Below are 57,671 nucleotides of genomic sequence, written 5' to 3' on the forward strand. Positions count from 1 at the left end.
AATAATCATGGCTTAACATCTTTTTTTCTTTAAAACTGTAATCTTGCCAAAATTAAATTTCTAATTAAAAACAGGATTTCATCTTTAAGATTCCCCAATCTCAACCCATTTACCTATGAAAAAAAACTACTTTTTTCTACTTTTTCTTGCCTTTACTTCTGCTTTCGCACAAATTCCAACAGGATATTATGATACTGCAACAGGAACTGGTTACGCTTTAAAAACGCAATTGTACAACATCATTAAAGGACATACTGATAACGGATATGCAGGTCTTTACACCACTTACGCAACGTCTGATATTGATAATTTTTATGAAAATGACGGATCAGTTTTAGATATGTATTCTGAAAATCCAACAGGAACAGATCCTTACACTTATAGTATTGCGACTACTCAAAGATGTGGAAATTATGCCGCTGAAGGCGATTGTTACAACAGAGAACATATTATTCCACAATCTGTTTTTAGTGAAAAATCTCCGATGGTTGCCGATGCTCATTTTATTACACCAACAGACGGAAAAGTAAACGGAATGCGTTCTAATTACCCGCACGGAAATGTCGGCACAGCAACTTACACTTCTTTAAATGGAAGTAAATTAGGAAATAGTTCGTTATCTGGATACTCAGGAATTGTTTTTGAACCGATCGATGAGTTTAAAGGTGATATTGCCAGAATGTATTTTTATTTTGCAACTCGTTATGAAAATACAGTTTCAGGATATTCGTACCCAATGTTTAACGGAACAGCAAACAAAGTTTTTACATCCGCATTTTTAAGTCAGCTTATTGCTTGGCACAAACAAGACCCCGTAAATGCCAGAGAAATTGCTAGAAATAATGCAATTTATGCGCGTCAAAACAACAGAAATCCATTTATTGACCATCCTGAATATGTAGAAGCAATCTGGACTACAGAAGCTGATGACACGACGCCGCCAACTGCTCCGTTAAATTTAGCTGTTACCGCTAGCACTTCAAACACAATTAGTTTGAGCTGGTCGGCCGCTACAGATAATGTTGGAATTTCTGGTTATGCGATTTATGTAAATGGAATTTTTAAACAAAATGAAACTGGAACAACTGCAACTGTTGCTGGTTTAACACCATCTACAACTTATTCTTTTTATGTAATGGCAAAAGATACTTCAAATAATTTATCAACTGCAAGCACTTCTGTTGACGGAAACACTGCTGCGTCTACAGGTGGCGGAACAATTGCAAATGAAATTTTCTTTTCAGAATATATTGAAGGTTCTGGAAACAACAAATATTTGGAAGTTTCAAATTTTACAGGAAACACAGTAGATTTAACGCAATACACCATTAAAAAGCAAAGCAATGGAGCTGGTGCATGGACAACAACTGCTGGATTGGCTCTTACTGGTACGCTTACACAAGGAGCATCTTATGTTATTGCTTACAGCCTGGGAACCGCAACTTGTTATAATCCAGCAAGTGCCAATTTATCAAGTAATGCTACAGAACTTCAATTTAATGGAAATGATCCTATTGGTTTATTCAAAAACGATGTTTTAATAGATATCATCGGAACTTTTAATGGTGGAACTCCCAATTTTTCTATCGATGAAACTTTAAGAAGAAAACCAACTATTTCTGCTCCAAATACCACTTTTAACAAAGCTGGTGAATGGGATGTCTATGAAAAAGACAAATGTGACGGATTAGGAAGCCATACTTTAGCAAATTTAGGAACTGGAGATTTTGATTCTAATACCTTTTCAATTTATCCAAATCCTTCAAATGGTCATTTTACTATTCAGTTAAAAGATTCAAACGAAAAATCAAATATTGAAATCATATCAATTTTAGGGCAAATACTATTTTCAAAAGAAAACAATAATTCTTCTTCAATAGCCGTAAATAATTTGTCGAAAGGAATTTATATTGTTCGAATTACACAAGGTTCGAAAACGAGCAGTAAAAAAATCATCATCAACTAAGTAAAATAGTTTAATTGCATTAATTTCCTGCAAAGACATAAAACGGTGTCTTTGCAGGATTTTTTTTCTTCTAAAAATACAGGGTAGGAAAATATATCCAAAATTAAACATCGCTTAACGTGACGCATTCAAAAAAGTAATAGATTTGTTACAATACTTAATTTAAAATTCTAAAAATCAATATTTTAAAAACCGTATTACAACTAAACCTAAATCTATTATTTATGAAAAAAAACTACCTATTACTTTTATTGCTGTTTACTGCAATTGGTTTTGCTCAAATTCCGTCTGGTTATTACAACACGGCTACTGGAACAGGTTACACTTTAAAAACACAATTGTACAACATTATTAAAGGCCACACCAATAACGGTTACGCAGGTCTTTACACCACTTACCTCACTTCTGACGTTGATAATTTCTACGAAAACGACGGAACAATCTTAGACATGTATTCTGAAAATCCATCGGGAACAGATCCGTACAATTATACAACCGGAACGACACAAAGATGCGGCAATTATTCTGTTGAAGGAGATTGCTATAACAGAGAACACATTATTCCGCAGTCAGTTTTTAACGAGCAATCGCCAATGGTCGCCGATGCACATTTTATCACTCCAACCGATGGAAAAGTAAACGGAATGCGTTCCAATTATCCTCACGGAACAGTAGGTTCTGCAACCTACACCTCTCAGAACGGAAGTAAATTAGGTTCAAGCTCCGTTTCTGGATACAGCGGAACTGTATTTGAACCTATAAATGCTTTTAAAGGTGATATTGCCAGAATGTATTTTTACTTTGCAACGCGTTACGAAAATACGGTTTCAGGTTATTCATATCCAATGTTTAATGGATCCAGCAACCAAGTTTTTACAACTGCCTTCTTAAATGTCCTCTTAGCATGGCATGCACAAGATCCTGTAAGCGCAAGAGAAATCACTAGAAATAATGCAATCTACGCACGCCAAGGCAATAGAAATCCGTACATAGATCATCCTGAATATGTGAATCAGATTTGGGGAGGAACTTCTTCATCAGATACTCAGGCTCCAACAGCTCCTTCTAGTTTGACTTCAACAAGCCAAACAGCAAATTCTATTTCTTTAAATTGGACAGCTTCTACAGACAATGTTGGTGTAACAGGCTATGATGTTTATGCTAATAGTGTTTTAAAGACAACTGTTTCAGGAACAACTGCAACAATAAATGGTTTAACGGCTTCAACCAATTATTCAATTTATATAAAAGCAAAAGATGCAGCAGGAAATGCTTCAGCGTCAAGCAACACTATTTCTGTAACTACAAATAGCGGCGGAACAGGAACTGCAACAGAACTTTTTTTCTCTGAATACATTGAAGGTTCTGGAAATAATAAAGCTTTGGAAATTGCGAATAACACTGGAAGCAGTATCAATATGTCTATTTATTCCATTAAAAAACAAACAAATGGCGCTGGTTCTTGGAGCACCGGTTTAACCTTGAGCGGAACATTAGCAACAGGAAGTAAATATGTTGTAGTAAACAGTTCTATTTCATCAAGCTGTTTTTCTACAAGCGCTGCCAACATTTCGACCACTGCAACAGAATTAATGTTTAATGGAAATGATGCCGTAGGTTTGTTCAAAAATGGCGTTTTAATAGATATTATCGGAACTTTTAACGGTGGAACTGCCAACTTCGCTGTTGACGTTACCTTAAGAAGAAAATCTACGGTGACTTCTCCATCAACAACTTTTAATTTAAGTTCACAATGGAATTCTTATTCACAGGACACTTGTAATAATTTGGCCAGCAAAATGGCTTTACCTATTCAAGATGAAGAAATTGTCGAATATTCAGATGAAATTGTTATTTATCCAAACCCTTCTGACGGAAATTTTACTATTGGTTATGGCGATTCAATATCCTATTCGATAGAGATAATTTCTTTTGCAGGCCAAAAGGTATTCGAAAAACAAAATACATCTGACAATGCGGTATCAGTATCGCATCTTTCGAAAGGAATTTATATCGTTAAAATTACAACCGCAGAAAAAACTTTGATTAAAAAGATTGTTATTAATTAGAAATTAAACTTATAGTATATTTTTTTCACGTAGATTTAGCAGATAAAGTAGATTCATATACCGAATAAAGATTTTAGCAGATTTAAAATAAAAAATCAATTAAATCTGCTAAAATTTGAACAAATCTGCGTGAAATTATTTTTGAAATACTTACTACTATTTTTTCTCGCAGATTTTGCAGATAAAGCAGATTGATATAATGAATAAAGATTTAAGCAGATTTTTAAAATAAAAAAATCAATTAAATCAGCTCAAATCTCTACAAATCTGCGTGAAATTATTTTTCAAATTCTCATTACTATTTTTTCTCGCAGATTTAGCAGATAGAGCAGATTCATATACTGAATATAGATTTAGCCAATTTAAAAATAAAAAATCAGTTAAATCAGCTCAAATCTGAACAAATCTGCGTGAAAAAATCTTTTTTAAATCCTCCCAACTGAAAAAAATCCGCAAAATCTGCAAAAATCTGCGAGAGCACTATTTTAGCAGTTTTACTAAAATTTCAGTCAATAAAAAATTTGAGAAATCACGACAATCCATTAAAAATAAAAACTTTCACATCATTAAAAATAAAAAAATCTTCGAGCCTCAGCGTCTTTATGGCAAAAAGAAAAATTATGCAATAAAATGGCAACTTCAACTTTTTTTTAAAGAGACGGTTTCCAAATTTGCGCTTGCTATTTATTTAAACTAAATTTGCAGCTCAATACAACAAACTACACACAAAAATGATCCATTTCTTTGAAAACCAAAGCAAAACTGTTTTTGCCGTACAAACGCAAAACGAAATTTCAGCTCAAGACATTTCAAAATTAAACTGGCTTTTTGCCGACGCAAACAAGATCGATAAATCCGCACTGACGGGTTTTTTTGTTGGTCCGCGCGCCACTATGATCACACCTTGGAGTACTAATGCGGTAGAAATTACCCAAAACATGGGAATTTCAGGCATTATCAGAATCGAAGAATTTCATCCAGCAACGGAAGATTTTACTGATTTTGATCCGATGCTTTCTCAAAAATTCAACGAATTAGATCAGGAAATCTTCACAATCAACATTCAGCCTGAACCAATTTTAGAAATTGATGATATTGCGACTTACAACAAAGTTGAAGGTTTGGCTTTAAGCGAAGAAGAAGTTGATTACTTAAACAATCTTTCGACTAAACTAGGAAGAAAATTAACTGACTCTGAGATTTTTGCTTTCTCACAGGCGAATTCAGAGCACTGCCGTCACAAAATTTTCAACGGAACTTTTGTTATTGACGGTGAAGAAAAAGAGACTTCTCTTTTCAAATTAATCAAAAAAACATCTCAGGAAAATCCTAACGATATTGTGTCTGCTTACAAAGACAACGTTGCTTTTGTAAAAGGACCAAAAGTGCAGCAATTTGCACCAAAATCTGCTGACAAACCTGATTTTTATGAAGTAAAAGAATTTGATTCGGTTATTTCATTAAAAGCAGAAACACACAATTTCCCAACAACTGTGGAGCCTTTCAACGGAGCTGCAACAGGATCTGGAGGAGAAATTCGTGACCGTTTAGCAGGAGGGCAAGGTTCATTGCCATTAGCTGGAACTGCTGTTTACATGACTTCTTATTCTCGTTTAAACGATGACAGAAAATGGGAAAATGCAGTTGAAGAAAGAAAATGGTTGTACCAAACACCAATGGATATTTTAATCAAAGCTTCAAACGGAGCTTCTGATTTTGGAAATAAATTTGGACAACCGCTTATTACAGGTTCTGTTTTAACTTTCGAACATTCTGAAAACGACCGTAAAATTGGTTACGACAAAGTAATCATGCAAGCAGGTGGAATTGGTTACGGAAAATTAGATCAATCAATCAAAAAGAAACCACAAGAAGGCGATAAAATCGTTATTCTTGGAGGAGAAAATTATAGAATCGGAATGGGTGGTGCTGCGGTTTCTTCTGCAGATACTGGCGCTTTCGGTTCAGGAATTGAGTTGAATGCGATTCAGCGTTCAAACCCAGAAATGCAAAAACGTGCTGCAAACGCGATTCGTGGTTTGGTAGAAAGCGACAATAATCCAATTGTTTCGATTCACGATCACGGTGCGGGCGGACACTTAAACTGTCTTTCTGAATTAGTGGAAGAAACTGGAGGTTTGATCGATTTAGACAAATTACCAGTTGGAGACCCAACACTTTCTGCAAAAGAAATTATCGGTAACGAATCTCAGGAAAGAATGGGATTGGTTATTGGTCAAAAAGATATCGATACATTACAAAGAATTGCTGACAGAGAGCGTTCTCCAATGTACGAAGTTGGAGATGTGACAGGAGATCACCGTTTTACTTTCCAATCGCAGTCAAATGGTTCAAAACCGATGGATTATGCTTTAGAAGATTTCTTCGGAAGTTCTCCAAAAACGGTTATGACTGATAAAACTATCGATAGAAAATATGCTACCGTTTCTTATTCGGCAAATGATTTCGAAAGTTATTTAAAAGACGTTTTACGTTTAGAAGCGGTTGCTTCAAAAGACTGGTTGACAAATAAAGTTGACCGTTGTGTTGGAGGAAAAGTAGCGAAACAACAAAATGCAGGTCCATTACAATTACCATTGAACAACGTTGGAGTAATGGCTTTGGATTTCTTAGGAAAAGAAGGAATTGCAACTTCTATCGGGCACGCTCCTATCGCGGCTTTGATTGATCCTGCAGCCGGATCTAGAAATGCAATTGCAGAATCTTTATCAAACTTAGTTTGGGCTCCAATTATCAACGGAATCAAAGGTGTTTCTCTTTCTGCAAACTGGATGTGGGCTTGTAAAAATGAAGGTGAAGATGCACGTTTATACGAAGCTGTTCAGGCTTGTTCAGATTTTGCAATCGAATTGGGAATCAATATTCCGACTGGAAAAGATTCACTTTCTATGAAACAAAAATATCCAAATGATGAAGTAATTGCGCCGGGAACGGTTATTATTTCTGCTGCTGGAAACTGTACTGATATTAAAAAAGTAGTAGAACCTGTTTTACAAAAAGACGGAGATTCCATCTATTATATCAATTTGTCTCAAGATGATTTCAAACTTGGAGGTTCTTCTTTTGCACAAATCAGAAATACAATCGGAAACGAAACTTCTACAATTAAAGATTCGGCTTTCTTCAAAAATGCATTTAATACGATTCAGGAATTAATTGTTGATAACCAAATCTTAGCAGGTCACGATATCGGAAGCGGTGGTTTGATCACTACTTTATTAGAAATGTGTTTTGCTGATGTGAATTTGGGAGCTAAAATTGATTTTTCAGCTTTCGCGGAAAAAGACTTATTGAAAATCCTTTTCGCAGAAAACATCGGAATCGTATTCCAGGCTAGATCAAATGAAGCGGTGGAAGCTAAATTAAAAGTAAACAATATTGAATTCTTCAAAATTGGTTCAGTTCAAAATACTGCAACTTTAGAAGTTGGAAATTGGAATTTGGATATTCCAACCTATAGAGATGTTTGGTTTGAAACTTCATACTTATTAGATCAAAAACAATCTAAAAACGGCACTGCAAAAGCACGTTTTGAAAACTATAAAAATCAGGCTTTAAATTATACTTTCCCAAGTCATTTTACTGGAAAGGCTCCCGTAATTGATGCTTCAAAACCAAGACCAAAAGCAGCTATTATCCGTGAAAAAGGAAGTAATTCTGAGCGTGAAATGGCAAACGCTATGTACTTGGCTGGATTTGACGTAAAAGACGTTCACATGACCGATTTAATTTCAGGTCGTGAAACGCTTGAAGATATTCAGTTTATTGGAGCTGTCGGCGGATTCTCTAACTCTGACGTTTTAGGTTCTGCTAAAGGATGGGCTGGAGCTTTCTTATACAACGAAAAAGCAAAAACAGCTTTGGATAATTTTTTCAAGAGAGAAGATACTTTATCTGTTGGAATTTGTAACGGATGCCAGTTGTTTATGGAATTAGAAGTGATTAATCCAGAACACGAAGTTCACGGAAAAATGCTTCATAATGACAGTAACAAACACGAAAGTATTTTTACTTCTGTAAAAATTCAGGAGAACAATTCGGTTATGTTATCAACTTTGGCAGGAAGCACTTTAGGAGTTTGGGTTTCTCACGGAGAGGGTAAATTTAATTTACCAATGGGTGAAGAAAACTACAACATTGTTTCTAAATATGCTTACGAAGGATATCCTGCAAACCCAAATGGTTCGCATTACGACGTAGCTATGATGTGTGACAAAACAGGAAGACATTTGGTTACAATGCCTCATATTGAGCGTTCTACTTTCCAATGGAACTGGGCACATTATCCAAAAGACAGAAATGACGAGTACACACCTTGGCATGAAGCTTTTATCAATGCTAGAAAATGGATTGAGAAAAACTAAGAAATATATTTTTGCTAAAACGCCCGATAATTCGGGCGTTTTTTTTGCCACGAATTACACGAATTTTTACTAATTATTTTTTTATAGATTAAAGGATTCTCACAGATTATTTTTTTAAAATGTGAATAAATCATCTTAATTTCTTAATCTGTGGCTAAAAATAATTTCGTTGAATTCGAGACGGAAAAATATTTCATTAAAAAAATGCCCCGACGCTATCCCTAAGTCGAGGCATTTTTTTAGTTTTTAAAGGCTGAAGCAATGCCTGTTACAACATTTGAAGCACCAAAAGCAAATAGCCCCGAAGCAACTGCATTCTGACCTGCAAAAAATTGATTATCTAAAATAGCATTACTGAAGAACAACCCGCCTGCAGCACCTGCAACAAGTCCAATTCCAATTAATGTAATACTCCACCAAGGTTCTGGATCTGGCGGAGGTAGTGGATTTTTCCAAAAACGTTTCCACCAGCCTGGATATTTAGTACCGCACCAGCCCATTGCTAAAAATAAAGCAGTCTCCATATTATTTTGATTTAATAACGCCTACTCGTTTGCTTTTCGGCTTCCGCAATTTATTGTTGTAAAAGTAATTGCCTCATAATTCATATTATCACTGTTATTTCCTGTTTTTGACAGGGGAAAAAACACCTTTTTTAGATCTCTTTAATTCTTTCGTTATAAAAACAACACTTTATTATTTAGAAATAACAGAACTTCAAAATCCTACACTCGAGCTTGATGCTTACTTTGCTTACACTTTTAAATCCGATTTTAAAGAAAAATTGCTGGAAAATCAGTTTTCCACGGAGTAAAAAACTTAGTTGACAAAAATTAAAATTAAAAGCATGATTCTTATATTCAAGCTTACATTCTATTAACTTTTTTGGTTTATATTCGCAAAGAGATAAATTAGCCATTAGATTTATTTTAGTCCCAAACAATTTAAACCTACATCGAATGAAAACCTTGAAAGTATTACTTTTTGCCTTATTTTTTGTTGCTTTAAAATCACACTCACAAGTTCAGGTTGATCAAATTATGTATAAAGCCAAAGAACATTATATTACCAATACCCTAGATTATCCGATCTCGGGAACGTTTTTACCTCCAGATAAAAAAGAACCAAGCACTGTACTTAATCCAGACGGAACGGGAGTTATACAATCTGATGATCTTAGCAAACAAAAGATCAACTGGGGTATCGAATGTAATTGGGAAGGCAAACCTATTATCAAAGAAGGATTTAACAGCGCTTCGTACACATTTTGGTACAGAACAAATGACAGCAATGAATGGAGCTATAGCCAGTTTTCTATTCATTTTGCCAAGAAAAAAATGTTCTTGATGGGAGAAAGAGTAAAAATGTATGAAGACTATAATGTTCAATAAACTGTAAACAGTTCTCTTCAAAATAAATATTTATTGGTTTTTTGTAAAATTTACTATAAAAAAGAAAACGTTTTCGTTGAATTTTAATAGTACCCATAAATTTTGCCATTTAATTTTATAAAATTAAAAATCATTCCCAAATTTTATTTAATTTGCAATAAAATTCAATATATTAAACATGGTTTCAATCACACGCCTTTTTGATTTTCCTTATTATCAACAAGAAACTTACAACCTTCCGGCTGCTTTGGCAACCAAAAAAAATGGGGTCTGGGAAAAAACATCTAGCCAGGAATATATTGCAAAAGCAAATGCTGTTTCAAGAGCATTATTACGCATGGGCGTACAGAAAGATGATAAAATTGCTTTAATCACTTCGAACAATAGAACGGAATGGAATATAATGGATATCGGTATTTTGCAGACTGGTGCGCAAAATGTTCCTATTTATCCAACAATTGCTGAAGAAGATTACGAATACATTTTAAACCACAGCGGCAGTATTTACTGTTTTGTTTCTGATACTGAAGTATTGCAGAAAGTAAATGCTATTAAAGCTAATGTACCAACTTTAAAAGAAGTTTACTCTTTTGATGAAATTCCAGGCTGCAAACACTGGACAGATCTGCTTTTGGCGGGTGAAGATGAAAGTAACCAGAGTGAGGTCGAAGCTAGAAAAGACAGTATTAAAACGGAAGATTTAGCTACCATTATTTATACTTCTGGAACGACAGGAAGACCAAAAGGAGTTATGCTTTCTCATCAAAATATTGTTTCAAACGTTTTGGACAGTGCGCCAAGAATTCCGTTTGATCCAGGAAAAAGCACCGCTTTAAGCTTCTTGCCTATTTGTCATATTTTTGAAAGAATGATTTTGTATATCTATCAATATTATGGCGTTTCGGTTTATTTTGGAGAATCTATTGATAAAATCAGTGACAACTTAAAAGAAGTTCGCCCAACAGTGATTACAGCTGTTCCAAGACTTTTAGAAAAAGTTTACGATAAAATATACGCTAAAGGTTCAGAATTAACTGGAATCAAGAAAAAACTGTTTTTCTGGGCTATTGATTTAGGTTTAAGATATGAACCATACGGAGCAAATGGTGCTTGGTATGAATTTCAATTAAAAATTGCCCGCAAACTAATTTTCAGTAAATGGAAAGAAGGTTTAGGAGGAAAATTAGATTTAATGGTTTCTGGAAGTGCTGCTTTACAGACACGTTTATCAAGAGTGTTTGCAGCAGCTGAAATTCCAGTTATGGAAGGATATGGTTTGACTGAAACATCGCCTGTAATTGCTGTTAATGACCAGCGAAACAAAGGTTTTAAAGTTGGAACTGTTGGAAAACCAATTCGTAATGTTGAAGTTAAAATTGCAGAAGACGGCGAAATTTTATTAAAAGGACCAAACGTAATGTTAGGTTACTTTAAAGATCCCGAAAAAACTGCTGAAGCTGTAATTGATGGCTATTTCCATACGGGAGATATTGGAGAAATTGACAGCGAAGGTTTCCTTAAAATTACAGACCGTAAAAAGGAAATGTTTAAAACTTCTGGAGGTAAATATATTGCCCCTCAAATGATCGAAAATGCTATGAAACAATCTCGTTTTATTGAGCAGATTATGGTTATTGGTGAAGGTGAAAAAATGCCTTCTGCTTTTATTCAGCCAAACTTTGAATTTGTAAAAGAATGGGCAAAAATTCATAAAATTACTTTAGGAAATTCTACGGCAGAAATCGCTTCAAATCCAGACGTAATCAAACGTATTGACAGTGAAGTGGAAGAAATCAACAAGAAATTCGGACACTGGGAACAAATCAAACGTTTTGAATTAACGCCAGATGTTTGGTCTATCGACGGCGGGCAACTGACTCCTACTTTAAAACTAAAACGTAAAATCATTAAAGAAATCTACAAAGATCTTTACGCTAAAATCTACGGGAATAATTAAATCAAAATAATGTAACCAAAAAAAAGAAAACGGCTGTCTAAAATTAGACAGCCGTTTTTGTTTTCATCAACCAAATTAATATCTTCTTTTCACTTTCAATTTGTACTTCATTACATCTTTTGTCATTGACGTATTGTTTTTATTGAAGTGTATTAATTCAGACGCCAATTCTGGTCTTTCTTCGATTTTATCTGCTACAATTTCGTAGGCTATATTTCTGGTCACTTCTTCAAGGATCTGCCCTTTATTAAATTCATGCTTTAAGATGTTTAGAAAGCTAATTTTATTCTTTTCATCAACGTCTTCTTCATAACGAGTTGTAATTGCTTTAGACAAAGCCTCATGGGAAAGAATATTCGCAAAATAATTGTTCAGACAATTTGAAGCATCTTTACCGGTCTTCCAGCCATCCAAAAGCAATTCCTGTGCTTCTTTTGGATCTCCAATTTTATTTCTATAGATTAAAGAAGCTTTTACATATTGCGAATTCTTTTTATAATCTTCGATCACGATTCTAAAATATCTATCGGCTATTTTTTTGTTCTTTAAAATAAGATACAAATCACCCACTTTTTCGTCTTGATTAAGTTCTTTATAAAGTTCAATGGCTTCGTTGTAAGCATGCCCTTTTTCATAACATTCTGCCGCTTTAACTTTATTCTGCAGGTATTTTAGATAAACCCCGGCAGCTTCTCGATACAATTGTCCTTGTTCTAGAACCATTGCTGCTTTGTGATTGTTCTTTAACAGTTTGAGATAAATATGTGCCGCTTTCTCATACTCTTTTCTATTTACATACTCTTCCGCCATTTTCTCGTAACGGTTCTGCAGCGTATTAAATCGGTCTGAATCTACTAGAGCTGCACCTCCACTGCTTTTTGTGCGGGTTCGATCGCTCGCATTGTTCGCAGTTGCCGCTTTAATAAAGAAGAAAATAATCATGCATAAAAACATAAATTTCATTATCGATCCAAAATCTATAGGCGAACTTGGGCCGTCGCAGCTTTTAACCAAAACAACAAACAGGACTAAAATTCCCCATCTGATCATATTAATTGTAAAGCCATTTCCTGAAAACAATTTATTCAAAAAACCTCCTAAACCTTCTAAATTAAAGTCATTTACTAAACCTGAATTAAAAGTAAATATTCCTTCATGTCCTCCTCTGCCCGAGCCGATAGTATCTAATGGAATGGCCAGTTTCATTGCTTTTTCTGGATGTTTCTCCAAATAAGCCAAAAACTTATCCATTTCTTTATTGTTGCCCATCATTAACTTCTTTAGATTAAAAGGCAGATTTTCTTCTTTTTCTTCTTCAGAATAGGGATCTTCGATTTGTTTTAAAAGTTCTTCTTTATCAACTTCAATTCTCAAAGAAGAAATAAAACTTGGAATTGCAACACTTTTACGAGGTTCTATCACTTCGATATCCAAAAGGTTTGGTTTCTGAATATAATCAGACCAAACTATTTCTTCTTCCAATTCTACAAGTCCAATATCGGGATGCAGAAAATGAAAATGATCCGAAAACAATTTACCCCATTCTTCTTTGGCTAATTTTGGAACTACTGTTGTATTTTCTGGAATAAAAAGTTTGTTCTCTATCAACTGATAAAAATTATTCTTTCCAAGATCTTTTATTTTGGTATTCCGAACATCTGCCAAAACCATACAACCGTAAAGTTCATTCGCTGCAGTTCCTGGCACTGGAAAAACACGACAGTTTTCGAGTGCTAAACCCAAATTCTGAATCTCGTCCAGCCAAAATCCTATAGAATTGCTTTTAATGAAAATCCCTTCTTTTGGAAAAGAGTTTTTGCTATGTAGTTTTAATTTTAATTCCATGGCAATACATTCGAAATAAAAGGATTTAAATACTTTTCGTTAAACAAATCTGCATCTATGAGCTGTTGCGAGCTTTCTTCGTCAATAAAATAGTTGTTCCCAGAAAATTCATCTACTGTTGCCATTACCGTTAACTGCTCAGAAACAAATGGAATATAAAATACCGGAATAGTTTTGTTACTGCTTTCAAAAATTAAAATTCCATCTTGATTGGAGATTCTACTTCCATCTTTAGATTCATAGAATTTTGTTTCCATGTAACAGACAGCTCCAATATTTTCAAGCAGTTTTTTTAAATTCTCTGCTGGATGAAGTGTTGTATTTTCAAGAATAATCCCCAAATCTTGAGAGATAATTTCGTTAACTTCACTCAACGATTTACCTGTATTGTCCATAATCATCTTAATGACAGTTACTTTTTTTGGCCCTGCGTTTTTTAATACCAGATTTACTAAAGGCTTGAATCTTTTTGAATCATCTCTAGAGTGTCTCCTATCTCTTTCAAAAATTGAATTTCTTAAACAATAAGTATTAATTCTGATTTCTCCATAATCTATACCAACGCGATCTAGTCTTTTGATAAACGTAAACTTGGATTTACTGCTTTTAAAATTTCTTATAAAAAGATAGTTTTTACTAAAATACTCATCATAAGCCGACACAACCATCGGATCAGATTCTAACTCCACTTCGCCGTTATCTTTTACTTTCCAGAAATTCACATTATCGGTAAAATAAAAATGAAGATTGTAAGGAAAAAAATGAAGCTTATTAGGCTGTTCTTCATCCGAAAAAGCTTTATGGGTTATTACTTTCTTTGTCTTAAGATTTACGATTGTAATAACCGACGAACTATAGGAATAATTAAGCAATAAAAGCATGCCGCCTGAGTTGGTTTTTATCGAAAATTCTCCTCCTAAATGATAAGGTATGTTGGATGCAATCTTTTTAAATCCTTTATCAAATTTATCATTAGAAAATAAAAACAAAGTCCCATTTAGATGAATATAATATTTATCATTTTCATGGAAAATATGCTTGTAATTTCGTTCTGCCGGATAAAGCAGCGGTATACTGCTATCGATCGTAAGATTTGAAACACTAACATTGTTAACTTTATTTCTTTTCCATAGTTCGCTTAAAGGCATTACAATTTCCTGAAGCAGTTTTTTTCCTTTATTCTGATTTTTGAATATCGAAATTTTCCCTTCTACATTCGTTGAAAAAACATATTTAATTTGATTAAAATATTCGCTCATTGCTTTTTGCATAAGCTGTAATTTCAAACTTTCATCAGACGAAATAAAAAAGATTTCCTGACTTTTATCGTTCAGAATGTTTTCTTTAAAAAACAAATCCAAACCTTCTGCACAACTCAGTTTACCACTAAGATGCTCTAAAGAACTTATTACCTGATCTACATTTTCTACAAAAATCTCTTGGTATGTATCTCCAACTACGAAAACTTTGCATTCGATATCTGTTTTTGGATGTGAAGCGACAGCAATCGCCGATGCAAAAGCCAATATCTTAGGATTTCCCCAATTGATCAAAGAAATATCAATAATTAATATTCTTTGAAATTTATCGGCTTCCGGAGGAACTTCACGCTGTATATATAGAGCTTCATTATTGGCAATTCTGGACATAAAAACGTCATCATCATGCGCAAATTCAGAAATAAGCAGTTTATCAAAATCTCCTTTGTTAGTTAGATCAGAAACACCGCCCAATGGCTGTGCGCTTGGCATGTTATGATGAAGCGGAATATTTAATCCGGACCAAATATGCTTGATCAGACTTCCGACTTGAAATGTTTTTTCTTCTTGAACAAGCTGTTCAACAAAATCTAACGGATTTTCTGAAGTATCTTCTACTTCCAGAATTTCTTCTGGCAATTGTTCTTTTATTTCTTCCTGCGGTACATTTTCTATCGCACGAAGCAGCTCTTCAACGGTTGGAAATTTTACCTTTAAAAGCGCAATTGTTCTAAAATCTTTAATAAAACTACCAAGATTAAAAGGCTGTGGTTTGTTTCGAAATTTTATGCCGTTTTTTTGATTTTCTCGATATTGATCAAGTATATTTTTTGCCTTATCAGATGATACTCTTTTGTGACAATTATGAAAAATAGTCTGAAAAAGCTGAAAACGTTTTTCGCCTCTTTTATACTCCTCAGGCAATGATGCTAAAATTTTTAAAAAATCAAGGACTGCACCAGTTCTAAAGAAATCACCGTCAGGATTAGCATAAGAATTTTTATTTAACTTACTCTTTTCTTCTGCTATATATTGTATCGTTAGAATAGCATTTTCATTCTCTTGATTTGTTGCTATTATTGCAAGCAAAAGTGAACCAAAAGGAGGAAAACCATCTTCTGATAGAAACTCTAAAACTTCAAAAATAAATTCTTCGTAAGCAATCGTAAATGTATTCGGAATTGATATAATCTCGCCTCCGCTATCAGAAGAAATCCGAGTGTCAAATTCCCAAAAATAGTGTTCAAAAGATTGAAAGTATTTTTCTAATTCCATTATTTCTTTTTATGAAAAAGTTAAGCGAAACGAACTAATTGACAGCGGTTTCAAACTTTCTTTTGTTATTTTAAAACAGCTGTTGTCTGTATTCCAAACGATCAAATCTTCTCCAAAAGGGTTTAGGTTTTCCTGTATTGTCTTGGCTAAAATTGAGTGTTCAAAATCATAACCCGACGGTAGTAAAAAATCATTCTTTAACCAGAATGTTTTCCCTTTTATCGGCAGCATTGGTTTTCCTATAATTAAGATATTTTTTTTAACTATAACCCATTGAAGCGGCTTTAATCTAAAGTCTGGGGCTGTTTCTATATAATCCTTCAAATCATCGTAATTAGTAAGCAATGCATAAGCTTCATTTTCTATTTCCGACGGTTTTAAACGAAGTTCAAGCTTTTGATCGATCCCAAAATAATTGTGATTGAATTTGGGCAGCGTAACAGGAACTGCTCTCATAATTGGTGACCAAAGTAAACCTGAAGGTAATTTTTTTACAGGCAGTAAACTTCCTCTCTTAAACAACAGATTTTCTTTTAATTCATAAATAACATGAAACGGAATCTGCTGAATTTCGATCGCATTTAATTGTTCTGAATGAAAATCTTTTACCCAAACCGATTCGCTGTCAAAAGCCACTTTTACATTTTCCCAATCTCTTATGGCGCCTAAAAAATCGATATGTTTTTTATTTATTTCTAAAAAATACATTTTAAACCGTTTGAAGTATCTTTTGCCACAAAGCTTCTATTTCTTTCTGAATATATTGCTTTTGATCGTTGTTTCTAACCCAGTCACAACGGCTTTGCAGATATCTTAATTTATCTTTTATTACATTTTGTTCTTCAAAAGAAAGCGATTCGTCCTGCCATCTTTGTGTTAAAAGCTGCATCTCCTTCATCAATTCTTCCGGATTTGGCGTTTTATTGAACAAAGCCTGAGGATGCTGTGAATCTGAATCGTCTTTTTCGATGATATGATTTATAATTCCTTCGAGAATTTCGATTTGCTCTTCGTTATCCCAAATGTATTTTAAAACCCAAAAATCAGATACAACCGCTTCTTGTCTGCCGCACATTAAGGCGCTCGCAGCAATTAAGTTTTGCAGTTTTACAGCTCGACGATCTGAAACTTTTATCCCTGTATTTCTAAGATTATGAATAACGTCAACATATTGTTTTCTAATTCCAGTTAAATCTACCGTACGACAAAGCGACTGCAATTCAATAATTTCATCAGCAGTAATTTTCGGTATTTCCAAATCGCTGCTGCTTTCGATTTTCCATCCCGCCAAAAGCACTTCATGAAGCAGATCTGGATCAACATAATCACATTTTACACGAATCAGAAAACGGTCTAAAAGTGCATTTAACGCTTCGTCTTCCGGAAGTACGTTACTTGCACCAATAAACATTAAGGCTGGCAGTTTTTTGGTTTCTTTTCCTCTACGGAAAATTTTTTCGTTTAATGCCATCAATAAACTATTCAAAATAGCCGAATTGGCATTAAAAATTTCATCCAAGAAAACCATCGAAGCTTCTGGCATCATCCCTTCTGTATTTGTAATCAGCTCTCCTTCTTTTAGTTTACGAATATCAAAAGGTCCGAAAATCTCGTTTGGTTCTGTAAAACGGGTTAAAAGATATTCGAAGTTTTTACCGCCTTCAATCCCGTTTGAAAGCGCTCGAACCAAGGCACTTTTCGCTGTACCCGGAGGCCCCAACAAAAAGGCATTTTCTTTTGCGAGTAATCCAATTCCTAAAAGATCGATAATTTCGTTTTTACCAACAAAAACATTTTTAATATGCTGTAAAACAACATTTAACTTCTCTGTAGACTTCATTTTTGATCAGGGTAATTTTTTATTATAACTATTAATTTATTTTTACAATTCGTTCCAAAACACATGTTTATAATCTCCAAATCCGGTTAAAAGCTCGGTTTTCACATTCTCAATTGCTGCATTTTTCTTCGCTTTTCTTTCAACTACGCGATTCAAATACAATTGTTTAAGACATGAATCAGAAAAAACAACGTCTGGATTTATTACTTCAGAAACAACATCAAACCCAATTGCCGAATAACTAAAATCGGTCATGTGTTTTTCTAAAATTGAAATGGATTTATCGTCAGGGTCAATGCGTTTTAATTCTAAAATAATCTGCGGTAAAAACCTCAAACATAAATCGGCAGACAATAGAACTTGTGCATTAATTTTGCCTTTAAATTCGGGAAGAAAAACAGGCAGTTCCTCTATTTTATGATCTCTAAACAAAACCAATTGAGCGGCAAAATAAAGCGTCTTTGCTCCCCATAAAGCCGCTTCTCCATGAAAATCGGGCGCCTGCCCTGGATATTCTAGAATTTCATTTTCATACTCCGATTCCAAAAACAAGATCGTTTCGCTTTCTTCTTTACTCGAAACTTTTGTCATTTTGTTGTAAAGAATGATCTGTTCGATTGTTCTTAAATGATAAATGGTCTCTAAAAAAGGCATGTCTTTATTCTCCATAAGACCAATATTGGTTATTCATTTGGGTTTAATTTTTCAAAGTTTTATACTATTGACATTTCCAAAAATAGGGTTTCTTTTTCAATATAAATTAATAAAATCACCTGATTTTCTTTAAATTAAATTGGCTTTTGAAACAGCAATATCTAGAGGAAAAATCAATAATACAGACTGCCAAACGCAATCGGCAGTCCGTACTCACAAACAAATTCTAAATTTTAATTTTGGATGCACCAATGCATGATTTTGGCAATGTTTTTTGCATCGTCAATTCCTCTGTGATGTGTTCCTTCTAACGGAATATTCAGCAGATGCAGTGCACCGTTCATTCCCTGAGGTTTCTGTAAGCCAAACTTTTCTGCAAACCAGCTTTTAACATTGATGTGCTGTTCACCCATTGGATACGGAATACCAAACGAACTGCATTGGTTTTTAAGCATATTAAGATCATACTGACCGTAACTTGCCCAAGTATACAAATCGGGATTATACTCATCAACCAGCTGATTGATCGCATTTTCAAAACTAACGCCATTTTTATCTAGTAAATCCTGCGTAATAGTCGTAAGTTCCGTACAAAACGTACTCACAGTCGAGCGCTGCGGTTTGATTAATATTCCTTTATTTTTTGAAATTTCTCCGGTTTCTGAATCCAAAACGGCAAGACCGATTTCAATAATTTCATTTTGCTGCCCTTTTGGGACCACACTTTGCCAGCATGTGGCTTCTAAATCGATGATAATAATTTTATCTGTAGTTTTCATTTTTTCTGTTTTTTTAATAATTGTTCTAACACCTGGAATTGCAGCTTTTGTTTGCGCTGCAATTCGGCGTTTCTTTGTTTTTAAAAATTAAATCTAAGTCGGAACTATTTTCTCTAAAGCTATTTGCTTCTCTCTTTTTTTAGAAAAGATAATGGCAAAATTTGCGAAGAGACCTTTTTTCTTAAGCAGTTTTGTTGACTTTTCCTCTTTTACAAAACTGTTTTTGTCAAAAAATGCTAAAGCTTTATCAATTCTTTTAAGCTCTTTTGATTCTTCGACATTGTAACTTTCATGAAACTTTTTAAATGGACGCGGTTGAAAATCAACCATAATCGCTGCCATATTTATTGCATCAATATTCGTTAAGTCTGTTTCTCCTTTAAAGAAAGTTTCGATAGGTCTAAACTTATCTTTCTTTTCCTTAAACTTATTTTTTTTGGTATGATCGAAATCTAAACTGAATAGATTTCTAAATACGTTTAAATCATTTTGAGACTGATTACTTTCGAAGATAAGCCAGCACAAATCACGCAACTTACCACGAGAAGGTTTATACAAATAATCAAAGTATCTGCCTTCTTTTTCTATCTCATATTTATTTTTAATCGCTTTTTTGTATTGTTTTAATGTATTGTTTTTCATGGTATTTTTTTTTGCAATTCTTGGGAACCTCACGAAAAGTAGAAATCATGGGGATCCAATATCTGCAAAGCTTAAAACACCACTACTTTGCTGGAGAACTACCTCCTAATGATATACACTATTCCCTGATCGTACCTTTTCATTCCATCTGTAAATAAGTTCCAAATCCATTTCCTTAATTGTGGCAAATGGAACTTCACTTAACTCCGCTATATCTGTTTGACCAAAATGGCCGGACGCAAATACTATTTCCTGATTCATCCTTAAATTTTTATTGTTAAACTAAAACTCTCAGCATTTTACTGCTAATAGCTACTTTTTGATTTTACGAATTCTACAATTCTCTGTCTGCAAACGGAGCCTTCCAATCTTTCTTTAAGATTCGCTCTTTTACTTCATCATAAGAAAGCGGTTCGTAATTATGGCAATCAACGCCGACATCAAACGAGCGCGAAGTTTCGTCATCAAACAAATGACCGTGAGAGTGACCGTACAAATGCCATGTTCCTCTAAAAGAACTTCTCCAAACCTTCATCGCGTAGTGAAAAAGAATAATCTTCTGTCTGCCATTTGGCGCATCTTGATCTTCAACACTTAATTCGTAATAATCTTTAATCCATTCAAATCGTTTTGTATAACTCAACGCCGATTTATCGTGATTGCCTTTTACAAGAAAAATAGAACCGTTTAACTGGTCTAAAATTTCTTTAGTTCGTTCTGGTCTCGCCAAAGAAATATCACCTAAATGATATACAATATCTCTCGGACTTACCTTTTCATTCCATCGTTTAATGAGTTCTGCATCCATTTCTTCAACTGTGGCAAAAGGACGTTCACTAAACTTAATTATGTTCGTGTGACCAAAATGATGATCAGACGTAAAAAATATTTTTTGATTCATTTTCATTTTTTTTTGAAGAAAGCCATTCCTTATTCATCATTTGGTTTTCGTACTCAAATATTTTAAAACTACTGCGCATTTATTTTGCGCAGCAGTATTTTTTTTATTTAATCCATTCTATAACGGTTTCTAAATAAGCTTTTCGAACTTCTTCAAATCGTGTTATGTTCGGAATATGATTTACTTCTAATAGATATTTGGAACCGTCTTTTGCAACGATATAATCATTTCCGATCATATCCATTTGTAAAGCTTCTTTAATGTGCCTCGTATCGGCAAGCAAATCTTCGTCAACTGGCATAAAACCAGCGTTATCAGGATGGATAGATTTTAACCAATCGTCTCCTTCTAACTTAATCTGCCAATAGATATCTCCAATCATCATGATACGAACGGCTTCGCCTTCGTAATAAGGTTCAATTGTGGCGGTAAATTCGCTTTCCCATTCTCCGGTAAAACGATTTTTATTTTCACCGCAATGCCAATTTCCCCATTTGGCAACCGTATCGTTCGTAACATTTACAGAAGCGCCGGCGCTTACAAAACCTCTTGGTGCACTAAATCTCGAAAGAGATAAAGCTTTTACCAGGCAAGGAATCTTAAAACGACAGTCTAACATCGCTGCAGCATTCGGATAACATTCTCCTTTCCAAATTGCTAAGCCGGCGATAAAATCAAAATCATTGTCATAAATTCCGTAATAGACAACCTTATCTACAGGAAGCATTCCGATTCCGTTTGATTTTTCCATATAAAGCACCTGATCCTTAACTACAATTTTCGGAATAGCTTGATGCCAAATAATATGTCCTGAGTAACTAGCTTTTATAGTCTCATATTCTTCCTGTTCGATACCCACTAAGGCAATTCGATTGTAATCTTGTTTCATAACTTTTACTTTATAATGTTAATTTCTATTTGCCACTAAGACACAAAGGCTCTAAGTTTTTTCTTTTTTACTTTTTCTAAATCTCTCGCAGAGTCGCTAAATTTTTGTTCTCTTTTTATTTCTTTGCGACTTTGTGACTTCGTGGCAAACCTTAATTTTAAACTGCTTCTAATTTTAATCTTTTAATTCCAAAATCTGTTTTTCTCAACTTGCACATTCTTTCATCTTCTTTATGATGAAACACAATTCCTTCAATATCATTTTCAGATAAAAAACTTTGCAAATCATCAAAATCAAGACTTACAAAATCAAGAATTTCACTGCCGTGTTTTACCAAAGTATGTCTTTCAAACTTTTCAGGGTTACCTTGCACTTTTGGTCCGCATAATTCGTAAGTTCCATCCATTTTGTTTTCCAACTCATCAAAACCTTCAAAGAAATGCTTATCCTCAGATTTTGATCGATCGCATTTTAACCAGTGCGGGTGATGTCCTGAAATTGGATCTGCTTCTTGACACGGAATTGCTCCTTCAGGAATTTTTCTTCCTTTCTTAGCATCAAATCTTTTAAATATTTCTCCATCTATGATAGCTGCAGAAGTACCGTCAAATTTTCTCGTTGCAATAGCTTCTCCATCAAAAACCCATTTATTTTCAATATTAATTTTATCTATAACCCTGCCTAAATCATTAGGATTTTTGGTAAATAATGTACTTATCTTTTTCATTTTTTTTATTGTTATCTCTGTAAAACTTTATACAGTAATTTGGCTGCATTGTAAGCATCATCCGCTCCATTATGATTCTTTCCTTCAAAAGATTCTCCTACTAACTCTAGCTCTTTCAATAATCCTTGAGGTTTCTCCTGAAGGTAAGCTAAATTAAAAAGTGTCTTTATATTCAAATAGTCATTTCTAAATGGGTTTTCAATTGCTTTTGCTTTACATTCTTGTTCTAATATTTCTTGATCAAAATCTCCATAACCTGCAAATGTTCTATACTTTACCGAATACTTGGAATTAATTTTCTTTAATGCTTTTTCAAGAGAAGTTCCTTCTATCTGTAGTTTTTCATTTGTAATTCCAGTTAATTGGGTACAAAAAGAAGAAACTTGAGAAACTTCCGGTTTGATATAAAAACTTTGTTTATTTTCAATTTTTCCCGACGATAAGATTAACTTACATACTCCTATTTCGATAATTTCTCTCTGGTTTAAGAGTGTTTCCTCCGTAGTTTCCCAACAAGTTGCTTCAATATCAATCACTATAATTTTATCATACAACACCATGATTTCTAAATTTTTATTTTTTTTAATTCAACTTCTTTTGAAGCGGCTAATATTCTAAGTCACTCGCTAAGCTTTAAATTTTTAATTCTTAATTTTTAATTTCTCTCTGCCGCTTCAAGAAAAATTTTGTACAGGAAGAGAGACTCGAACTCTCAAAAAACTGATTCTAAGTCAGCCGCGTTTACCAATTTCACCATTCCTGTATTGTTTTTATTGCCTCACCGGCGCTATTTATTTCTTTCCAATTTATTTACCTTTTGTACAGGAAGAGAGACTCGAACTCTCAAAAAACTGATTCTAAGTCAGCCGCGTTTACCAATTTCACCATTCCTGCTTTTCTTTTTAGAACATTTCGTTTACGAGAGTTTTTTTAATCTCGCAATCCCGATAACTATCGGAAGCTAAAACGCAAAGTTTTTATTAAGACTTGCAACCTCTGTCCCTCTGCGTCTTTGCCCCTTTGTCCCTTTCTAAAGAACATTTCTTTTGATTTTGAAAGGATTCGAACCTTTAACCTATTGGGTACTATCCAATTGCTCTGCCGATTGAGCTACAAAATCAGTAATTTTTGGGCATAAAAAAAGCACCCGATTAAAGGTGCTTACAAGATTTATAAGATATACGTATCCTATAGTCCATATTCATGCACCAGTATTTTTGAACAACCAAGATAAAGGCTTGATTGCAGTGATTTTATATTTGATATTAATTTGAAATTCATTTTATATGTTGTGTTATATTTTGAAATCATTTTTTTTAATTGAAAATCTTTGTTCAGATTTTCTTCGGCAAAGATAAAGTCGAAAAAATCAATTATCCAAATCTTTTTTCAAATTATTTTACTGATTATCAATTAGTTAAACTCATTTTTAAAGCATAGAAATTCTAGTCCGCTTTCTTTTGCAGATTCTTATTTTTATCAAATGACTGTTTATCATCAGATTACTTTTCAAGATTAGATTTCGATATTTATTTTACGCATTAAACATTTTCAGTTATTTTTTTTTAGTTTTTTTTAGTTAAGGTTTATTTTTAATCATTTTCAACTGTTATTCTCCTTCTTTTTTTTTGTTTCAACTTTCCTTTTTTTAGAAAAAACCATTTTAAACAAAAAAAGCGTCCCATTTTTAGGACGCTTTTCTATATTTTATATTGAGTTTGAAACTTCTTTTTACATTTCAATTTTATAAAAATACATACCACATCCAGAGTCATCAGTAGGAAGAAATCCTGCTAAACGATCGTAATTTTTTTGTAGTGACATGATAATGTGTTTTTATTTAATTATTTATTTCGAAGACAAATGTAGTCTTTTTTATCTTAATTTAACAAATACTTATGAAAATGTTTGATTTTAAACTGCGGTTTTTTCATCAAAACACAGTTCAATTAATTTTTTACAATTTTATAATATCCATTCAAAAAATGCTTCTCACTCATAATGAAACCCTTACAAACACTAGAAAAGAAAAGTTGAAAAAAGGCAATCGATTTTTAATTTTTCTCGCATTCTATTAAAACTTTTTTTTCTATGTTTGTTTGAGTTTAAGAAATACCTTGCTTTTTCTTGTAAAAGAAAATGATGATGTTTCGTCATCGGTGTAAAATTATTTGACATTCAGCACTACTTCTATCTTATTGGTGAGAAAGTGTACTAGGCGTACAGTTTCGGTTCCACCTCCTCGAGATTAACTGTACGCCTAGTACACTTTCTCTGGAGTTGATAGACATAGTCCTTAGAGAATACGAAGGTTCTAAACTTTAAGCCCTATTGCTGCAATAGGGCTTTTTTTTAATATAAAAATCGATTATAATTTATGTCTGAACAGCTTAGTAAACAACAAATTTATGATAGAATAAAAGCTACCTCAAAAGATAGCTACATATTAGAAGAAATGCAGCGTTTAGGATTCTGGCAGTCTAGCGCCGAACCTACTCTATCTGAAATCCTTATCAAGCAGGAAGCTGCGATAGAAAAGGAATTGAATGAGCTTTTGGCACAAGACAGGAAGTTTAGCAATAGAGAAGCAATGGTTCTTGAAATGCGTAAGGCAAGAATGAAAGTGGCTAAAGAAAAAAGAGCTGAAACCAAATTAAAGCAGGAACAAAAACGTCTTGATAAAGCCGAAAACTGGAAATTATTACAAGAAAAACAGATTTTATATTTAGGCGAAGCAGTATCAAAAGGATTAAATTTTAAAGAATCAAATACTGCAATTTTAGAAAAATACAATCTGCCTGTTTTTGAAAATGCGCTGGCGTTAGCAAAAAGCATGAATATCGATTTAAAAGCTTTGCAATATCTTGCTTACAACAGAAAGGTTTCTAAAATTAATCATTACCACACTTTTGAGCTTGAAAAGAAATCGGGCGGCAAACGTAAAATATCGGCGCCAAAGCCAAAATTGAAAGAAATTCAAACCTGGATTTTAGAAAATATACTTCATAAAATACCTTATACAATAGAAGCGCATGGTTTTGTAAAAGAACGTTCTATTGTAACAAATGCACAACCTCACGTTAACAAAGACATTGTTGTTAATATCGATTTAAAGGATTTTTTCCCAACTGTAACTTACAAAAGAGTAAAAGGATTATTCTGTAAAATAGGTTATTCTGAAGAAGTTGCAACCATTTTAGGTTTGGTGTGTACGTATTCTGAAATTAACGAAACAACTCTGGACGGCGTTACGTATTACGTTCAGGCTGGTGAACGCAAATTACCGCAAGGATCTCCTGCAAGTCCGGCAATTAGTAATCTGATTGTCTACAAACTGGATAAAAAAATCAACGGATTGGCAAAGAAACTCAATTTCAGCTACACACGTTATGCAGATGATATGAGTTTTTCTACAACTCAGGAAAACAGCCAGAATGTTTCGCGTTTATTACATTTTACAAAAAAAATAATCGAAGCGGAAGGTTTTGTCATTCATCCTGAAAAAATTCATGTGATGCGAAAAGGTACGCAGCAAAAAGTGACCGGAATTGTGGTTAACGATAAGCTGAATGTAGATAGAAACCAATTACGAAAATTTCGCGCTCTTCTGCACAATATCGAAAAGAATGGCTGGAAAGATCAGAAATGGGGAAAAGCCGTTCATGTAATTAATGCCATTGAAGGTTATATTAATTATGTAAATATGGTGAGTCCTCAAAAAGGAACCGCATTTAAACAAAACTTGAAAAACATTATAAAGCTGCACGGCTTACCGAACATAGAAAAAATAAGTATTCCGAAAGAAGAAACTCCAATTGTAATTCCTGTTCAAGAAGAAAAAGAAGAAACAGCAGTTGAGCAAAAGCCAGAAAACTGGTGGAATATTTTTTAATTAAGCGCCTTTTGATTTATGAAATTAATTAAACAGATTAAACTTTTCTATAAAGAAGGGAATTCAGATAAAGTATACGAAATAGATTTATGTGCTATTGATGACACCAATTTTGTGGTCAATTTTAGATACGGAAGAAGAGGCGCGGTATTAAAAGACGGCACCAAAACTCCCGAATATGTGTCTGAAGAAAAAGCACAGGTTATTTTTGATAAACTCGAAAATGAAAAAAAATCCAAAGGTTACGCTTCAGAAATAGAAACACTTATAGATCTTCCTTCGCTGGAAAGCGTAGAGCCAGATTCTGTAAATGGTGTTATTTTACAGCGTCTGCAAGATGCAGTAACGGGTAAAAATACTTTTAAAACCCAATGGAAAACCAGCCGTGTCATCTGGAGAGCTGGTTTATTGGATATCCAGGAAGCTGTTCCGTACATTATTAAATTGGCTTCAAAAGGAGATGATTTACAAACTTACGCAGCGATTTGGGCTTTGATAAAACTCAAGGCCGAAGCCGGAAAAGAAGTTTTTAAATCAAATGCTTTTCAAGGAAAACAAAAAGAATACATCCGAAATCTGGCGCATGAAGGATTATTAGGAATTTTAAAAGATGCTGAATTACAACAGCATATTAGTGCTATTCTCGAAACGATTCCGCAGGAAGCCCGATATTATATTGACAAAAAAGATTATGATTCATTAGTTAATTTTCTAAAAGAAGAATTAACCAATAATGCCATTACGTATCTGACTGCTTTGTATTTAGCCGCAAAATTTGATGCGAAACTACACGAAATTGTTGTGTTTTTATTAGAAGCTGTTTCTTTTAAACCGCCCTATTTTAAACATATCAGAGCAATTTATAAACTGGCTCATTTAAGAAACGATGCCGATGCGATTGCCGTTCTTGCTTATCGTTTTGAAAATGAAAACGCCATGTTTAACTCTAACGCTTCGCTAAGAAAACAACTTCGAAGAGAAGATACCAAAATCGCATTTTCTAACTTTACCAAACTTTATTTTCAGAAAAACAGCCTTAATTTCCTGAAAGGGCTGAATGAAGAAAAAGACGCTAAAAAATACCTGAAATTTGCTGTTTCGATTTTATCAAAGTATACCGAATATGATTACAGTAAATCTGGAAAATCTCCTGTAAATAACTACGGACAATACAATTATAATGATAGAAGATATTATTATACTGTCATAGATTACCCTGAATGTTCTAATCTGACTTTGTTGTCTACCATTTTATTTGGAAACGATCCAAAACGCATTCTAAATTCAAAACTGAAATACATTTTTGGTCAGGAAGTTTTCTCGACAAATAATTATTATTTTATTGAAAATGATCCAAGTAGAATTGATTACAATCAAAAAGAGGAAAGAAAAACAAGTAACGCTTCTACTGAAAATTCAGGTTCCGTTTTAGATACTGCAAAAAAAGTGTTTTCTACTTTCTTTGGTAAAAAAGAAGAAGAAAAAAAGCCTGAGACGCTTATTATTAAAGAGGAAGAAAAAATAGATAAAAGCAAAGTTTCTAATCGTTTAGAATTATTTCCTGAACATTGGGATGCTTTTCCAGAAGCTTATATTCAGCTAATTATGGAAGCTCAGATGAATATCATTCATCAATTTGCTTATACTAATTTAAAAGCTAGAAACGATTTTAATACTTTAATCGGTCGTTTTGACGAAACTCATATTTTAAATCTCTTAAACAGCAATTTTGCCATTCCAAACAATTTAGGATTTGAAACTATTCTTTTAAAAAATGATGCACTGGCAACTCAGGTTGGTTTTGTTGCTGATGTCCTGAATTCTAAAACAGAATCGGCAAGAGATTGGGCAAAAAAACAAATTGAAGCCAATACTGCCCTATTTTTTAATGATAGTGATTATGTTGTAAAATTGATTTTTAATGAAATTCCAGAACTAAAAAACTGGATTGCTTCTGCCTTAGAAAAATTTGCATTCACGGAAGAAAAAGCCAAGGTAATTACCGGAAAAGTTATTGTAGAATTACTTACGTTCGAAGAATCTCCGGAAAACAATAATCTGGCAGCAATTGCGATTGAAAGACTTAAAATAATTGCAACAGCTCAACTGGAACAATTAAGCTGGGATATTGTGGCAAGTTTGGTTTCTTCTGATTTAAAAACAAATAATCTGCTGGCGAGTACAATTTTAATTTTGAAATCTAAAAAAGTAGCTTCAAAAGAAATTCCGTTTTCGCTGATTACGCTCTTTTTAGAAGACGAGAATCTTGAGATTAGAAAAAATGGTATTCAGCTTTTACACAATTATCAGGAAGATTATTTATTAGCAAACAGCGAATCTTTATTAGCGTTATTTCATAATCCTTTTCAAGATGTTCTTTCAGCAGTTTTAGAATGCATTACCAAATTAGGAAAATCTAATGCGGGCTTTTTTGATATTGCACTTCCGGGCGCCGTTTATGCAATGATCAGAAAAGAAAAATTTGAAGGCGCTCATTTACTCTTCAAAAAATTCATACTCGAAGAAACTGTCAATCATTGGAATACGGCATTAAAACCGCGTGATGTAATTAAATTAATTTACGCCAATTACAGACAAAGCCAATTAACAGGTTACGAAATATTAAAACAATATTCTCGTATTTCTGATTTTACTATTCCGCAGATTATTGCATTATCAAATCACGAAATTTTAGCAATAAGACAATGGGCCTGGAATTATTTCATAGCCAATAAAGAAAGAATCCGTGCCGAAAGAAACAATGCTTTGGCTATTTTAGATACGACTTGGAATGATACCAGAGCCTTTGCTTTTAATTTCTTTAAAACCGAATTTGATGAATCCGATTGGGATTTAGACTGTCTGATCAGTATTACAGATTCTGTGCTTCCGGCGGTAGAACAATTTGGAAAAGAAATGATTACCAGATATTTTAGTCCAAACGACGGCGTAACTTATTTAACCAAATTAAGCCAGCATCCGAGCGTAAATATTCAGCTTTTTGTGACCAATTACCTCAACACGTATGCGGTTGATAATGTGTCAAAGTTAAAAGAACTCAATTTTTATTTCCGTTCTGTATTAACCAGAGTGCATAAAGCCCGAATTGCTAAACAGCGTGTTTTTCAGTTTTTACAAAATGAAGGAAGAAAAACCGAAGAAGCGGCAATTTTTGTAACCGAAATTCTGGATGAAATTTCAGCGACAGTTGCCATACAGGACAAAGCGAATTGTATCGAAATCCTGACCGATTTAAAAACGCTTTACCCGCAGTTGAATACCCATTTAATCCTTAAAAACTAAGTTATGTTATTTGATTATAAATACAGTGGCAGCACGATTGTAAATAACACTTCCAATAGTACCGGCATGAGTTTTTCGCCAGATACATTGCGAGAACCGACTTTTTTTGTTGGAAAACTAAATCAGAAAATCGCTTTTAGGGAAGCCATTTCTGCACTGCACGACGTGGTGATTTCAGATTTACGTTTTTTTCCAAAGGACAAAGAGCAATACAAATTATGGGCAGCCGAACAGGAAAAAATCTGGCTGAGCGAATATATGGCCGATTTCCAGATCGAAAATGTCCGTGCGCGAATTCAGGAGCTAAAAGAACAATTGAATGCCGTTCATAAAGAAAAAGCCACTGTTATGGGGCCTTTTAATAAAGCAAAGTCTGCCTATTTTGATTATTTATATAAAAATGATAAAGATGCCTGGTTTGTTCTTGATCCTGTAATTACCGTTCATCCCGACGAAGTATTTTTTGAATGTTTCAGCAAAGACGAATCGTCTTACGGAAAGTTGAGCTGCAACTATAATATATTTACCGAAATCAGTGATTTTAAATGCGGTACCACCAATATTGATTATTCTGAAGGATTGTATAATGAATTTCAGAAAATAAGAAATTATAAAGAAACCGAGTTCAAAATTGATCCTTCTGGTTTTGAGGCCAAAACAACAAACGAAGAAGTTTATAAAGAAGTAAAAATCGATCTGCCTGACTCTTGGGTTAGAGGATTTTTGCAGGTAAGTTCTGCAATGACACTTCCAGCAACGGTGCTTGATTTACATCCGATGGATATTTTTAGTTTGTGCCAGTATTTGCGACGTTTCAAAGAAAAGAAAGGACCGCGAGCTTTACGATTTGTACTCGAACCAGACAAACCTATAAAAGCAGTTTTTGAGCCTTCTTATGACGAATTGACTTTTCATCGTTCGCTTTTTCAAGGAAACGAAGCAAAAACAATTCGTATTTGGGGAAGACGCCGTTTATTAATTCTGGAAAGATTAATTCCAGTTGCAAGAAACTTCAAAGTTGTATTATTAGGTTCTGGTCTGCCATCATTTTTTATTGCCGATCTTGGCGATATGTCTTATACGTTGGGACTTTCGGGCTGGACAAAAAACGACTGGAGCACTGCCGGAAATTTTGATTTAATGGCACCAAGAAGCAACGTGGATTTGTTTACACAGGAAAAAGTTTTTAATGCTTTAAAAGAAAATTGGTTCGATACGTCTGATAATCTGGCTAAAAAACTAAGTCTCGATCCGTCTGTAGTTTCGGCATCTTTAACAGCTTATACACAGGCGGGACGCGTAATCTACGATTTGAATTTAGGTTTATACCGCGTAAGAGAATTAACTCAGGAGCCGTTGAACATGAAAAGCTTACGTTTTGCAAGTCCGCAGGAAGAAGTTGCGAACGCTTATATCACGCAAAACCGCGTCAAAATTGATACTTCTGTAAAAGGCGATCAATTACAGATAAAAGGAAAAGTAAACGATAAAGAGTACACTTATACAACTTTGGCCGTTTTAGACAAAGATAACCGACTGATTGAAGGTAGTTGCGAATGTTCATTCTACAAATCCAATCAATTGCGAAAAGGACCTTGCGAACATATTCTGGCGACTAGAATGGCTTTGCATGCTAAAGTAGCCGTTTAAGAAATTAATTTAAAATAATATGCCTATCCGCAAAATGAACCAAAATTGATTTTTTACCGCAAATTGCACAAATTTTCACAAATCATCCGTTGTCTAAAAAAGTTTACTCTTTTTTATTAATACCTAAGATAGATTTACAGTTTGTTTTTTTTACTTTTAAAATCTGAGGCAGACTTATCAAATAAATATTAGTTACAGATAGTCCTATTAAACAAAAATGCCCCAAATAGTAAAACAACTATTTGGGGTATTTTTTTTAAGATAAGGTTATTTTCTTAATCAAAAATCCTTGTAAGTATATTTCATTTTATAAGGAAAATTAATGTCTGTTGTAAGTATTTTTCTTTCTTGTTGATCATAAGTATAGTGAACTATTTGCTTTTTACCCTTTCCAATTTCCCTTATTCCTTCACGTGACACAACATAGCTGCCCTCTTCTTTTTTTATTCCTTCATACCTAAAGATACTACTATAAAGGTAACCGCTAACTTCGTTTTTATTGTTGTAGCTGTAAGTGTAAGAGTATGTCAATAACGTCTTCATATGCTCATCGAAAACTGTACTTACTGTCTTTATCAGGTTTTTATTTTCATAATAATATTTTATATTATTATTTTCTATATCATCTGATTTTAATTTCATTTCTTTTAATTGATGTAAATTGTCGTAGTAAAAATTATAAGAAGTAACATGATCTCTACCAAAACTTACCAATACCTGTAAAAAAAGTGAATCTGGCCTTTTAAATAATATCGTATCATAGGATTTCAATTTAAAATTGATTCTTTCATTCCTGTGATCAATTTGTTTTATTGTTCCATCATCAAGATATTCTATTTTATAAGTATCAATATCATCATTTATTTTTCTTTTATAAGAAATAATGCGTTGTTGCTTGTCATATTCAAAAGTATAATTTCTGCCTTTCCAGGGACCTTCTGTATACTCTGCATAAACTTCTTTCGTATTTTTCAATGTTTTATAATCTGGAAAGATGCTTTGTTCAGAAAATATATTTTTTAAAATAAAATCATTGGTATCATATACAGGACTATTGATTGTCTGAGTCTGCAAAAAACAACTTGAAAGCACCAGACAAAGAACAATGCTGTAAAGAGCTTTTTTGAAATCAGCTAAAGGATTATTATACATACAATTATTTTTTAAATCCGAGTGGTTATTAATCAGACCTAACAGGTTTTAAAAACCTGTTAGGTATTCTAACATCATAATTTTAAGCATACGTTTTATCAATCTGGCTCAAAATAGTCGGATCTTGAATTTCATTATCTTTCGCAAACAATAAAACTTTGGACATTACCTCAGCCGATTTCGGATCATCGTCTGCAAACGGCAGGAACAAACGTCCTCTGTGCTGCGAATGAATTGGCAGAATCGACAAATATCTACCTGGCATTTGGTGTACAACCGCACTTCCTAAATGAACGCTGTATTCGGCCAGCTGTCCTTTGATAATGGCATGATTTTCTTTGATTTCAACATTTTTGATTTTGAATAATCGCAGTGTTTCTCTCAGTAAAACCGCTCTCATTTCGATAGAAGAATGACTTGCTTCTGGATCAACGCCTCCGACATGAGCAACACTTACCACTAAATCAATATCGCGCATTACTTCTGAGAAAATCCTCGGATTGATATCTTCAAAAGCAATGTTTTTATAATCTTTTAATGAATGGAATTCAATAGTTTCTAAAGTCGGACTCTCTACATCTGCCGGCGAAAACCAATCGGCCATTGCATACATTTTAACCTGATACCCTTCTTTATGGAAAACTTTCTGTAAACCTTCTTCGTAATCTACTTTCCAGCCACGTGTTTTTAATAAAGCCAAAGTTTGTTTTGGCTGTACCTGATGCCCCGCGTATCGGCGAGAAACTGATTTTTCTTTTAACTCATCTGGAGTTGGAACGTATAATTCCCTAAAAATCTGTTTGAACGGCTGCTGTAATTTATTATCAAAACAATACGATTGAAAATCAACCCAAACACCATTTTTATGCAGATCATAGCAATGTGCAATTCTAAAAGTTTGTTTTTCATTTAAATACAAAACTTCGCCCAAAGCCGAAATCAGATTTCCGTCCACATAAAAACCTATTTGATTATCACTTGAAATAAATACCAGTTTTTCCAAATGTTTAGAAATAATAGGATGTTCAAAAAGGTTTTGCATTTCTGCGAATAAAAATTCATCGCCTCGAATCATACTTTCTTCCAAACCTTTTCTCGAACGTGTCCATTGTTCACGCATGGTTTTGCGATAATCGGTCAATTCTAAAATTGCTTTGTCTTTTTTGAATTTCGGCGGAATCGATTTTAATTCTTTATCTCCTTTCAGCGTTACTAAATCGGCTTTCCCTTCTTTATTAATAACCAGTTTTATGGTTACATCATCCAGCGTAATTTCTGTTTCTTTCGATAAAATATTTTGAATCTGTTTGGTTTCCATCGCCCACGTTAAACGAACAGGATCTGGATATCCGGCATTTCGCGCCAGATTTTCTAAAGCAACACGAATTGCCAAACCTTCACTTGCTTGTTTCATCGAACCAAACTCTCGGCTTTCTTTTTTAAACTGCTGTAAATATTCATAACGCGCCAAAATATCTTTTTCCGGGCTTGTTTTGCTCAAAGGCACCAATCCGTAAACTCTTAAATAATCCTGATCGCGTTTGTCTTTTACTTTTGCGGTAACTTCTCTAATTTTTAAATCGCCCGTAATAGTATCTGCGTACAATCTAGCACGTCTGTGTCCGTTTCCGTCGGTTACATATTTTGCCGATTCATACAAAAGTTCCCATTTTGCTTTTCCTAATTTTTTATAAGCCGAAACAAACCAATCTTTGTCAACTGCACCGTCTTTAAATTCCTGAAGGTCAATTGCCGAAAATTTAGCCACTTCACTTTCAAGTTCCGAATTTACAGCGCTGTAACTTGCCGTTTTGGTATGTGCATGAAACCACCAGATTCCTTCATCTAAACCTTTCCAGTCTAAATAATTACTAATTAGTTTTTGCCATTGCGGTGCATAAATCGCCGTCTGGATCAATCTTTCTTCTGAGATTTTTGCTTTTTTGATCGATTCGTTAAAAAATGCCTGCGTATCAGATTCAAGCGGGAAACATCTTTTTAATAAATAACTAAACAATTTCTGTTTCGTCAAATCGGTATAACTCCACGAATAAATATAGCCTTTGTATAAACTGGCTTTTCCCATTGCAGTAAGCATTTCGACCAAACGATTGACCCCAAAAATTTTCTGGAAACTCTGCACCAAATGCGTAACCGAAGTATTCGAATCGCCTCTTTTGACTTCGATATCCAAAAAGTTTTCGCGGATTTTATCAATCATCGGAACCAAAAACGGAAACTTAGTAAGCAATTCCTCGCCTCCAAAATGTCTGTAATGCTTTTTGTTTTCGCTTGTTAAAATAGAAATTCTTTCGCCTTCCAGAATACCTTCATAAAGTTCTCCTTCGGTAATTAATTTTTGTTCAAAAGCGGCACAATATAAATACATTGGCGGTTTGTTGTACACAATATTGCGTTCTAAACCGCTAAATTGTCTCCAACGATACAAATTCCAAACTTTATTATATTGTTCTTTGGTTAAATCTCCTAGACTTATTTTATGCAGAAAAACATCAAAATAGTTCTGATTCTGCCAGCCGTTTCCGTTGTCGTTGTTATAATAATATTCGTTTTTGCCAGGTACATATTCAAACTCCAAAATAGATTTTGGCATATCGGCATACAAAGTACTGCAGGCATCGATTAAGAAATCTGTTTTTTCCTTAAATGAATATTTTAATTGCAGCGCTTTTAAAATATTCAAAACCGCATTATCCCAATCGTAACCTCTTTTATTTTGGTGCGGCAATAAGTCTTTATAATAAAAAACATGTTTGTCTAAGAAATCACGGAAAACCTTTCTATCGCAATTGCTGATAAGCGTTATGAGAAACAAATCGCTTTCGGCTAAACCAGAATTTTCAAACCAGTTCGCCCAAACTTCGTACAACGGATAATTTGTCGCAGCACTTTCGGCGTTTTCTTCTTGTACATTTTTTATCTGTCTAAAAGTATTTCCCAGCAAAAGCGTCATTTTACTATTGTCGTAATTATCGACTTCGTACTCATAACTGCTGTTTTCCTGAAATAGTTTGTAAAGTTTCTCTATTTCAGATTTTATGTGCGACATTGGTTTAGTAAAACCATATTGGTGTGATTTTACGGCTTTTGCATACAAAGAATCAGCCTCTGGTTTTGGCAAAGCGTAAGGCGAAACGGCATTTGGAGCAAAAAATCCGTATCCATTTTCGGCGCTCAAAATATCTTTCTTTTTCTCAGGTTCCAACTGTTCTAAGAATTTCGTTTCTTTCTCTGTAATTTTTGGTCTTGCTGCGTATGCTGCAACCCAATCATTTACTTTATCAGCAAGTTTATCACTTTTTTGCAATTGAAGCATTAAATCAAGAATCGACATACGTTGTTCCAGATCTCCTTTTTCTAAAGTCTCATTAACAAAATTGGTAATTTTCTCGTCTTCCTGTTTTACTAAAATGGCCGTTAGATTTTTCTTTAAATTAGAATTCTTACGCTTGTACAATTCCTGAAAAGTCGACAATTCGTTTTCAGTCAAACTCTGGTTATGCAAAACACAAATCGCCGAAGCCACAAGAGATTCTCCCCTGTCTTTTAAAATTCGCAAAGCAAAATTTCTCTGAAAATCGGTTGGTGTTTTCGTTTCTTTTACCTTATTATTCTGGAAACTAGAAAAAGAATAATTGTAAAAACTGCCCAATAAATTTCGAGTCAGTTTTTCTCTTAGCTGAATAGAAAAACCCTCAAAATGTTCTAAAACCGCTTCTAGTCTTTCGTTATTGTCTCCAACCAGATTAATTGCTGCTGCAAAAAGCGTATCTCTTTCAAACTTGATGTTAAGCCATGAAAACACTTTTCCTTCAAACGTTTTTTCCTTTTCTGTTATTTTTTGAGCAAGGTCAAATGCTTTAGTAAAAAAGTTAGGATATTCGGCATTTTCTATATAAAATTTCGACTTCGCATTAGCTTCCAGCAGCATATTCATTCTCGGAAGAGCAAAAGCCAAAACCTGCAGATTTTCATCGTCCAAAGCTTTAAAATACAAAGGCATCTCGATATACGGATCGTTGGTTTCTCCCGCAAATTTCAACGCTATGGATTTCTTTTCAACCGAACCTTTTTCTAGTAATTCATGCAGATACGGAACCGTTTTCTCGACATCCAAAACGCCTTGAACCCAAAGCGCCATATAAACTTCATTATTGTTTTTGCTCTGAATGCCTTTTGCAATCAAATCTTGATTAGCAAAATAATCTGCTGCCAATTGCAGGATATTTCGAACCGTCGTTTCTTTTTCAGAATCCCAGCCCAATCCTGTCCACGTATCTATAGCGCGTACGACTGATGAAAAACGAGTTAATTTGTTTTCTAAAATCACGTTGATCATGTATTGCAAAGCGCCAATACTGGTTTCGTCTAAAGCTTCTAAAACCGTCTGGCGCAAACCTTCCTGGCGCTGTGCAGCCAAAAGCAATTTTTCTACAAGCTCCCAGCTTTCCTTTTTTTCGCTGTTTAAAAGTGCTTTGATGATGTTTCTCGACACTTTTCCGTGTGAATCTTTATTGAAAATAATATCTTCAAACAATTGATAAAGTCCTTCTTTTCCAGCATCTAATGCCGAAGACCAAACCATGAATTTATTAATAGAATTTGAAATTTCGGTATCGTAACGAATTTCATCTTCAATACTCAAATTATAATAAAAAGTACTGCTGTCTTGGTAATTGTATTTGTGCGGCCCGTTGAGCAGAGAGCGCAGAAAATTGATCTGATTTACCAGCAAATAACTCTTATGATTTGGCGCTCTAAAAGATCGTCTCGTGTAACCGCTCTGATACATTTTTTGAGGCAGTCTGTTCCAAGCTTCTTTTACATACACAGCGTTTTCTTTGCCAAAGAAATAAACCAGCAGATCGTAATAGTCTTTATCTTCCCACATATTTTCTTTGACCAAAGCGGTAAAAGTTTCGGCTTGTTTAGAACCCAGCGAAATAAAATTGCTGTAATAATTGTCCTGAAGTTTCAAGAGTTCCAGACCAAACTCCGCCACTTCTTTTTTTAGTTTTGTTCCAGAAAATAATTTCGTAACCAGATTACTGTTTACAATTTCTTCCAGCTCTTTTTTAAATCTCTTAATTGGATTTTCGATTACTTTACTTTTTAAAAGATCTTCAATTGTCATGCGTATGATTTTAGATTGTTGATTTTAGATTTTAGATTGCTTCACTTTGTCCTCCTGAGCGAAGTCTAAGGATTTCACACAAGATTTTGGAATTTGGAATTTTAAAAAATTGGAATTTCCAACTACCAGTAGCTTCCCGCCAAGAAAGTCAGCCTGATAAAAGTGAGGTTTTTATTTTGAGATAAATCGATTTGTTCGGTTAGTGTTTCCAATTGATCGTCTCCGTAGAAAACTGCATACAAACCGTCTTCGAAAGCTTGAATCGCATTTTCCTGCGCTTTCGCTAAATCGACTTGGTTGTGATTGTACAGCGCTCCGAAACCTGCTTTTCCGGTGTCGGTAAGAATGGGTAAATAATGTTCATTTGGAAGATGGATTTTGTCTTCGTCTTCAAACTCAAATGAAGCAGAACGGAACAATTGTACCTGATGATCAACAATCGATTCTATGAGTTTTTGTGTAGTAATAACAGGATTTTCTATCGCCAATGCTATATTTTTTTCCTGAAGCAACGGATGTTTTTTTCCTAATTGTTTAACTGAGATGCTTATATTCATCTTTAAAGGCTTTTATTTTGAAGTGGTAAAATAAGAATTTTACAGCAAGTTTCTCTTAAAAGAATATCTTTTAACTGTTAAAAAATCTCACGAATTAAAAGTACAATTTGGTTGCAAAAAAATACCCCGCCAATTGGTATTGGCAGGGTTTGGGTTTTTATTGGTAAAACTGAATATAATTTCTCTGTGTCAAACTTCTTTGCTAATAATTCAAAAAAAACTTATTCTATTATAATTATGACTTGTGGTGGTTTTTTAATTGTTTTTATAAATCTAAGTTTAAAAAACAATTGTCCTAATTGTATATGTAGTTAATAATCCCCTTCAAAAAACATAAAACCACTAAAAAAAACAGTTTTGAAAATTACAGAAAACGTGATAAAAAATAATATAGCAAAACAATTAAAAATAAATAATTATGGCAATTGAATTTTATGATTATGTAAGCGCATACGATTTTGTGCCATTTGCAGAATTACAAAAAAGCAATGATTTTAAGGTTATTTCTGCCAGCAAAACAAATCTTATTTCTTCTCATATAAAAAAGGAATACACAGCAGTTTCTGATATTAAAATTGAATTTAAACCTGATGCCATCAAAAAAGAGAAAACTATATTAAAGTTTAAACTTCAAAAAGCACATATGTATGCCAGTGATCCAGATGGATATTTGAGATACAAATTGACAACTATTGCAGGACAAGAATTTATTTCTAATCATAAAAATGTGATAGAACATGATTTAGGGGTAAAAAAATACGGCGATATTATTGAGATTACATTTAGTAAAAATCTCATGGAAACGGTGCAGTTTATCGATTTCTATTTTAAAGATAACGCTAATGTATGGCTCGACCTTAAAGGCAATTTACCTGAGGTTTGGGATCATTGTGGAAGGGTTACGATTGGAGCTGACTCACAACCAACCGCTTGTTATTGTAATCGTGATTTTACGGAAGAAGAAATAAAAAATCTTATTACAAAATTGAGGAAAAGTGATAACGTACACAAGGAAATACAGTTTGATAAAAGAGGTAATACTCTGTATGTAGACAAAGATGGAAATATCATTTCTAGTACAGATAGAGGGAAAAGGCCAGATAACGCAGTTGATAAATATCGTGTAGAAAAAAATGCTTTTGATAAAGAAGGAACAAATATTTTTGATTACAAAAACACTGAGAAAATACAAGAAAAAGATACAAACATACAGACATTTACTAATGTATTAAATAAAGCTTTGGAAAAATATGAAATTAATACCTGTATAAGAAAAATACATTTTTTAGCTCAAAGCTATGTGGAATCTCAGCGCTTTCATAAAAGTTATGAGTCTAATCCTATATCGACTTTAAGTGGTGGGGAACATTATAGAGGAAGAGGATTACTACAGCTAACTCATGACTATAATTATGAAAAATTCTATGTTGATTTACTAAAAAAAAATCCTACTGATAAAGAATTATATGATTTTGCTCCAAGAGTTGCAAAAGAACTGCATTTAGCCATTTTCGCATCAGGTTTCTATTGGAAAAACATTGGATCTTTTAAAGGAAATATTAGTCAATTTGCTGACCAAGATGATACTTTAACAGTTTCAAAAGAGATTAACGGTTATAAAAAAAATAATGCTCTTCCAAATGGTTATGAAGAAAGAATGAACTATACAAATGAATTGAAAAAAATATTGAGATATGAAAAATGTATGCGTGAAAAATAAATTTCTTATAATTTGTGCAATATTATTAATAGCTTGTAAAGAAGATAAAACGAAATCTAATCTTTCATTTGACATTGATTTTTCTAAAATTGGTTATGGAAAAATCGAAATGCCAATGAAATGTAACGACAATGATTCACTAATGACTATTCGCTTAAATTCTAAAGATTTTAATAAACCCTATATCATAACTAGAAAAATTGGCACTTGTAAAATGCCTATAAAATTTATGCTATTTAATGACAGAAATAATAATATCACATTTTTAATTGAACAAATATATTCTCCTTTTGATGATTCTTTGGTTTTTATTAAAACAAAAAATGGGTTTAAATTTAAAGCAGTTTATAATAATACATACTCACCTATTTATTATAAAAATTATATTGAGAAAGGAAGATATAAACAAAAAGGGAATTTAATTGAGTTAATTAATAATGTCAATTATCCTTAAATAAAATTTGAGTATAACATTTTTTTTTTAAATCTAATGATTAAGAAAGAATATATTTAAAAAGAAATCATTAAGCATGTACGAAACCCCACCAATTGGTATTGGCAGGGTTTGGGTTTTTATTGGTAGAGTTTTTTAATCTCAAAAATCAATCACAATAAGTATTTTGAAAATCAAAACATTATTATCTCTTCTTTTTAACTTTTGATTTACTTTCTCTACTTATACGTTCCGCTTGGGCTCTTGCTTTTTCTAAGGTAACGGGAGATTGTTTGGATAGTATCTCCATGCCTAACTTGGCTCTGTCCTGAAATGATATTTTGTAGTTCATTTTTCATGAAATTTAAAGTTCAAAAATAAGATCTTCTATTGAACATTTTTTTAAAACCCTGCAAGAGCAATTTGCAGGGTTTAGGTTTTTATTGGTTTACTTTTAAACTGGCACAAGCCTTATAAATTTGCTTCTCTGAAAACGGAGCTAAAGTTTCTGCCAGATTTCTGCTTGTTCGTAAACAGCTTAGCATTTTTTGCCTTAGATGTTGATCGTCGCCAAATTCTGTATGCATGAGGAGCTCGAAGATTTCCTGCAAATACATTGGCTGTTCTTTGTAATCTCCATCAAACATTTCGTCTGAAAGGAAATTAAGTACGGATGGCACTACATCACGATGTGTTGGTTTTTGATTTTCTTTTTGCATAATAGAAAATTTTAGATACGCGAATACCTCGCTTTAGGTGTGCAAAACATTCAAAGGAATGATTTAGGGCAGTTTCCTGCTCCTTCACCATGACGAGGTATTCGTTTATGTTAACTTTAAAAAAGTTTAAGGATTACTCCTTTGATTGTTTTGCATTACAAAGATATTCTTTTATTTTAAAAAGAAAGAAAAAGACTACTTTTTTTTATTAATTATAACTTTCCTTCTATTATATCTTCTTGAGCTTTCATTTTTTCTTTTGATTGCCCTAAAATAGCTTTAGTACTGTCGGCATCTGCCTTTCTAAAATACTGATTTTTTAAATCATCCACAATTTCATACCAAGCATTATTAGATTTATCGTATGAATTTATTGCTTTACCTTTAAAATTTGAAGAATACTTTCCTAATAAATCTTCCCAGTGAATCTTTTCTAAAATTATCGGTATTAAAATAACATTATCATTTGGATCATTATCCCTTTCGAAACCTCTTTTTACTTCTTCATCTAAGATAAAGGGAGTACTAAAAAAATCAACGCTTATAAAATAAAGAATAATATCAGCTTCATAAAATTTACTTTTTATTTTTGAATCCCAATCTTCACCAAGTTGCAATTCTGAACAATGCCAAGTTTCCACTTCTTTACTTAATTTGAATGGTGCAATTTGTTTTTGAAATTCGTTAACTTCTTTTTTATTTTCCTTTGCGTAAGAAATAAATATTCTTTTCATATTCTCAGTATTTTTATTAGTTGTAAAGCTTCTATATAGTCCACTAGCCTTTTCACTAAATTTAGTTTTATTTATTCTTCTTATTTCAATTTCTTTATTATTTTGAATCTCCTTTCTAGTTTCTAAACCAAAAGACATAATTTTATTAACTGTTTTATCTTTATCTTCCAGATCTTTATGATTAACAAAAAACTTATTATCAATTGAAATATATAAATCATCCGGGCTTTTCAATGAGTCTTTAAAAATTTCATTATAAGAATTTATTTTAAAATTTACTTTATCTAACATATCAACATTTAGATGATCCACATCAAAATGCTTAATGTCAAATTTCTCAATATTTATACTAACATTTTTAAACTTATCAATATTTTCTCCATCAAAATCATGAAATTTATAGTATTTAGGTTGTATATACTCAAGGATTTTATATTTATCATTCTTATCCCAATATATATCTAGAATATCAGTAAATATTTCTTGTTGTATTTTCTCAATTCTGGCATTACTATCTTTAGATTTGATAGACACCAAAATTTCTAGATTTGTAAAGTCCAACTTAATTAATATTTTAGAATTCCCTTTGGTAAATAACAATTGATCTCTCCAATAATGTTTTTTACTTTTTCCTTTTCCATAAAAACATACAAGTTGATTTATCAATCCAAATGGAATAAAATGCTCATACTTCATTATAAAATTAGGTTCAATAAAATCAAATGTAAGTAATTCATACAACTTATCTTCTTCTTCAGTTAATGGCAAATACCCTGGAATTATGTAATTATTATCATATTCATCTAAAAATATAACCTTCTGATTAACCAATAATTTAATTAATTTTTCATCTTTTATTAAGTTGTCAAAAAAATCCTTTTGTACGATCCCTTTATTTTTTTTAATACTATCTTTAGATAACACTCTGTCATGAATATCTTCAATTATCCCAGAAGGATTAAGCCAAGCCACATCTTTTAAATCTTTATCATCCTTATAATACAAAATTAATCCCGTCTGTGCAATTTCTCTCAAAACTTCTGGTAATAATTTGTTATCTAAATCACTGTCTCTTTTGTATTCGGATGCCAAATCAGAGAGATTTATATAACTTTTTTTTGTAGATCGAAGTATATAATTCAGAAAGTTTTTATACCAAATAGGTTCATACTTTTTTATCTGCTTTTGCTTTATTTGTTCATGTAGAGTTTCTTCAAAATAACGCAAACCAATATCTAAAGTTTTGTTTTGAGAAATTGATGCAGAATCAAATGACAGGTAAAACTCATTTATAATATTAAAATCATAACAATTTCCTTGATAGGTTTCTCTTCTAGATAATTCATTATCCGCATGAGTTTGGATTAAAATAATTGGCTCAGTCCCCTTATTTAATTCTTTACTATTTTTTTTATCATATTGAAATTTTAATTGATACAGCCAATAATTTCTATCATAATCTCTTGTAAATTGCTCATTTCTATCCTTTCTTACTTGATTTTCATCATTTTGATTATTCCACAATAAAATATTTAAAGATTCATTACTTAAAAATGCTTTATACAGTCCATGGTAATAATCTTGGCCTCCGAAGTCATAAAAAACAGCTTCTGGTATAGAATTTCTTTTAAGTTTTTTAGGAAAAGTTTCGACTTGAATAATGTGTGTACTTGCCAAATTATTTTTAAATGCTTTATTTTTTTTGTCTTGCAATATGTAATCTAGTAAAGTAGATTTCCCACAACCAGTATTTCCTAGTAATAAAACCTTTGTTGGTAATACATATTCTTTTTTCTCTTCATTAATTTTTTTTAAAAGATTTAAAATTAAATCATGATGATTTTTTTTCTTTTCAAATTTCAAATCATAACTATCAAAACAAGGATTACCATCAATTTCTATATATGAGGGTAGCGGATCAAAATATTGAAATTCTTCAATGTCAGAAATTTCATTGGAGTTTAAATAAATTTTAGTTAATTTTTTTAAATCCTGCAAAAAATTTAGTTGCAATATTTTATTACAACTAATATCTAAAACTTTTAAATTAATTAAATTTTCTAAAAAATAAAGATTTGATATATTATTATTAGAAATATGTAATTCATTTAAATTCAACATATCTTTTAAAACGGCAAAATTATCGCAATCTATTCCCGCCAAATATATATTTTTAAGGTTTGGTAAATTTCCTATGGCAGATATATTAGAGATTGGATTATTTGAAACATTTAATGTTGTTAATAATTTTAAATTTTCTAAAAGTGAGATATCCTTAATATTATTATTTGAAAAATTAAGTTCACGAAGTAACGTCAATTCATTTAAAATAGAAATATCAGAAATATCATTATGATGTATGTACAAGCTCTCAAGAAGCATTAACTCTTTCAAAATAGAAATATCAGAAATCTTATTGATTCCCAAATTTAAGTCGATTAGCAACTTCAAGTTACTTATAATTGAAATATCATTGATTACATTACTATTTAATTTTAACCTTTTTAGTAATGGTAAATTATGTAGAATAGAAATGTCAGTAATTTCATTAGAACTTAAATCTAAGGAAGTTAATTTTTTAAGATTTTCTAAAACAGATATGTCCGAAATATTATTAATACCTAATTCTAAATTTTCTAATAATACTAATGATTCTAAAATTGAGATATCTGAAATCTCGTTACTCCATAAATTTAAATTTTTTAATAAAACTAAATCTTGTAGAGCCGAAATATCAGAAATATTATTACCCCACAGATTTAAAGAAATTAATTCATCTAAGTTTTTTAGAGCTGAAATATCAGAAATATTATTGTAGCTTAAATTTAGTATTTTAAGAAATTCTAACTCTTGCAAAAAGGAAATATCTGAAATTTGATTACACCACAAATCTAAATATTCCAATAATGTTAAATTTTTGATACTTGAAATATTTATTATTTCATTATCAGATAAAATTAAATTAGTTAATAATGGTAAATTTTTTAAAACTGAAATATCAACTATTTTATTAGTATTTAAATTTAAATGCGTTAAGGATTTAAAACTCTTTAGAGTTGAAATATCACTTATATTATTAAGACTCAAATCTAAAGAGACAATTTCACCTTTTGAATTTAAGGAATATGAATTTCTGTTATATGTAACCTTAGATTCATTAATTGAAATCTTATATATTTTTTCTAGTTCTAAAATTTGAGCTGGTTTGTTCATATATTTTATTTTAATTTTCTTTCTTTAAAAATTAATAAATCTACATATAACTTGTTGTTCTAATGACTTGGTTATTGATTTAATTATATTAATTTTATTAAAGATACTTTTCAAAGATGATAAAAATTTAATCAAATAATTATGGCTTTCTATAATACATCATAGAGTTGTTATCAAATGTATACAAACAAAAAGCCCTCAAACCAAGTACAAACACCTGATTTAAAAGCCAAGATTTTTTTGCCACAAAAGCACGAGGAAACTAAGTTTTGTATGGTGTGCGGGACTCGAACCCGCAGTCTCTTGCGCCTAGCAAGTATTCTTCCAGTTGAACTATCACCTCATTTTTTTTTTGCCACGAAGGCACTAAGTTTTTTTGTTTTAATCTCGCAAAGACGCTGAGTCGCAAAGGTTTTACTTAAAGATCTCATTAAGCGTATAGTTTGTCATTTCGACGGAGGAGAAATCTTCGCGAGTAGCTCTACAAAGATTGGATATTCGTTACGGAGTTACTTGCGAAGATTTCTCGTTCCTCGAAATGACAAATATTACGGGTATTACTTTGCGATCATTTGCGAAACCTTTGTGAACTTTGCGGTTAAATATCTTTGTCGAATCCCGCGTGTGATTTCTCCTCCGTCGAAATGACAAATAGTACATGTATTACTTTGCGGTTAAATGACTTTGCCACGAAGGCACTAAGGCACTAAGTTTTTTCATGAACCTCTACACCTTTGATACTTTGAACCTTGAAAAAAAAGGTGTGCAAGGACTCGAACCCGCAACCGCCCCTTTGGTGGGGGTGCTCTTCCAATTGAGCTAACACCTTTTTAGCTGTATTTTTTTGCCACGAAGGCCCTAAGGCATAAATTTTTTTCCCCTCTGAACCTCTTTACCTTTGAAACTTTGAACCTTAAAAAACAAAGGTGTACAGGGACTCGAACCCGCAACCTCCAGATTAGCAATCTGGCGCTCTTCCAATTGAGCTAACACCTTTTTAGGGCAGCTGGGATTTGAACCCAAAACAACTACAGTGGCAGCAGCAAATTTTTCCAGTTAAACTACTACCCTAATTTTTTACCAAGCCGAAACTTTATAGTTTTTAAGCAAGACCCCAAATATACTCTTTCCGTTGATTCCTAGAAATATTGGATCAAAAATTCTGCTTGCCCCGTCTACAGAATCTAATGGAGGCACATATCCTTCTTCAAATTGTTTCTTTCGAAGACTCTCTTTAGCTCCTGTCGAAATCCAACCTACATCTACGCTGGTCATGTAAATCGAATCTTCTGCAAATTCCTTGGCCGATGTCAGCGTCATCATATTTAAAGCCGCTTTTGTCATATTGGTATGCGGATGAAAAATCGTTTTGTTGGTGTAACTAAAAATGCCTTCAGACGATGTTACATTGACAATAAAACGTTCTTTAAAATCCGAATTTAGAAACAACGGTTTGAGTTCTTTTATCAAAAAATAAGGCGCAATCTGATTGATCAAATTTACCTCAACCAATTCGTACATGCTGATTTCCTCTAAAGTCGAATTCCAGCTTGTTTTATCACGATTGTCTACAGGCTGTCCAAAACGTGAAAGTGCTATTTCTGTCTTTTCTTCAATTCCATATTCTAATGCTTTCACTTCTGCTGCGACTGGAGTTTTATTGGCAATTAGTTTTTTATTTAGCGAAAATTGACTTAGCAGTTTTTCTTCCTTTCGAATTAAAGGCTGATAATATTCATCTGTATATTTAATAGTCTGCGCTGCATTATTAATCAAAATATCTAAGCTCTCAAATTTGGATTTGTAAAACGACACAAACTCATTTATGGCATTTAAATTCCTTAAATCCAGACCGTAAATTATCAAATTGTCTTTCCATTGCTCGAAGTCATTTTCTTGCTTAAACTGTTCTAAAGCAAGCGCAGGAAAACGAGTGGTAAGCACAACATTGGCATTATTCCGTAAAAGTTTTAAAGCGGTCGCAAAACCTACTTTTACGCGTCCGCCTGTAAGGATTACATTTCGTCCTTTTAAATCAATGTTTTGAAAACGTTTTTCATAATTTTCTTCGGCACATTCTGGACAAAGTCTGGTGTAAAAACTATGCGCTAATTTATAAGAACGATTGCAAGCGTAGCAGTTTTTAGGCAAATGCAATTCGGTAAACTGCTGTTCATCTGGATTTTCTTTTTCAGCAAACAAAGTTTCTCCGTTCAATGCTTTTGAAACCAAAGTCGCATTCAAACTGACTTGAAGATCTTCTTGCTTTTTAGAAGAATAACTCACGCTGCGCAAATTCTTTTTAGCATTTTTATGAATTTTGGTAATCAAACCCGCAAACAAATCATTGTCTGGATTTTCAAACGGATCATCTTTCAGCGCTTGTAAAACCTTAATGCAAGTTTGCCATTCTTCTGTACTAAAAATATATTTCTTTTCTGTTTTCATTTTTTACTCTTCTAAAAAATCTTCTAAAAATCCGATGAACTGTTTCCCGTCTGCAGACCATCTTAAGCCTTGGCCGTTTTCTATTCTTGCTTCGTACACCAAACCATGTTTGAAATGATAAAATACATTCCACCAAGTTTTATATCCTATTATGTAATAAATTAATTTCTCGGCCGACAATCGTTTTTGTTCTCGATTTCCTTTTATTTCTCCCAAAATACTTGTTGCATTTCTGCCCGCGTGTTTTTCCCAAGCCCGCACCGCAACCGAAATCTCTTTGTTATAAGGCTCAAAACAGCTTTTGATGAGAAATTCTCTCGGAGGCGGAATCCCGGTTTCGTCGCGTCTGCTGGCAGAAGTTAAACGCTGCCCTAAAATAAGAAGCAGGATTTCGAAAGGTGTTTCTTCAAACATTTTGATAAGATTGTGTCTCAATTGATCCGATTGGTTTTCAAAACTTTCTAAAACTGCTTCAAAATAAAACATTTTATCTTGTAATGTTACTACAATTTCGTCTTTAAAATAAGGCTTTCTGACCCATTCTGTTTGCTGCGAAAAATAAAAACGAAGCATATGCTCAAAAACAGCAAGATGTTCGTCTATCAAAAAAAGCGCGTATTTCTCTCTCCATTCTAGATTTAAATCTGGAATTACGGCTTTTATTTCGTTTAAGAGATTTTGTTTCATTTTTATTCAAGGCAAATTACAGTTTCTTTTACACTCATTTGCGACAGTATATATTTCATTAAATTGAAATTAGCAAAAGCGTTATCTAAAATCCAAGCGTCTGAAGTTACTACTATGTAATTACTTTCAGCTGCTATTTTATCAGGATTGTTTACTAATTGCACTTCCCAATTGAAATTATTATTCAAAGCAATTTCTTCAATCCTTTGCTTTAATTTACCGCTGTTTGAAACGGGTTTATCAAATAGCCAAAGTGCCTTTTTAATTTTTTCTTTTCTAAAAAAAACACCAATCAATTCTATAGCTTCAGACGTTTGTTGTACTTTTTTATAAGTTCCGTACACACTTGACAAATCTCGTATAAAACCATCTTGCCCTTTAAAAACATAGGCATTAGATAAAATACTTTCTAGTAAAATCAGAACATTAAATCCGTCAAAACAAATCTCTTTTCCTTCCAGATCCTGACTTTCGATTTCTTTTGCTTTTCTGTCATCAATCTGTTTTTGTGAAGCGCTCATGCCACGAACCGCCTGTTGCTGACGCGCATTTAATCTATAACGGTTTCCAACTAAAGCTAATGTTGATTTTTCGCCATAACCTCGGCTTAAAAAATAATGCATATCGGTTACGGCTTCTTTTAGTTTGAACTGCATTTTCTCAGTTCCAAACAAAGCGTCGTCGCTGGCTTCTTTTCCTCGGTTTTTAAGATTTGTCATTGATCAAACTTTTATGTTTCAATTGAGTCTTAAATATTTTAATTTAATGGATTATTTTTTAACCACCATATAGCCTTTTCAATAACTTTTTGTTCAATATTGCTGATGTTAACTCCTCTATACCAATAGTCAGGATCATATTTCATATCTAGCCAAATTTCACTAAGAACACCAAAATCAAGTTCTTCATCTGGATGTGTTTTTCGACCATCTCCATCACAGAATATTGAAGCATAGAATGAATTTGTTTCCACATCTTCTCCTTTTATAACTCTATTAAAATGATATCGTGCATAACATATTTTCGCTTCATCTCCTTCCTTTTCTTTTAAATTCAATTCTAAAAAAGTACGCTTTAAATAAGGCATAATTTCATCAGGATTAATAGGTTTATAAAAAGTAGCTAAGGTATAAAGAGCTTCATTCTCACATCCTAAATTGATTAATTGTATTGCCCAATCTTCAATTGAATCAAAATCAATAAAGTCAATAAAATCAAATCGTTGCATAAATTTAATTGACAATACATAATCTGTGAGTATCTTGAAATCTTCATTTCCTTGTTCCATTACTGTTTTTTCTGTAAATCTATACAAACTTTTAAAATCTTAAATCCCAAAAAAGCCTTTAGCATTTCTAGTCGTTTCCTCCGCAACTTTATCCAAAGCAATTCCTTTAAACTGTGATATTGTTCCCGCTACATAAGGCAGAAAAGACGGTTCGCATCGTCGTTCGTGGTATTTCTTCAAAAGACTGTTGGGGACGTTTTTAGGAAGCATAAACGGCGCATCGGTTTCGATCATCATTTTGTCGAGCGGTACGTACTGAATAACTTCTTTTAAATGACTGAAACGTTTGGCATCTGAAATCGCTCCCGTAAAACCTAGAAAAAATCCGTTATCGAGATAGGTTTTGGCTTCTTGCAGGCTTCCTGTAAAACAATGCACAACGCCTTTTGGCAGTTTTGGCAGATAGTCTTTTGTGATATTCATAAAAGAACTAAAAGCGGCTCTTTCGTGCAAAAACAAAGGTTTCTGAACTTCAATCGCCAGTTCTAACTGCGCTCTATAACATTCTTCTTGTTTGTTTCGCGGCGAAAAGTCGCGGTCAAAATCGAGTCCGCACTCGCCGACCGAAATGACGTGTTTCTGTTCTAATAATTTTCGAAGCTTCGAAATACTCTGATTGTCAAAACTCTTCGCATCATGCGGATGTATTCCAGCCGTAGCAAATAATACGCCTGGATATTGCTTCGCAATTTTTGCAGATTCTTCGCTGTTTCGCACGCTTGTGCCAGTTAGAATCATTTTTGTTACGTCGGCATCTACCGCGTCTTGTACAACATCGTCTATGTCGTTGTGGAATTGTTTATTGGTTAAATTAATTCCGATATCTATATATGTTTTCATTTCTTTTTAGTTACAAAGGTTCAAAGGTGCAGAGGCACAAAGTTTTTTTATTTTGGAGTTGATTATTATTTTAATACGCTCGCAAAGGCGCTAGGACGCAAAGTTTTTGTTTCACGCAGATTTAAAAAGATTTAAGCGGATCGGCGCAGATTATTTTAAATAAAATTTAATTAAATCTGCTAGAATCTGCCGAATCTGCGTGAAACAAATTTGGGTATAGTTTGTCATTTTGCGAAAAACCTTTGCCCCTTTGAACCTCTGCCCCTTTGAACCTCAATTAATAAATTATCTGATTCTTAAACTCTGCCTGAATTACTTTTCCGTAAATAATCTTCGTCCAGCCGTTTTCGAATCCGTGATTGTTGGCTATCAAAAAGCCTTTGTTGGCATCTGTTTTTATGATTTTGTGGGCGTCTATATATCTTCCTTTTACTTTGCAAAAGACGATGTCGCCTATTTTATAATTCTCACTTTTCTCGAAAGTCAGCAGACTTCCGTTTTTTAAGATCGGGAGCATCGAATCTCCAAATGCTTTCATCTTTCCATTTCCGACTGTTTCTAATTCTGCTTTCAGTCGCTCATATTTGTTCATTTTTTTTGTTTAAGTTACAAAGGCTCAGAGGGACAGAGGGGCAAAGGTTTTTTCTCTCTGTTGCCTTAAAATTATTTTTGTTTTTTTTCCGCGACGGTGCTAGGGCGAAAAGTTTTTTTGTTTCACGCAGATTTAAAAAGATTTAAGCAGATTTCGCAGATTATTTATAAAAATCTAAGCAAATCTGCCCGAATCTGCCGAATCTGCGTGAAACAAAAAAACCTTTGAACCTCTGCCCCTCTAAACCTTTGCGCCTCAAAAACTAAAAATCACCTGAAAACACGTTAACTTCAATTCATTCCTCCAATTTTCCGCGAAGACGCTAGGATGCAAAGTTTTTGTTTCACGCAGATTTTAAAATGATTTAAGCAGATTTCGCAGATTATTAAAAAAAATCTAAGCAAATCTGCTAGAATCTGCCGAATCTGCGTGAAACAACATTTAGAGGAAAGAAACCCCGAGCGACAGCGAGAAAACCTCTGTCCCTCTGAACCTCTGAACCTTTGCCCCTCAAAAACTAAAAATCTCCGTAATACACCTGAAAACACGGTAACTTCAATTCATTTCTCCAAGTATCAACTACTTGATTTCTATCGTCTAACACAAATTCTACAAAGTATTTATCTTTTATAGACTCGTTATAGATTTCGGTTTTAATGATGGAATCTTTTCGGCTGTCTTTGGTTTTACGCATGATTAAATCATCGTATTCGATTTCGTGTGTTTGAAGGAATTTCAACGTTGGCTCTTTATATCGGTCTTCTCTTCCGGAAACCAATAGTATTTTGTACCCCAATTTCTTGTAGTTTTTCAATACGTTTGCTACCGGATTATTCAATTCGTCTTCGTCACATTTGCTGGCGTCAAACGGGTTTCTTCCGTTCATTAAAGCCAATGTCCCGTCAAGATCGCAGATAATTGCTTTTGGCAAATCTGGATTTTGATCGCAGTATTCCAAGTTTTTTTCGACTTTTCTGATGGGTTTAAAATCAAAATTTTCTTTTGTTTTCTGCAACTGGTAAAACATGTTTTCAATCACTTTTTTAGGCACTTTTCGATCTCTTTTGTCATTTCTGATAAAAAGATCTTCAAGCGGTAAATCAAATACTTTGAATTCGATATTTGCCATTTCAGAAAACTCGGCTATGGGCTGTTTTATATAATCCAGCTTTACGTTACAAGTATCCAAAAGCACGTTCCAACCATTTGAAAGCAGGGTTTTGATCTGCACATTTATGATCTTAGAAATCATACTTTCTACAGCATTATCCATCACTTCCTGAAATTGCGAAAAACGGATTTCGTCACGACTTATTCGCATCGTTTTCGCCTCGGTACGCACTTTCCATTCGGCAAACGTACTTTTTCCCGATGCTGGGCAACCTACTAATATCGTTAATGTTGGTATCTTTTTCATGTCTATAATCGTATTATAATCTTGGATCTAATGTTTTTTCAATTTCTTCGTTATTGATTCTTTTCAAAAGCAATAAACGCATCAAATAGTTTTCTTCTTCTAAATCTTTGTACGGAATCTGAAGCATTTTTTGGTTGATTTCCCAGCCGTTTATAGATTGCTCGAGCTTCTTTTTTATGTTTCTCTTGTCTAAATAATGGTCAAAATCCTGATGAAAATTAACGCCGTAAATCATCGTCAAATAATTGTTGTTTCTGACTTTAAAACAAGGCGGCAGGTTTTTGATGTAATTCTGCGCTGGTTTAATCATAATACCTTCTTCGTTGGCTTCTGTCAGCTTTTCGAAAAAAGAATAAATTTCTTTTAGGTTTTCTTCTTGGTTAGCATCTGTAATTTCTAAATGCAAAAATGCATCGTCATTTACCAATCCGTAAGTCAAATTACTATTCGGAATCGATTCTTCTCCAGAAACCCCAACCACTTTTAAAATCGTAAAAGGTTTAAAATGTACATCGCCTTCGTTACCAAAAGTATCAATCTGATTTTTAAACACTTCTAATGATTCTTGCTGTTTGTCTAAATCTGGAATTTTAACCGAATTCAAAGCTTCATACTGACGCACAATATGCGTTTTATGTTTACTGGCGAATTCTTTTCTGCTCAAATTCTTTTTGTCTGAAAGATATTCGGAAAACAGCGTATCTTTTTTGACACTTTCTAATTTTTCGAGCAATCCAGAAGTTTTCAAATAATCGTTATGCGTCTGCAAAGCATCATAATAACCTGTAAACTCTTTCTCTATTAATCCTGCTCCCAAAACTTTCCAAGGCAGTAACTCTGACGCAATTAGAATCGTATCGAAATTAGGAAACGTTAAAAGCATTTTTGCGTGCAATTCCTTCAAGCTGTTTATTGCTTTTTCTACATCAATATGATCCATTTTGAAACCATTTCTAGAAACAAAATAGGTTTCTTCAAGATTTCTTTTAAGGTAAATGGTGCAGTACGAACCCATGTATTTTTTCTGAACCACAAATTCGGTAACACCTTTTGCTCTATAATAATTTACAGCTTCTTCGATGCTTTCTATTTCGTTTTTGGCTTTGCTTTTTGGCGCCGGAGATATCGTTGGTGAAAAATCATTGATCTTACTTTTGCAAAACCATTCTATTCTATTTCTAACTTTATGATCTAACATTTTTTTTACTTTTTTTGAATGATTACTGCACTTGTCGGATAAATGCCTTTTACACAATCGCCTACTCCATGAAATGTTTTTTGATTTGGAAAAATTTCATCAATCAAATCTCTAAACTCACTATTTGATAATTCAAAATCATGATCATCATGTCTAAATTCTTCTGTCAATTCATAATTTACATTAAAATCTTTGTCTGGCGTTGTTACAAATAATGTCGTGAAATTTGTATTGTCACGAATCCAGATTAGTAACGCTTTTGCTTCTTCTAATGAATTGTGTTCTATAACTTCACTTAAAATGATCTGCCCTTCAAAATCTTTAAGTTCTGCAGTATTTTCAATCCAAAATAAATTTTCTGCTCTTTGAGTTTCCTGAATTTTGTCGGCAATATGTTTAAAATCAACCTCATCATAAGCATAATATTCTTTCTCGAATCCTTTTTTGTTCAATAGCTTAAAGTATTGCAATTCACCGCAGCCAAAGTCTAAAATGGGTTCATCAAAATTGATTTTACTGCAAATAAATTCTTTTCTAGACTGATGTGTATCGGTAAAAACAAACTGAACTTGGTTATCAAAATACGCTTCCAATTGTGGTTTAAATTTCTCAAACTGAATCGGCGAACGCATTATTCTCTTGATAAAAAGATAAAACACGAAATACGGAATCCCTGTAAGATTGGTAAACATTGTAATATGCTTCTGGATAAAATAATCGTCTATAAACGTGTAAACCGCATATTTGTTAGTGAAATGCGTAAACAACGCCACAAGCGAAAATTTTTGAACCGCTTCTCTTACTGTTGCTCCTTCTATCGTTAATTCGAAATTATTCCCGATTTTATGTTGTAACGAAATTCCATCAATATATTTAGACAAAAGATATTTGCCGTTTTTGTACCAATTAGTATCAATAAAAAAAGTTGGAACTTCTATAGTACATTTCTCGGTATCAACTTCATTATAACTTTTTTCTAACCAAGAAATTACCGTTTCGTTTAATACTTCATTCTCTTTGTACAAGTGGTTAAAAAATTCCGTCATCATGTTTAAAGCCAATAACGGACTGCAGTAACTTTGAAAATCGATTTGATTTCCTTCTTCTGGCAGGTAACTTTTTTTACCATCTAGAAAAACGCAGTGATACTCATTTTCATTGATTACGTTTCCAATTACGATTCCGTCTTTCAATTCTTTCAAATAAAGACCTTTATCCGTATTTGGATTTTTGTAAAGAATATCTAAAAAGTATTTATTGTCCGATTTAAGTTTTATAATCATGGCTTTTGTTTTGCTTTCACAAATATTGTTTTATAACTGCGCAGTTATTTTTCGCAGTTGTTGTTTTTTTAATTTAAGTTGAATGTAACGCAGATGAAACGGATTTGCTTTCGCAAAGACGCGAAAAAAAACGGATTTTTAAATTAAAATAATTCTTCTTCTCTATTAAACGGTTTTTCAAACGCCGGACGAATGAGTTTCCAAATTATCTCCGAATAATCTCTTTCGTCTAGCATTGCAAATAAAACACCTGAATGTTTACAAGTTAAGAAGTACAAAGCAGTTTCTTTCCGAGTTTCCAATACTTTAAAATCTAATTTACATTGATTTTCAATTGCTTTATAATTATTTTCTAGATCGTTTCTGGTTTGTTTGACCCAGGCGAAAAATTCATCAGGAACACGCTCCAGAATTTCATCAAAAGGCTGGTTGTTTTTCAGATATTCCCAAATGTTGAGATTGGAAACTTGAGTGATGATCCGATGTAAACGAAAATATTCGTCGAACTTAATTTTTACCCGAAAGTTATTGGCATATTTAATAATGAAACCTTCTTTATTATCAATGTTCAACTCTTTTAAAAGTGAAATATCATTGATTCCGTCGTATTTTTCAACCAAAGGAAAACCGATGTTTTCAAGTGGAAATTCTTCTCCAGTTTGTGTATCAATAATGGCCAGCAAAACCAATTCTTCATTCGCACCGTAATCCAAAACGATTCGGTTTTCTGGATAAATAATTTCGAACAAATACGTTTTTGATTGATCTAAAAGCGACCATGAATCTTTATATTTTCCGTGAAGCATTTCATTGGCTTTATCCGATTGTTCGCTGGAAAATGAGCCCCGGCTTGCCATAAAAGGCACATCATTTACCCAATACAAAATACCAAGCGAACCGTCCATTTTGTCATAGACTTCAAAAGTTGTTTTTGGCAGAATTTGATTTTCTACTTCACCCAAATTAAAAAACTTAGCGAATGGCCTTGCGACAACATTTCTGTTTTCGTCCAAAATAAGACCGCGACAGCTCAGTGTAACTTCGTTCCAAATTCTCTCAAATTGAGCATTTTGTGTATAGTTATAAATATACAAATCATGTTCAGGGTGTTTGTTTACTCTGACATAGTTTTTTGAAATCATTTCGTTTAAAAGTGCTGTATTCATGTGTTCTAATCTTTCTTTAAGAGACAAAGTTGCAAAGACACATAGAAACAAAGTTTTTTTCATCTATTATAAAACTTTGTCCCTTTGCCAGTCTGAGCCTTTGTCACTCTATCCTAATCTTTAAAGCAAAGATTCAAAAACTGCTGCGCAGTTATTTTGCGTAGTTAAAAATTGTTTATTTCTTCTTATTTATATTCTGAAAGTTTTGTCATTTGAGGCATTCTGTTTTTTAGTATTTCGACAAATTTCAAAAGATATTGCTGTAAGTTTTCAGTATCAGTATTCTCTTCCCGAAACAGATAGTTTTTTAACTCTGGAAAACTTTCTGCAATTTGACTTTTAGTATAAACTTCTTTCCCTGCATCAAGTAAAATTGATTGTCCTAATTGAAAAGCTATTGATTTTAAAACATCCTGATAATTTGTATTTTTTCCGAAAGAAGAAATTTGGTTTAGATCTACTGTTTCTAAAACTTGAATCTTTTCTTTCAGTTCTCCTCTTAAAGCATTTTTTACCGCAACACGATATTCTGTTTTACTTAAAAATGACAAAATCATTCGGGTGCTCCTCAAAAATTTCAAATCAATATCTCTTTTCAAAAGTTTATTTATTTGATTGCTATATTGTTGTTGATGAAAACCGTAAGTATAAAATAAGGAATTGTTTAATTCATCTGTCGTTCCTTTATACACTTCGATTAAATGACCATTTCGACAGACAGCAAGATTGGCATTAATTACTTTTTCAGGAAAATCTGCGGCTACAGAATTGGTAAGTTCTTTTGCCAATGAAAGTTTTTCTGCTATCGTTTTAGGCATTTCTTCAATAAAGAAAACCAAATCAACATCAAGCGAATTTTCGGAACCAAATATTTGATAGATTGGTTTCATATTTAGTAATTATAACTTCTACAAAAATCATTCTTTAAATACTCTTTTAAGTTATTTCCATATACAATTATATCGCCACCCCAAACTGAAATAACCGGAGAAAGATATTTGTTTTCAAAAACGACAAGTACTCTATGGCTATAAATTGGTATGTAACCCACAATTTTAGAAACATCAAATCCAGCTTCAATTAAAGCTTCTTCAGCATACATCTTATATGTATCTATGTCTTCAACAAGGTATTTCGATTTCTCAATATCTCTTGGATATTGGTAAAAAAAATTATCAAATTCTACTTCTTCTTCTCCATCTGGATCCACTGAAATTTCTTCAGTATCTAGTCCTCCAATAAGCAAAAGCATTTCTCTGTAATCCCAAGGAAAATCAAATCCAAATAATATCTGTAATTCATCAATTTGTTTTCTGCTAATTCCTTTCAAAAATTTAGTATTTGGTTGTATTTGAAATCCCCAAACATCATCTCTGATTTCTATTCTTTTAAACTTTTTTTCAGCTTTGTATTTAATATCTTTGATTGTTAGCATATTTCAATTTTAAAAGTAAAAAACCACGAACTCATTTAAGAATCCGTGGCTTAAAATTAATCTATTAATAATTGTGTCATCGCAGCAGCGTTCATTGCCCATTGCGCGTTGTACACCTCATCAGCATTTTCATCATCAGTAATTGTCAAGTTTTGAGCTTCCGCTTTAAGCTGTAACAATTTACCAATATTCAATTTACTGTTTAGTTTT

The 57,671-nt window shown here is 33.0% G+C and carries 40 protein-coding genes and 7 tRNA genes (1 of these 47 cut by a window edge); 10 read left to right on the top strand and 37 right to left on the bottom strand.

Translation table 11 applies throughout. The annotated features are described in order from the left end of the window. Positions 1–115: 115 nt before the first annotated feature. From ACFSC2_RS06930 to purL, 3 genes are all read left to right on the top strand, one after another. Entirely contained in the window at positions 116–1,966 is a 1,851-nt protein-coding gene (locus ACFSC2_RS06930) for an endonuclease (protein WP_379817045.1), read from the top strand. A gap of 224 nt (positions 1,967–2,190) precedes the next feature. Further along, positions 2,191–4,035, top strand: coding sequence for an endonuclease (locus ACFSC2_RS06935; RefSeq protein WP_379817044.1), 1,845 nt, complete (start codon positions 2,191–2,193; stop codon positions 4,033–4,035). A 731-nt stretch (positions 4,036–4,766) separates the two neighbouring features. After that, a complete protein-coding gene (purL, locus tag ACFSC2_RS06940; protein WP_379817043.1) occupies positions 4,767–8,420 on the top strand; it encodes a phosphoribosylformylglycinamidine synthase in 3,654 nt (1,217 codons plus the stop codon). 239 nt (positions 8,421–8,659) lie between these two features. Here the strand turns inward: purL and ACFSC2_RS06945 are convergent, their stop codons facing one another. After that, a complete protein-coding gene (locus ACFSC2_RS06945) occupies positions 8,660–8,944 on the bottom strand; it encodes a hypothetical protein (protein WP_379817042.1) in 285 nt (94 codons plus the stop codon). Positions 8,945–9,379: 435 nt separating this feature from the next. Here ACFSC2_RS06945 and ACFSC2_RS06950 point away from each other — a divergent pair, with 435 nt between their 5' ends. Both ACFSC2_RS06950 and ACFSC2_RS06955 read left to right on the top strand, forming a co-directional pair. Next, positions 9,380–9,811: a hypothetical protein gene (locus ACFSC2_RS06950; RefSeq protein ID WP_379817040.1), complete on the top strand. Its 432-nt coding sequence runs from the start codon at positions 9,380–9,382 to the stop codon at positions 9,809–9,811. Positions 9,812–9,989: 178 nt separating this feature from the next. Continuing rightward, positions 9,990–11,768 (top strand): AMP-dependent synthetase/ligase, encoded by a 1,779-nt coding sequence (locus tag ACFSC2_RS06955; protein WP_379817039.1) that lies wholly within the window; start codon positions 9,990–9,992, stop codon positions 11,766–11,768. A 75-nt stretch (positions 11,769–11,843) separates the two neighbouring features. On the opposite strand, the gene ACFSC2_RS06960 is transcribed toward ACFSC2_RS06955, so the two are convergent. From ACFSC2_RS06960 to ACFSC2_RS07025, 14 genes are all read right to left on the bottom strand, one after another. Then, positions 11,844–13,613 carry a hypothetical protein gene (locus ACFSC2_RS06960; protein WP_379817038.1) on the bottom strand — a complete coding sequence of 590 codons (1,770 nt, stop codon included), beginning with the start codon at positions 13,611–13,613 and terminating at the stop codon, positions 11,844–11,846. Next, positions 13,604–16,147, bottom strand: a complete 2,544-nt coding sequence (locus ACFSC2_RS06965) for a ribosomal protein L7/L12 (protein WP_379817037.1) — start codon at positions 16,145–16,147, stop codon at positions 13,604–13,606. The genes ACFSC2_RS06960 and ACFSC2_RS06965 overlap by 10 nt, the downstream gene beginning before the upstream one ends. Positions 16,148–16,156: 9 nt before the next feature. Further along, positions 16,157–16,855, bottom strand: a complete 699-nt coding sequence (locus tag ACFSC2_RS06970) for a hypothetical protein (RefSeq protein WP_379817036.1) — start codon at positions 16,853–16,855, stop codon at positions 16,157–16,159. Between the two features lies 1 nt (position 16,856). Then, the gene (locus ACFSC2_RS06975) at positions 16,857–17,987 is read right to left on the bottom strand and encodes an AAA family ATPase (RefSeq protein WP_379817035.1); all 1,131 of its coding nucleotides are present in this window, start codon (positions 17,985–17,987) and stop codon (positions 16,857–16,859) included. Positions 17,988–18,029: 42 nt separating this feature from the next. Then, a complete protein-coding gene (locus tag ACFSC2_RS06980; protein WP_379817034.1) occupies positions 18,030–18,656 on the bottom strand; it encodes a hypothetical protein in 627 nt (208 codons plus the stop codon). A 218-nt stretch (positions 18,657–18,874) separates the two neighbouring features. Further along, on the bottom strand, positions 18,875–19,420 hold the full coding sequence (locus ACFSC2_RS06985) for a 3'-5' exonuclease (protein WP_379817033.1): 546 nt from the start codon (positions 19,418–19,420) through the stop codon (positions 18,875–18,877). A gap of 93 nt (positions 19,421–19,513) precedes the next feature. Then, positions 19,514–20,062: a hypothetical protein gene (locus tag ACFSC2_RS06990; RefSeq protein ID WP_379817032.1), complete on the bottom strand. Its 549-nt coding sequence runs from the start codon at positions 20,060–20,062 to the stop codon at positions 19,514–19,516. Between the two features lie 334 nt (positions 20,063–20,396). Continuing rightward, positions 20,397–20,963 carry a metallophosphoesterase family protein gene (locus ACFSC2_RS06995; RefSeq protein ID WP_379817031.1) on the bottom strand — a complete coding sequence of 189 codons (567 nt, stop codon included), beginning with the start codon at positions 20,961–20,963 and terminating at the stop codon, positions 20,397–20,399. A gap of 103 nt (positions 20,964–21,066) precedes the next feature. After that, a complete protein-coding gene (locus tag ACFSC2_RS07000) occupies positions 21,067–21,852 on the bottom strand; it encodes an ATP-grasp domain-containing protein (RefSeq protein WP_379817030.1) in 786 nt (261 codons plus the stop codon). Between the two features lie 157 nt (positions 21,853–22,009). Continuing rightward, positions 22,010–22,579 carry an RNA ligase 1 family protein gene (locus tag ACFSC2_RS07005; protein ID WP_379817029.1) on the bottom strand — a complete coding sequence of 190 codons (570 nt, stop codon included), beginning with the start codon at positions 22,577–22,579 and terminating at the stop codon, positions 22,010–22,012. 11 nt (positions 22,580–22,590) lie between these two features. Beyond that, on the bottom strand, positions 22,591–23,139 hold the full coding sequence (locus ACFSC2_RS07010) for a 3'-5' exonuclease (RefSeq protein ID WP_379817028.1): 549 nt from the start codon (positions 23,137–23,139) through the stop codon (positions 22,591–22,593). Between the two features lie 129 nt (positions 23,140–23,268). Next, a tRNA-Leu gene (locus ACFSC2_RS07015) sits at positions 23,269–23,342 on the bottom strand. A 57-nt stretch (positions 23,343–23,399) separates the two neighbouring features. Then, positions 23,400–23,473, bottom strand: a tRNA-Leu gene (locus ACFSC2_RS07020). 153 nt (positions 23,474–23,626) lie between these two features. Then, positions 23,627–23,699 (bottom strand) — tRNA-Thr (locus ACFSC2_RS07025). 1,257 nt (positions 23,700–24,956) lie between these two features. On the opposite strand from ACFSC2_RS07025, the gene ACFSC2_RS07030 reads away from it, so the two are divergent. Genes ACFSC2_RS07030 through ACFSC2_RS07040 form a run of 3 tightly spaced genes read left to right on the top strand, consistent with a single transcriptional unit; the run spans position 24,957 to position 31,424 of the window. After that, entirely contained in the window at positions 24,957–26,471 is a 1,515-nt protein-coding gene (locus ACFSC2_RS07030; RefSeq protein WP_379817027.1) for a reverse transcriptase family protein, read from the top strand. Positions 26,472–26,489: 18 nt separating this feature from the next. Further along, positions 26,490–29,774, top strand: coding sequence for a WGR domain-containing protein (locus ACFSC2_RS07035; protein ID WP_379817026.1), 3,285 nt, complete (start codon positions 26,490–26,492; stop codon positions 29,772–29,774). A gap of 3 nt (positions 29,775–29,777) precedes the next feature. Beyond that, on the top strand, positions 29,778–31,424 hold the full coding sequence (locus tag ACFSC2_RS07040; RefSeq protein WP_379817025.1) for an SWIM zinc finger family protein: 1,647 nt from the start codon (positions 29,778–29,780) through the stop codon (positions 31,422–31,424). A gap of 279 nt (positions 31,425–31,703) precedes the next feature. On the opposite strand, the gene ACFSC2_RS07045 is transcribed toward ACFSC2_RS07040, so the two are convergent. The 3 genes from ACFSC2_RS07045 to ACFSC2_RS07055 all read right to left on the bottom strand — a co-directional run bounded on the left by ACFSC2_RS07045 (position 31,704) and on the right by ACFSC2_RS07055 (position 38,288). Further along, on the bottom strand, positions 31,704–32,576 hold the full coding sequence (locus tag ACFSC2_RS07045; protein ID WP_379817024.1) for a hypothetical protein: 873 nt from the start codon (positions 32,574–32,576) through the stop codon (positions 31,704–31,706). A gap of 82 nt (positions 32,577–32,658) precedes the next feature. Continuing rightward, on the bottom strand, positions 32,659–37,731 hold the full coding sequence (locus tag ACFSC2_RS07050; RefSeq protein ID WP_379817023.1) for a DUF4132 domain-containing protein: 5,073 nt from the start codon (positions 37,729–37,731) through the stop codon (positions 32,659–32,661). A gap of 122 nt (positions 37,732–37,853) precedes the next feature. Then, entirely contained in the window at positions 37,854–38,288 is a 435-nt protein-coding gene (locus tag ACFSC2_RS07055) for a hypothetical protein (RefSeq protein ID WP_379817022.1), read from the bottom strand. Between the two features lie 418 nt (positions 38,289–38,706). On the opposite strand from ACFSC2_RS07055, the gene ACFSC2_RS07060 reads away from it, so the two are divergent. Then, positions 38,707–40,008, top strand: coding sequence for a hypothetical protein (locus ACFSC2_RS07060; RefSeq protein ID WP_379817021.1), 1,302 nt, complete (start codon positions 38,707–38,709; stop codon positions 40,006–40,008). Next, entirely contained in the window at positions 39,983–40,462 is a 480-nt protein-coding gene (locus ACFSC2_RS07065; RefSeq protein WP_379817020.1) for a hypothetical protein, read from the top strand. Before ACFSC2_RS07060 ends, ACFSC2_RS07065 begins: the two co-directional genes overlap by 26 nt. A 419-nt stretch (positions 40,463–40,881) precedes the next feature. On the opposite strand, the gene ACFSC2_RS07070 is transcribed toward ACFSC2_RS07065, so the two are convergent. The 19 genes from ACFSC2_RS07070 to ACFSC2_RS07160 form a co-directional block, all read right to left on the bottom strand. Beyond that, positions 40,882–41,160 (bottom strand): hypothetical protein, encoded by a 279-nt coding sequence (locus tag ACFSC2_RS07070; protein WP_379817019.1) that lies wholly within the window; start codon positions 41,158–41,160, stop codon positions 40,882–40,884. Positions 41,161–41,372: 212 nt separating this feature from the next. Continuing rightward, positions 41,373–45,107, bottom strand: a complete 3,735-nt coding sequence (locus ACFSC2_RS07075; protein WP_379818598.1) for a leucine-rich repeat domain-containing protein — start codon at positions 45,105–45,107, stop codon at positions 41,373–41,375. Between the two features lie 274 nt (positions 45,108–45,381). After that, positions 45,382–45,450 (bottom strand) — tRNA-Pro (locus tag ACFSC2_RS07080). Positions 45,451–45,864: 414 nt separating this feature from the next. Then, positions 45,865–45,936: transfer RNA gene (locus ACFSC2_RS07085), tRNA-OTHER, on the bottom strand. A gap of 93 nt (positions 45,937–46,029) precedes the next feature. Then, positions 46,030–46,103: transfer RNA gene (locus ACFSC2_RS07090), tRNA-Ser, on the bottom strand. Positions 46,104–46,105: 2 nt separating this feature from the next. Then, positions 46,106–46,178 (bottom strand) — tRNA-Trp (locus ACFSC2_RS07095). Positions 46,179–46,184: 6 nt separating this feature from the next. After that, complete coding sequence (locus tag ACFSC2_RS07100; protein WP_379816695.1) at positions 46,185–47,555, bottom strand: SDR family NAD(P)-dependent oxidoreductase; 1,371 nt, start codon at positions 47,553–47,555, stop codon at positions 46,185–46,187. A 3-nt stretch (positions 47,556–47,558) separates the two neighbouring features. Further along, positions 47,559–48,242, bottom strand: coding sequence for a hypothetical protein (locus ACFSC2_RS07105; protein ID WP_379816696.1), 684 nt, complete (start codon positions 48,240–48,242; stop codon positions 47,559–47,561). A 2-nt stretch (positions 48,243–48,244) separates the two neighbouring features. Further along, the gene (locus ACFSC2_RS07110; protein ID WP_379816697.1) at positions 48,245–48,961 is read right to left on the bottom strand and encodes a DUF434 domain-containing protein; all 717 of its coding nucleotides are present in this window, start codon (positions 48,959–48,961) and stop codon (positions 48,245–48,247) included. A 38-nt stretch (positions 48,962–48,999) separates the two neighbouring features. Beyond that, a complete protein-coding gene (locus ACFSC2_RS07115; RefSeq protein WP_379816698.1) occupies positions 49,000–49,530 on the bottom strand; it encodes a hypothetical protein in 531 nt (176 codons plus the stop codon). Positions 49,531–49,569: 39 nt separating this feature from the next. Further along, complete coding sequence (locus tag ACFSC2_RS07120; protein ID WP_379816699.1) at positions 49,570–50,370, bottom strand: TatD family hydrolase; 801 nt, start codon at positions 50,368–50,370, stop codon at positions 49,570–49,572. A 277-nt stretch (positions 50,371–50,647) separates the two neighbouring features. Continuing rightward, a complete protein-coding gene (locus ACFSC2_RS07125; RefSeq protein WP_379816700.1) occupies positions 50,648–50,962 on the bottom strand; it encodes a S24 family peptidase in 315 nt (104 codons plus the stop codon). A 517-nt stretch (positions 50,963–51,479) separates the two neighbouring features. Next, positions 51,480–52,379, bottom strand: coding sequence for a phosphatase domain-containing protein (locus tag ACFSC2_RS07130; RefSeq protein WP_379816701.1), 900 nt, complete (start codon positions 52,377–52,379; stop codon positions 51,480–51,482). A gap of 13 nt (positions 52,380–52,392) precedes the next feature. Further along, the gene (locus ACFSC2_RS07135; protein WP_379816702.1) at positions 52,393–53,577 is read right to left on the bottom strand and encodes a DNA ligase-like domain-containing protein; all 1,185 of its coding nucleotides are present in this window, start codon (positions 53,575–53,577) and stop codon (positions 52,393–52,395) included. A 5-nt stretch (positions 53,578–53,582) separates the two neighbouring features. Further along, entirely contained in the window at positions 53,583–54,860 is a 1,278-nt protein-coding gene (locus ACFSC2_RS07140) for a methyltransferase domain-containing protein (RefSeq protein ID WP_379816703.1), read from the bottom strand. 143 nt (positions 54,861–55,003) lie between these two features. After that, entirely contained in the window at positions 55,004–56,026 is a 1,023-nt protein-coding gene (locus ACFSC2_RS07145) for an RNA ligase (protein WP_379818600.1), read from the bottom strand. Between the two features lie 185 nt (positions 56,027–56,211). Continuing rightward, positions 56,212–56,916, bottom strand: a complete 705-nt coding sequence (locus ACFSC2_RS07150; RefSeq protein ID WP_379816705.1) for a hypothetical protein — start codon at positions 56,914–56,916, stop codon at positions 56,212–56,214. 2 nt (positions 56,917–56,918) lie between these two features. After that, positions 56,919–57,461 (bottom strand): hypothetical protein, encoded by a 543-nt coding sequence (locus ACFSC2_RS07155; RefSeq protein WP_379816706.1) that lies wholly within the window; start codon positions 57,459–57,461, stop codon positions 56,919–56,921. A gap of 56 nt (positions 57,462–57,517) precedes the next feature. Continuing rightward, a protein-coding gene (locus ACFSC2_RS07160; RefSeq protein ID WP_379816707.1) for a hypothetical protein crosses the window boundary here: on the bottom strand, positions 57,518–57,671 show its 3' portion. Its footprint extends 2,087 nt past the window's final position; only the last 154 of its 2,241 coding nucleotides appear in the window; its start codon lies beyond the right edge, outside the window — the gene reads right to left on this strand; its stop codon occupies positions 57,518–57,520.

It is taken from the genome of Flavobacterium artemisiae (assembly GCF_042678225.1).
In the GTDB taxonomy this organism is placed as follows: domain Bacteria; phylum Bacteroidota; class Bacteroidia; order Flavobacteriales; family Flavobacteriaceae; genus Flavobacterium; species Flavobacterium artemisiae.

What these genes read in the sequence shown, in the direction of transcription:
- ACFSC2_RS07140 (WP_379816703.1), bottom strand. Translation starts at nt 54,860, where the DNA reads ATGATTATAAAACTTAAATCGGACAATAAATACTTTTTAGATATTCTT.
- ACFSC2_RS07110 (WP_379816697.1), bottom strand. Translation starts at nt 48,961, where the DNA reads ATGACAAATCTTAAAAACCGAGGAAAAGAAGCCAGCGACGACGCTTTG.
- ACFSC2_RS07065 (WP_379817020.1), top strand. Translation starts at nt 39,983, where the DNA reads ATGAAAAATGTATGCGTGAAAAATAAATTTCTTATAATTTGTGCAATA.
- ACFSC2_RS06950 (WP_379817040.1), top strand. Translation starts at nt 9,380, where the DNA reads ATGAAAACCTTGAAAGTATTACTTTTTGCCTTATTTTTTGTTGCTTTA.
- ACFSC2_RS06980 (WP_379817034.1), bottom strand. Translation starts at nt 18,656, where the DNA reads ATGGAGAATAAAGACATGCCTTTTTTAGAGACCATTTATCATTTAAGA.
- ACFSC2_RS07070 (WP_379817019.1), bottom strand. Translation starts at nt 41,160, where the DNA reads ATGCAAAAAGAAAATCAAAAACCAACACATCGTGATGTAGTGCCATCC.
- ACFSC2_RS07005 (WP_379817029.1), bottom strand. Translation starts at nt 22,579, where the DNA reads ATGAAAAAGATAAGTACATTATTTACCAAAAATCCTAATGATTTAGGC.
- ACFSC2_RS06975 (WP_379817035.1), bottom strand. Translation starts at nt 17,987, where the DNA reads ATGAAGTCTACAGAGAAGTTAAATGTTGTTTTACAGCATATTAAAAAT.
- ACFSC2_RS06930 (WP_379817045.1), top strand. Translation starts at nt 116, where the DNA reads ATGAAAAAAAACTACTTTTTTCTACTTTTTCTTGCCTTTACTTCTGCT.
- ACFSC2_RS07075 (WP_379818598.1), bottom strand. Translation starts at nt 45,107, where the DNA reads ATGAACAAACCAGCTCAAATTTTAGAACTAGAAAAAATATATAAGATT.
- ACFSC2_RS07035 (WP_379817026.1), top strand. Translation starts at nt 26,490, where the DNA reads ATGAAATTAATTAAACAGATTAAACTTTTCTATAAAGAAGGGAATTCA.
- ACFSC2_RS06995 (WP_379817031.1), bottom strand. Translation starts at nt 20,963, where the DNA reads ATGAATCAAAAAATATTTTTTACGTCTGATCATCATTTTGGTCACACG.
- ACFSC2_RS07120 (WP_379816699.1), bottom strand. Translation starts at nt 50,370, where the DNA reads ATGAAAACATATATAGATATCGGAATTAATTTAACCAATAAACAATTC.
- ACFSC2_RS07060 (WP_379817021.1), top strand. Translation starts at nt 38,707, where the DNA reads ATGGCAATTGAATTTTATGATTATGTAAGCGCATACGATTTTGTGCCA.
- ACFSC2_RS07045 (WP_379817024.1), bottom strand. Translation starts at nt 32,576, where the DNA reads ATGTATAATAATCCTTTAGCTGATTTCAAAAAAGCTCTTTACAGCATT.
- ACFSC2_RS07150 (WP_379816705.1), bottom strand. Translation starts at nt 56,916, where the DNA reads ATGAAACCAATCTATCAAATATTTGGTTCCGAAAATTCGCTTGATGTT.
- ACFSC2_RS07155 (WP_379816706.1), bottom strand. Translation starts at nt 57,461, where the DNA reads ATGCTAACAATCAAAGATATTAAATACAAAGCTGAAAAAAAGTTTAAA.
- ACFSC2_RS07105 (WP_379816696.1), bottom strand. Translation starts at nt 48,242, where the DNA reads ATGAAACAAAATCTCTTAAACGAAATAAAAGCCGTAATTCCAGATTTA.
- ACFSC2_RS07040 (WP_379817025.1), top strand. Translation starts at nt 29,778, where the DNA reads ATGTTATTTGATTATAAATACAGTGGCAGCACGATTGTAAATAACACT.
- ACFSC2_RS07055 (WP_379817022.1), bottom strand. Translation starts at nt 38,288, where the DNA reads ATGAATATAAGCATCTCAGTTAAACAATTAGGAAAAAAACATCCGTTG.
- ACFSC2_RS06985 (WP_379817033.1), bottom strand. Translation starts at nt 19,420, where the DNA reads ATGAAAACTACAGATAAAATTATTATCATCGATTTAGAAGCCACATGC.
- ACFSC2_RS07125 (WP_379816700.1), bottom strand. Translation starts at nt 50,962, where the DNA reads ATGAACAAATATGAGCGACTGAAAGCAGAATTAGAAACAGTCGGAAAT.
- ACFSC2_RS06960 (WP_379817038.1), bottom strand. Translation starts at nt 13,613, where the DNA reads ATGGAATTAAAATTAAAACTACATAGCAAAAACTCTTTTCCAAAAGAA.
- ACFSC2_RS07050 (WP_379817023.1), bottom strand. Translation starts at nt 37,731, where the DNA reads ATGACAATTGAAGATCTTTTAAAAAGTAAAGTAATCGAAAATCCAATT.
- purL (WP_379817043.1), top strand. Translation starts at nt 4,767, where the DNA reads ATGATCCATTTCTTTGAAAACCAAAGCAAAACTGTTTTTGCCGTACAA.
- ACFSC2_RS06990 (WP_379817032.1), bottom strand. Translation starts at nt 20,062, where the DNA reads ATGAAAAACAATACATTAAAACAATACAAAAAAGCGATTAAAAATAAA.
- ACFSC2_RS07030 (WP_379817027.1), top strand. Translation starts at nt 24,957, where the DNA reads ATGTCTGAACAGCTTAGTAAACAACAAATTTATGATAGAATAAAAGCT.
- ACFSC2_RS07000 (WP_379817030.1), bottom strand. Translation starts at nt 21,852, where the DNA reads ATGAAACAAGATTACAATCGAATTGCCTTAGTGGGTATCGAACAGGAA.
- ACFSC2_RS07115 (WP_379816698.1), bottom strand. Translation starts at nt 49,530, where the DNA reads ATGGAACAAGGAAATGAAGATTTCAAGATACTCACAGATTATGTATTG.
- ACFSC2_RS07135 (WP_379816702.1), bottom strand. Translation starts at nt 53,577, where the DNA reads ATGTTAGATCATAAAGTTAGAAATAGAATAGAATGGTTTTGCAAAAGT.
- ACFSC2_RS07145 (WP_379818600.1), bottom strand. Translation starts at nt 56,026, where the DNA reads ATGAATACAGCACTTTTAAACGAAATGATTTCAAAAAACTATGTCAGA.
- ACFSC2_RS07100 (WP_379816695.1), bottom strand. Translation starts at nt 47,555, where the DNA reads ATGAAAACAGAAAAGAAATATATTTTTAGTACAGAAGAATGGCAAACT.
- ACFSC2_RS06965 (WP_379817037.1), bottom strand. Translation starts at nt 16,147, where the DNA reads ATGGAATTAGAAAAATACTTTCAATCTTTTGAACACTATTTTTGGGAA.
- ACFSC2_RS07130 (WP_379816701.1), bottom strand. Translation starts at nt 52,379, where the DNA reads ATGAAAAAGATACCAACATTAACGATATTAGTAGGTTGCCCAGCATCG.
- ACFSC2_RS06945 (WP_379817042.1), bottom strand. Translation starts at nt 8,944, where the DNA reads ATGGAGACTGCTTTATTTTTAGCAATGGGCTGGTGCGGTACTAAATAT.
- ACFSC2_RS06955 (WP_379817039.1), top strand. Translation starts at nt 9,990, where the DNA reads ATGGTTTCAATCACACGCCTTTTTGATTTTCCTTATTATCAACAAGAA.
- ACFSC2_RS06935 (WP_379817044.1), top strand. Translation starts at nt 2,191, where the DNA reads ATGAAAAAAAACTACCTATTACTTTTATTGCTGTTTACTGCAATTGGT.
- ACFSC2_RS07010 (WP_379817028.1), bottom strand. Translation starts at nt 23,139, where the DNA reads ATGGTGTTGTATGATAAAATTATAGTGATTGATATTGAAGCAACTTGT.
- ACFSC2_RS06970 (WP_379817036.1), bottom strand. Translation starts at nt 16,855, where the DNA reads ATGTATTTTTTAGAAATAAATAAAAAACATATCGATTTTTTAGGCGCC.